This window comes from Aeromonas sobria (assembly GCF_000820145.1).
GTDB classification, from domain to species: Bacteria; Pseudomonadota; Gammaproteobacteria; order Enterobacterales; family Aeromonadaceae; genus Aeromonas; species Aeromonas sobria.
Genome location: NZ_CDBW01000005.1, coordinates 1 through 57,671, shown reverse-complemented (window position 1 = coordinate 57,671; position 57,671 = coordinate 1). Strand labels below are relative to the sequence as shown.

Annotated in this window: 52 protein-coding genes and 1 tRNA gene (1 of these 53 running past the window's edge); 33 read left to right on the top strand and 20 right to left on the bottom strand. The window is 58.2% G+C overall.

Annotated elements, in window-relative coordinates:
• A protein-coding gene (locus BN1135_RS02300) for a DUF2860 family protein (protein WP_042018547.1) crosses the window boundary here: on the bottom strand, window positions 1–698 show its 5' portion. The gene continues 289 nt to the left of window position 1, outside the view; the window shows 698 of its 987 coding nt (coding positions 1–698); it begins with the start codon at window positions 696–698; its stop codon lies beyond the left edge, outside the window.
• Between the two features lie 163 nt (window positions 699–861).
• Between BN1135_RS02300 and arcB the strand changes: the two genes are divergently transcribed.
• From arcB to BN1135_RS02270, 6 genes are all read left to right on the top strand, one after another.
• Window positions 862–3,174, top strand: coding sequence for an aerobic respiration two-component sensor histidine kinase ArcB (gene arcB / locus BN1135_RS02295; RefSeq protein ID WP_042018545.1), 2,313 nt, complete (start codon window positions 862–864; stop codon window positions 3,172–3,174).
• A gap of 51 nt (window positions 3,175–3,225) precedes the next feature.
• Window positions 3,226–4,590: a dGTPase gene (dgt, locus tag BN1135_RS02290; RefSeq protein ID WP_042018544.1), complete on the top strand. Its 1,365-nt coding sequence runs from the start codon at window positions 3,226–3,228 to the stop codon at window positions 4,588–4,590.
• 317 nt (window positions 4,591–4,907) lie between these two features.
• Window positions 4,908–5,111 carry a hypothetical protein gene (locus BN1135_RS02285; RefSeq protein ID WP_042018543.1) on the top strand — a complete coding sequence of 68 codons (204 nt, stop codon included), beginning with the start codon at window positions 4,908–4,910 and terminating at the stop codon, window positions 5,109–5,111.
• A gap of 160 nt (window positions 5,112–5,271) precedes the next feature.
• On the top strand, window positions 5,272–9,531 hold the full coding sequence (locus BN1135_RS02280) for an ATP-binding protein (protein ID WP_042018542.1): 4,260 nt from the start codon (window positions 5,272–5,274) through the stop codon (window positions 9,529–9,531).
• The gene (locus BN1135_RS02275) at window positions 9,524–10,735 is read left to right on the top strand and encodes an EAL domain-containing response regulator (RefSeq protein ID WP_042018540.1); all 1,212 of its coding nucleotides are present in this window, start codon (window positions 9,524–9,526) and stop codon (window positions 10,733–10,735) included. Before BN1135_RS02280 ends, BN1135_RS02275 begins: the two co-directional genes overlap by 8 nt.
• Window positions 10,736–10,774: 39 nt before the next feature.
• On the top strand, window positions 10,775–12,751 hold the full coding sequence (locus BN1135_RS02270; RefSeq protein WP_042018539.1) for a HAMP domain-containing methyl-accepting chemotaxis protein: 1,977 nt from the start codon (window positions 10,775–10,777) through the stop codon (window positions 12,749–12,751).
• 27 nt (window positions 12,752–12,778) lie between these two features.
• Here BN1135_RS02270 and rfaH read toward each other — a convergent pair whose 3' ends face one another.
• The 4 genes from rfaH to metN form a co-directional block, all read right to left on the bottom strand.
• Entirely contained in the window at window positions 12,779–13,279 is a 501-nt protein-coding gene (gene rfaH, locus BN1135_RS02265) for a transcription/translation regulatory transformer protein RfaH (RefSeq protein WP_042018536.1), read from the bottom strand.
• 96 nt (window positions 13,280–13,375) lie between these two features.
• On the bottom strand, window positions 13,376–14,176 hold the full coding sequence (metQ, locus tag BN1135_RS02260) for a methionine ABC transporter substrate-binding lipoprotein MetQ (protein ID WP_042018535.1): 801 nt from the start codon (window positions 14,174–14,176) through the stop codon (window positions 13,376–13,378).
• A 25-nt stretch (window positions 14,177–14,201) separates the two neighbouring features.
• On the bottom strand, window positions 14,202–14,855 hold the full coding sequence (locus BN1135_RS02255) for a methionine ABC transporter permease (RefSeq protein ID WP_042018533.1): 654 nt from the start codon (window positions 14,853–14,855) through the stop codon (window positions 14,202–14,204).
• Window positions 14,836–15,879: a methionine ABC transporter ATP-binding protein MetN gene (gene metN, locus BN1135_RS02250; RefSeq protein ID WP_042018532.1), complete on the bottom strand. Its 1,044-nt coding sequence runs from the start codon at window positions 15,877–15,879 to the stop codon at window positions 14,836–14,838. The genes BN1135_RS02255 and metN overlap by 20 nt, the downstream gene beginning before the upstream one ends.
• 505 nt (window positions 15,880–16,384) lie before the next feature.
• On the opposite strand from metN, the gene BN1135_RS02245 reads away from it, so the two are divergent.
• Entirely contained in the window at window positions 16,385–16,840 is a 456-nt protein-coding gene (locus BN1135_RS02245) for a hypothetical protein (protein WP_042018530.1), read from the top strand.
• Between the two features lie 83 nt (window positions 16,841–16,923).
• Here the strand turns inward: BN1135_RS02245 and ppgK are convergent, their stop codons facing one another.
• On the bottom strand, window positions 16,924–17,664 hold the full coding sequence (gene ppgK, locus BN1135_RS02240; RefSeq protein ID WP_042018528.1) for a polyphosphate--glucose phosphotransferase: 741 nt from the start codon (window positions 17,662–17,664) through the stop codon (window positions 16,924–16,926).
• 111 nt (window positions 17,665–17,775) lie between these two features.
• Window positions 17,776–18,930 carry a tRNA epoxyqueuosine(34) reductase QueG gene (queG, locus tag BN1135_RS02235; RefSeq protein ID WP_042018526.1) on the bottom strand — a complete coding sequence of 385 codons (1,155 nt, stop codon included), beginning with the start codon at window positions 18,928–18,930 and terminating at the stop codon, window positions 17,776–17,778.
• A gap of 60 nt (window positions 18,931–18,990) precedes the next feature.
• On the opposite strand from queG, the gene BN1135_RS02230 reads away from it, so the two are divergent.
• The 10 genes from BN1135_RS02230 (at window position 18,991) to BN1135_RS02185 (ending at window position 29,779) form a co-directional block, all read left to right on the top strand.
• Window positions 18,991–20,502 (top strand): bifunctional ADP-dependent NAD(P)H-hydrate dehydratase/NAD(P)H-hydrate epimerase, encoded by a 1,512-nt coding sequence (locus tag BN1135_RS02230; RefSeq protein WP_042018524.1) that lies wholly within the window; start codon window positions 18,991–18,993, stop codon window positions 20,500–20,502.
• A 10-nt stretch (window positions 20,503–20,512) separates the two neighbouring features.
• Window positions 20,513–20,986 carry a tRNA (adenosine(37)-N6)-threonylcarbamoyltransferase complex ATPase subunit type 1 TsaE gene (gene tsaE / locus BN1135_RS02225; protein ID WP_042018522.1) on the top strand — a complete coding sequence of 158 codons (474 nt, stop codon included), beginning with the start codon at window positions 20,513–20,515 and terminating at the stop codon, window positions 20,984–20,986.
• Window positions 20,977–22,716, top strand: coding sequence for an N-acetylmuramoyl-L-alanine amidase (locus tag BN1135_RS02220; protein WP_082186706.1), 1,740 nt, complete (start codon window positions 20,977–20,979; stop codon window positions 22,714–22,716). Before tsaE ends, BN1135_RS02220 begins: the two co-directional genes overlap by 10 nt.
• Window positions 22,717–22,892: 176 nt before the next feature.
• Window positions 22,893–24,752: a DNA mismatch repair endonuclease MutL gene (mutL, locus tag BN1135_RS02215; RefSeq protein WP_042018520.1), complete on the top strand. Its 1,860-nt coding sequence runs from the start codon at window positions 22,893–22,895 to the stop codon at window positions 24,750–24,752.
• Entirely contained in the window at window positions 24,742–25,671 is a 930-nt protein-coding gene (miaA, locus tag BN1135_RS02210; RefSeq protein WP_082186705.1) for a tRNA (adenosine(37)-N6)-dimethylallyltransferase MiaA, read from the top strand. Before mutL ends, miaA begins: the two co-directional genes overlap by 11 nt.
• Window positions 25,672–25,743: 72 nt before the next feature.
• On the top strand, window positions 25,744–26,007 hold the full coding sequence (gene hfq / locus BN1135_RS02205) for an RNA chaperone Hfq (protein WP_042018518.1): 264 nt from the start codon (window positions 25,744–25,746) through the stop codon (window positions 26,005–26,007).
• A 63-nt stretch (window positions 26,008–26,070) separates the two neighbouring features.
• Window positions 26,071–27,357 (top strand): ribosome rescue GTPase HflX, encoded by a 1,287-nt coding sequence (gene hflX / locus BN1135_RS02200; RefSeq protein WP_042018516.1) that lies wholly within the window; start codon window positions 26,071–26,073, stop codon window positions 27,355–27,357.
• A gap of 92 nt (window positions 27,358–27,449) precedes the next feature.
• Window positions 27,450–28,598, top strand: a complete 1,149-nt coding sequence (hflK, locus tag BN1135_RS02195) for an FtsH protease activity modulator HflK (RefSeq protein ID WP_042018513.1) — start codon at window positions 27,450–27,452, stop codon at window positions 28,596–28,598.
• Between the two features lie 3 nt (window positions 28,599–28,601).
• Entirely contained in the window at window positions 28,602–29,483 is an 882-nt protein-coding gene (hflC, locus tag BN1135_RS02190; RefSeq protein ID WP_042018510.1) for a protease modulator HflC, read from the top strand.
• A gap of 107 nt (window positions 29,484–29,590) precedes the next feature.
• Window positions 29,591–29,779: a DUF2065 domain-containing protein gene (locus BN1135_RS02185; RefSeq protein WP_042018508.1), complete on the top strand. Its 189-nt coding sequence runs from the start codon at window positions 29,591–29,593 to the stop codon at window positions 29,777–29,779.
• 85 nt (window positions 29,780–29,864) lie between these two features.
• Here the strand turns inward: BN1135_RS02185 and ispB are convergent, their stop codons facing one another.
• On the bottom strand, window positions 29,865–30,836 hold the full coding sequence (ispB, locus tag BN1135_RS02180; protein ID WP_042018505.1) for an octaprenyl diphosphate synthase: 972 nt from the start codon (window positions 30,834–30,836) through the stop codon (window positions 29,865–29,867).
• A gap of 242 nt (window positions 30,837–31,078) precedes the next feature.
• On the opposite strand from ispB, the gene rplU reads away from it, so the two are divergent.
• The 6 genes from rplU to BN1135_RS02150 all read left to right on the top strand — a co-directional run bounded on the left by rplU (window position 31,079) and on the right by BN1135_RS02150 (window position 36,674).
• Window positions 31,079–31,390 carry a 50S ribosomal protein L21 gene (rplU, locus tag BN1135_RS02175; protein WP_005304210.1) on the top strand — a complete coding sequence of 104 codons (312 nt, stop codon included), beginning with the start codon at window positions 31,079–31,081 and terminating at the stop codon, window positions 31,388–31,390.
• A 17-nt stretch (window positions 31,391–31,407) separates the two neighbouring features.
• Window positions 31,408–31,665, top strand: a complete 258-nt coding sequence (gene rpmA, locus BN1135_RS02170; protein WP_042018503.1) for a 50S ribosomal protein L27 — start codon at window positions 31,408–31,410, stop codon at window positions 31,663–31,665.
• A 190-nt stretch (window positions 31,666–31,855) separates the two neighbouring features.
• A complete protein-coding gene (gene cgtA / locus BN1135_RS02165; RefSeq protein ID WP_042018500.1) occupies window positions 31,856–33,058 on the top strand; it encodes an Obg family GTPase CgtA in 1,203 nt (400 codons plus the stop codon).
• A 367-nt stretch (window positions 33,059–33,425) separates the two neighbouring features.
• Complete coding sequence (locus BN1135_RS02160) at window positions 33,426–34,796, top strand: YjiH family protein (RefSeq protein ID WP_042018498.1); 1,371 nt, start codon at window positions 33,426–33,428, stop codon at window positions 34,794–34,796.
• 152 nt (window positions 34,797–34,948) lie between these two features.
• Window positions 34,949–35,938 (top strand): luciferase-like monooxygenase, encoded by a 990-nt coding sequence (locus tag BN1135_RS02155; protein ID WP_042018495.1) that lies wholly within the window; start codon window positions 34,949–34,951, stop codon window positions 35,936–35,938.
• Between the two features lie 235 nt (window positions 35,939–36,173).
• A complete protein-coding gene (locus tag BN1135_RS02150; protein ID WP_042018494.1) occupies window positions 36,174–36,674 on the top strand; it encodes a 2TM domain-containing protein in 501 nt (166 codons plus the stop codon).
• A 119-nt stretch (window positions 36,675–36,793) separates the two neighbouring features.
• Here the strand turns inward: BN1135_RS02150 and BN1135_RS02145 are convergent, their stop codons facing one another.
• The 6 genes from BN1135_RS02145 to lptD are packed head-to-tail and all read right to left on the bottom strand — an operon-like array spanning window position 36,794 to window position 43,570.
• Entirely contained in the window at window positions 36,794–37,615 is an 822-nt protein-coding gene (locus BN1135_RS02145; RefSeq protein WP_042018492.1) for a symmetrical bis(5'-nucleosyl)-tetraphosphatase, read from the bottom strand.
• A gap of 6 nt (window positions 37,616–37,621) precedes the next feature.
• Entirely contained in the window at window positions 37,622–37,984 is a 363-nt protein-coding gene (gene apaG / locus BN1135_RS02140) for a Co2+/Mg2+ efflux protein ApaG (RefSeq protein WP_042018490.1), read from the bottom strand.
• A 4-nt stretch (window positions 37,985–37,988) separates the two neighbouring features.
• Entirely contained in the window at window positions 37,989–38,816 is an 828-nt protein-coding gene (gene rsmA / locus BN1135_RS02135; RefSeq protein ID WP_042018489.1) for a 16S rRNA (adenine(1518)-N(6)/adenine(1519)-N(6))-dimethyltransferase RsmA, read from the bottom strand.
• Window positions 38,806–39,801, bottom strand: a complete 996-nt coding sequence (gene pdxA, locus BN1135_RS02130) for a 4-hydroxythreonine-4-phosphate dehydrogenase PdxA (RefSeq protein WP_042018488.1) — start codon at window positions 39,799–39,801, stop codon at window positions 38,806–38,808. The genes rsmA and pdxA overlap by 11 nt, the downstream gene beginning before the upstream one ends.
• Window positions 39,801–41,099 (bottom strand): peptidylprolyl isomerase SurA, encoded by a 1,299-nt coding sequence (gene surA / locus BN1135_RS02125; protein ID WP_042018622.1) that lies wholly within the window; start codon window positions 41,097–41,099, stop codon window positions 39,801–39,803. Before surA ends, pdxA begins: the two co-directional genes overlap by 1 nt.
• Window positions 41,100–41,125: 26 nt before the next feature.
• On the bottom strand, window positions 41,126–43,570 hold the full coding sequence (lptD, locus tag BN1135_RS02120) for an LPS assembly protein LptD (RefSeq protein ID WP_042018487.1): 2,445 nt from the start codon (window positions 43,568–43,570) through the stop codon (window positions 41,126–41,128).
• Window positions 43,571–43,744: 174 nt separating this feature from the next.
• On the opposite strand from lptD, the gene BN1135_RS02115 reads away from it, so the two are divergent.
• From BN1135_RS02115 to djlA, 3 genes are read left to right on the top strand one after another with little or no spacing between them, the layout of a single operon-like run.
• Window positions 43,745–44,755 carry an aminoglycoside phosphotransferase family protein gene (locus BN1135_RS02115; protein WP_042018486.1) on the top strand — a complete coding sequence of 337 codons (1,011 nt, stop codon included), beginning with the start codon at window positions 43,745–43,747 and terminating at the stop codon, window positions 44,753–44,755.
• Entirely contained in the window at window positions 44,752–45,420 is a 669-nt protein-coding gene (gene murU, locus BN1135_RS02110; protein ID WP_042018485.1) for an N-acetylmuramate alpha-1-phosphate uridylyltransferase MurU, read from the top strand. Before BN1135_RS02115 ends, murU begins: the two co-directional genes overlap by 4 nt.
• Window positions 45,421–45,439: 19 nt before the next feature.
• Window positions 45,440–46,273 (top strand): co-chaperone DjlA, encoded by an 834-nt coding sequence (gene djlA / locus BN1135_RS02105; RefSeq protein WP_042018483.1) that lies wholly within the window; start codon window positions 45,440–45,442, stop codon window positions 46,271–46,273.
• A gap of 89 nt (window positions 46,274–46,362) precedes the next feature.
• On the opposite strand, the gene BN1135_RS02100 is transcribed toward djlA, so the two are convergent.
• Complete coding sequence (locus BN1135_RS02100; RefSeq protein WP_042018482.1) at window positions 46,363–47,814, bottom strand: aminoacyl-histidine dipeptidase; 1,452 nt, start codon at window positions 47,812–47,814, stop codon at window positions 46,363–46,365.
• 948 nt (window positions 47,815–48,762) lie between these two features.
• Between BN1135_RS02100 and gpt the strand changes: the two genes are divergently transcribed.
• The 5 genes from gpt to BN1135_RS02070 all read left to right on the top strand — a co-directional run bounded on the left by gpt (window position 48,763) and on the right by BN1135_RS02070 (window position 53,767).
• On the top strand, window positions 48,763–49,230 hold the full coding sequence (gpt, locus tag BN1135_RS02090; RefSeq protein WP_042018480.1) for a xanthine phosphoribosyltransferase: 468 nt from the start codon (window positions 48,763–48,765) through the stop codon (window positions 49,228–49,230).
• A 152-nt stretch (window positions 49,231–49,382) separates the two neighbouring features.
• Complete coding sequence (frsA, locus tag BN1135_RS02085) at window positions 49,383–50,651, top strand: esterase FrsA (RefSeq protein WP_042018479.1); 1,269 nt, start codon at window positions 49,383–49,385, stop codon at window positions 50,649–50,651.
• Between the two features lie 62 nt (window positions 50,652–50,713).
• The gene (gene crl, locus BN1135_RS02080; protein ID WP_042018478.1) at window positions 50,714–51,106 is read left to right on the top strand and encodes a sigma factor-binding protein Crl; all 393 of its coding nucleotides are present in this window, start codon (window positions 50,714–50,716) and stop codon (window positions 51,104–51,106) included.
• Window positions 51,107–51,291: 185 nt separating this feature from the next.
• Complete coding sequence (gene proB, locus BN1135_RS02075) at window positions 51,292–52,395, top strand: glutamate 5-kinase (protein WP_042018477.1); 1,104 nt, start codon at window positions 51,292–51,294, stop codon at window positions 52,393–52,395.
• An 82-nt stretch (window positions 52,396–52,477) separates the two neighbouring features.
• Window positions 52,478–53,767: a glutamate-5-semialdehyde dehydrogenase gene (locus BN1135_RS02070; RefSeq protein ID WP_263053668.1), complete on the top strand. Its 1,290-nt coding sequence runs from the start codon at window positions 52,478–52,480 to the stop codon at window positions 53,765–53,767.
• Window positions 53,768–53,863: 96 nt separating this feature from the next.
• Here the strand turns inward: BN1135_RS02070 and BN1135_RS02065 are convergent, their stop codons facing one another.
• The 5 genes from BN1135_RS02065 to rsgA are packed head-to-tail and all read right to left on the bottom strand — an operon-like array spanning window position 53,864 to window position 56,746.
• A complete protein-coding gene (locus tag BN1135_RS02065) occupies window positions 53,864–54,253 on the bottom strand; it encodes a hypothetical protein (RefSeq protein ID WP_042018475.1) in 390 nt (129 codons plus the stop codon).
• A 2-nt stretch (window positions 54,254–54,255) separates the two neighbouring features.
• Window positions 54,256–54,507, bottom strand: a complete 252-nt coding sequence (locus tag BN1135_RS02060; protein WP_042018474.1) for a DUF2960 domain-containing protein — start codon at window positions 54,505–54,507, stop codon at window positions 54,256–54,258.
• On the bottom strand, window positions 54,497–54,781 hold the full coding sequence (locus BN1135_RS02055; protein ID WP_042018472.1) for a VF530 family protein: 285 nt from the start codon (window positions 54,779–54,781) through the stop codon (window positions 54,497–54,499). The genes BN1135_RS02060 and BN1135_RS02055 overlap by 11 nt, the downstream gene beginning before the upstream one ends.
• Window positions 54,778–55,668, bottom strand: coding sequence for an archaetidylserine decarboxylase (asd, locus tag BN1135_RS02050; RefSeq protein WP_042018621.1), 891 nt, complete (start codon window positions 55,666–55,668; stop codon window positions 54,778–54,780). Before asd ends, BN1135_RS02055 begins: the two co-directional genes overlap by 4 nt.
• Before the next feature lie 43 nt (window positions 55,669–55,711).
• Window positions 55,712–56,746 (bottom strand): small ribosomal subunit biogenesis GTPase RsgA, encoded by a 1,035-nt coding sequence (gene rsgA / locus BN1135_RS02045; RefSeq protein WP_042018620.1) that lies wholly within the window; start codon window positions 56,744–56,746, stop codon window positions 55,712–55,714.
• Between the two features lie 92 nt (window positions 56,747–56,838).
• Here rsgA and orn point away from each other — a divergent pair, with 92 nt between their 5' ends.
• Together orn and BN1135_RS02035 are read left to right on the top strand one after the other, a co-directional pair.
• A complete protein-coding gene (gene orn / locus BN1135_RS02040) occupies window positions 56,839–57,384 on the top strand; it encodes an oligoribonuclease (protein ID WP_042018470.1) in 546 nt (181 codons plus the stop codon).
• A 178-nt stretch (window positions 57,385–57,562) separates the two neighbouring features.
• Window positions 57,563–57,638: transfer RNA gene (locus BN1135_RS02035), tRNA-Gly, on the top strand.
• Window positions 57,639–57,671: the final 33 nt, after the last annotated feature.

Here is a 57,671-nt window from a genome sequence, read left to right as displayed (position 1 = left end):
TAGCGCTGGGCGCTGCCATCCAGGTCTGCATCGCGATAGATCAGCGCAGGTTCAAGCACTTGGCCGGGGGCAAAACGCCACTGATAGGAGAGTTCGAGAGCGTGGTTCTTGCCATTGCGATCCAGCTTGGCTGCTGTATCTGCACCATATTGGCTGCCGCTGCGTTCTTCATCGACATCGATATTGCGGGTGGTCAGGCTAGCGTTGAAGTTGCTGCCCCAGATTTTGTCCCAGCTTGCCCGTGCCCCGGTGGAGTTGATATCGGTCGAGCTGCGGGCTACCCCCACGGCGAATGGATCGCTCCACTGTTCGGTTGGCATGGCGCTGAACACCAGCGAGCCACCGACAATCCCCTTGTCTCCCAGCTCCTGCCGCAGTCCCAGCTGCTGGGTGAAGTCGAAACGAATGGCATCCTGAATCAGGTTGCCGAGGAAGAGTTGAGTGCGGGTATCGGCAAAGGTGTAGCGGATGTCGGCGTTGAGCAGTGGCGCAACGGTGGCGCTGCTTTGTGGGCCATTCAGACCGGCGATCGTGCGGTGGTCATCGTTGCCGCTATAAAAATTGGATTGGTAGTCAATGACATTGATGCCACCCAGCAGAAAACCGGACCAGCCGGACTGCTTGGGGATGGCACCCAAATCGGCGTAGGCACTGTTGGCAGCCAGCAGACCCAGGCCAAGTAGCGGAAGATGACGCATGGAATTGTGCTCCTGAATGCTGTGTATGGCGTATCGACTGGTGTTATGCCGGCGGTATTCGTTTATCAGCTCACACAATCGAGAGGTCGTTGTATGAGATTAAGAAGAGTTCACTCGGTTGTGCTGTTATTCTGTACCGCGAATATCGGGGGAAAACAACAAGATGAAGCAGATTAAATCCTGGGCGCAATATTACGTCGACCTGATGACCAAGCTGGGACTGGTGCGTTTCAGTATGTTTTTGGCGGCGGGAATCATAGTGCTGGCGGTCGCCATCCAGATGGGGGTTACCCTGTTCCTGCGCGGCAATATCGATGTGATCGACTTCGTTCGCTCGGTCTTTTTTGGCCTGTTGGTCACCCCTTGGGCGGTCTATTTTCTCTCCATCGTGGTGGATCAGCTGGAGGATTCCCGTCAGCGCCTGACCCGGATGGTGCGCAAGCTGCAAGATATGCGCGAGCGGGATCTGGAGCTCAATAGCCAGTTGCAGGAGAACATCAGTCGCCTTAATACCCAGATCGCCGAGACCAACCGGGCCGAGGATCTGCGTCAGCAAGCGATCGATGATTTGGAGAACGAGGTATTTCAGCGCGAGAAGGCGCAGTTGCATCTGGGTGAGCGCACCGCGTTGCTGCGCTCCTTCATCGATTGTTCCCCCGATCTGGTCTACTACCGCAACGAGGATGAGCAGTTCTCTGGCTGCAACCGCGCCATGGAGGAGCTGACCGGCAAGGTGGAGGCCGAGCTGATCGGTCTGACCCCGTTCGATGTCTACAAGCAGGAGATCGCCAACAAAATCGTAGAGACCGATCGGCAAGTGTTCAGCAGCAACGAGCCACTCACCTACGAGCAGTGGCTTGAATACCCGGATGGCCGCAAAGCCTACTTCGAGCTGCGCAAAGTGCCCTTCTTCGACCGCTTCGGCAAGCGGCTTGGTCTGCTCGGTTTTGGCCGCGACATCACCGAACGCAAGCAGTATCAGGACAAGCTGGAGAAGGCGAGCCGCGACAAGACCACCTTCATCTCCACCATCAGCCACGAGTTGCGCACCCCGCTCAACGGTATTGTGGGCTTAAGCCGGATGCTGATGGATACCCCCCTCGATGCCAAACAGCATCAGCAGCTCAAGATCATCCATCTGAGTGCGGTCACCCTTGGCAATATCTTCAATGACATCATCGATCTCGACAAACTCGATCGCCGTCGCCTCGAGATAGCGCCGACCCGCATCGACTTGCCTGCGTTTCTCGACGAGCTGGAGACCCTCTCCCGCATTCAGGCGGAGCAGAAGGGGCTCTATCTCCATTTCGATCGCGATGGTGACATGCCGCAATTTGTGATGGCCGATGGCACCCGCTTGCGTCAGGTGTTGTGGAATCTGGTGGGCAACGCGGTCAAGTTTACCGATGAGGGGGGCGTCACCGTGCGTTGCCTCTCCCATCCCGCTGACCAGCCAGGCAAGCTGGCCCTGCACTTCGAGGTGGAGGATACCGGCGTCGGCATCCCGCGTGCCCAGCAGGAGAAGATCTTCGCCATGTACTATCAGGTGCAGGGCAAGAAGCACGCTACCGGCACTGGCATTGGCCTCGCGGTCTCCCGCCAGCTGGTGCAGGCGATGGGTGGCCAGCTCTATGTGGACAGCGATCCGGGCGAAGGTTCCTGCTTCACCGCCGAATTGGAGGTGGCCTGCGCCGAGCCGGTGCAGCCGGAGCCCGATGATGAGATGCCCTCCCTCGATATCCTGCTGGTGGAGGATGTGGAGCTCAACGTGACGGTGGCCTGCGCTTTGCTTAACAAGCTGGGTCATCAGGTGCAGGTGGCACGGGACGGCACCCAGGCGCTGGCGATGGCCAACCCGGATGATTTCGACCTCATTTTGCTCGATATCCAGCTGCCGGACATGACCGGCTTCGATGTGGCCGCAAGACTGCTGGAGCGCTATGGCGACAGCTTGCCGCCCATGGTGGCGCTCACCGCCAATTCCACCGGCGATCGCCAGTATTATCGGGATCACGGCATGCAGGATGTGATTAACAAGCCGCTCGGCTCCAAAGCGGTGCGGGAGGTGATTGGCCACCTGTTTGCCGATCTGGCCGAGGACGAGGCGGACGAGCAGGCGGATGCGGGCAATCAGGATGCGTTGCTGGATCTGCCCTTCCTCACCGATTACGCCGATACCGTGGGCAAGCCGGTGCTGCTCTCCAGCGTCGATCTGTTCGAGAAGATGCTCCCCGACTACATGGCGGTGCTCGACTCCAACATGATTGCCAAGGATCAGGCGGGGGTGGTGGAGGAGGCGCACAAGATCAAAGGGGCGGCAGGCTCCATCGGCCTGCGTCGGCTGCAGCAGACTGCCCAGCTGATCCAGAGCCCGGATCACCCCGCCTGGTGGGAAAACGTAGAGGATTGGATTGAGACGCTGCGCCGCGAATATCCCGGCGATATCGCCCGTCTGCGGCGCTGGCTGTTGTCTTGAGGATGGAGGTTGTCTTGAGTCTGACGGAAGTTGTTGGCAAGGAGCTGCAAGATGTATAGCCGTTTGATTACCCCCGCGCGCATCCACCCCTGGGGGGATGAGGATCTGCTGGAGGCGACCGAGCAGGATCGCGCCCGTATCGTGCAGGCGGCGCCGGTGCGCCGGCTGCAGCAGAAGACTCAGGTCTTTCCGCTCGATGTGAAGGCCTCGGTGCGCAGTCGCCTCACCCACTCGCTGGAGGTGCAGGAGACCGGCCGCCAGATCAGCCGCCGCATTCTGGCCGCCTTGCCGCCCGGTGAGGTCTGCGAAGGGGCCTTTATCAATCTGGTGGAGATGTCTTGCCTGCTGCACGATGTCGGCAACCCGCCGTTTGGCCACTTTGGCGAGCAGGTGATGAGCCAGTGGCTCGGTGATATGCTCGATCCCCTCTATCAGCAGGCGCTGGCGCAGCCCCCTTCACCCCAGTGGGCGGAGCTGCGTCAGGATCTGCAGCTGTTTGATGGTAACGCCCAGAGCCTGCGGCTGGTGCACAGTCTGCACGAACTCAACCTGACCCTCGGGCAGTTGGCGGCGCTGTGCAAATACCCCCAGCAACCCCAACCGGGAGTCAGCTATGGCCAGCATCATGGCTGGAGCAGCAAGCGGGGCATTTTCTTCAGCGAGCAGCCGCTCTACCGCGCCCTCGGCCAGAGTCTGGGATTGGCCCCCGGCTGCCGTCATCCGCTGGTCTACATCATGGAGGCGGCCGATGACATCTCTTACTGTATCGCCGATCTGGAGGATGCGGTCGATCGGCGGATCCTGACGCTGGGCGAACTGTTGGCTGCGCTGCGGGGGGCCGATCAGAGCGACTACATGAGCACCTTGCTCGATGACGCGCTGGCATCCAGCCGGGGCTTTTTCCCCCATTTTCGCCAGCTGCTCACTCGGGATCTGGTGGCGCTGGCGGCGCAGAGCTATGTCAGCGAACATGGGGCCATTTTGCAGGGCTCCTACCCGCAAGCGCTGCTCCACGGTCAGGCGCCAGCGGCGCGGGTGCTCGATATCCTCAAGCGGGTGGCCCGCGAGCTGGTCTTTCTGCGCCCCGAGGTTGAAGCCCTCGAACTGGAAGGCTATGCGGCGCTGCGCGGCGTGCTGAGCAGCTATGCCTGCCTGCTGGCATTGCCAGCGCCACAATTTGCCCGCCTGCTGGCCGGGGAGGGGAGTCAGGCGCTGTTTTTTGCCCGCCGCCTCTATCACCGCCTGTCGGCCCGCCATCTCAAGGCCTACCGGTTGGCTATCGCTACCCCGGATCCACGCTTTGCCTGCCAGCACGAGCAGGAGTGGTATTACCGGGTGCGGCTGCTGCTCGATTACGTCAGCGGCATGACAGATACCTATGTATTGGAGGAGTACCGGCTGCTCTCGGGGATCTGATGCCCCCGGGGCTGCCTCACGGGCAGCATAAAATGCCGTAAAAACGTTTAAAAAGGAGTCGGGAGAGGCTTGTTTTAAATTCGGATATTTTTTAGACTTCTGCAACCTGTTCAACTTTTATCCGGTTAGGAGACGAATATGCAACATCTGATGCTCAATATTGCATTTTCTCGCGGCACTGTGTGCGGCGTGAAATCTCGTGCTCTTTTACCGCGTGGCGTAAACAGGTAACCCCTGTCTTTTTATCACCCGCGGTTCGTCCCGCAGGGTGATATCCACTTTCTCCGGGAGAACCGCATGTTCAACTGGAGAATGTCATGTCTATCGAACTGGTTTTACTGCGTAGCGTCGAGTCCCTGGTACAAAAGCGGATCGCCAAGGTCGAGCGTCGTCTCGTGCAGGTTAATCTGTCGCCCGCCCTGCTCAAAGATATCGGGCTGGAAGGATATCAGGGTCAGATCTCCCTCGTTCGCGAGCGGGAGTATCAAACCGGCTTCCGCCTCGGGAATCGAATAACCTGATGAAAGGGGGCTGTATGGCCCCCTTCTTGGCATTGATGGCAGACCCCGGTCTGCCATTTTTATTTGGTTAAGCTGGGGTTAAGTTAAAACGCGAATATCTATTCGCGAATCTTGCGAAAATCTCTATTATTTGCGGCCGATTTTTCTTTGGAGCGAGTTGATGAGCCACCGCCGTTGCCGTCTATTCCAGTTTTTATTTCTACTGCTATGGAGTGTGGTGGGTCAGGCTGTTAGCAGTCCGAATACAGAGACGTTAGAAGAGTCCGAGCTCCAGTGGCGCGCGGCCAATCACGAACTGATCATCGGCATGCCGATGATGGGGTCTCCCCCTTATAGCTACAAGGATGCGGTACAAGGGTTCAACGGCCCGGTGCCCGAGATGGCACTGTTGATCGCCAGAGCGCTCGGGGTGCCCCTGCACTACAAGGAGTTCACCTCCTATGACGAGGCGCTGAGCGCATTGCAAGCGGGCGAGGTGCATATTGTCATCAATTTTCCGCCCGGAGAGCAGTGGGAAAACCAGATAGCCTCTGTGCCCTTGCCATTCTTTATCCCCCAAGGGGTGCTGTTAAATCGCCCGCTCGCCGGACTCTCGCTCGATGAGGCCCGTAACATCAAGTGGGTCTGCATGGTCGGGACCGACTCCTGTGGTCAGCTCGAGGCGCTGGGTCTGGTGCCGGTCAAGGCTGTTGAGCGGCGCAGTGAAGCGACCTTTATGCTCAAACAACGGCTCGCAGATGCCTATCTGGCTGATATGCCGTCGTTAATGTCTGAACATGTTCAGAACCCCAATGCCGGTTTTGCGATTGTCCAACCGGAGTGGGCGCCGGTCTCCTCCCTGTCTGTCAATATGCTGCGCAGCGACCCTGGGCTCATCCGCTTGATAAACAACATCATGCCTGAGCTGCCAGTGACGGACATGCGTCCAATTATTGAAGCGATCACTGGTGTGAATGCTTCGGCATCGGGGGAGATCACCACGGTCAAATTTACCCCTGAGGAGCAAGCCTGGCTGCGCACGCATCCGGTCTTGCGCTACGGTGTCTCACCTAACTGGGTCTCGATGAGCGAGTTCAATTATCGTGGCAGGTTAGTGGGCTACGTACCCGATATAGTGGCCCTGCTGCGCCGCTATTCCGGGCTGGAGTTTTCTCTGGTGCGCACCGACTCCTGGCGAGAGACTCAGGAACTGCTCAAAAAACATCAGATCGACTTTATTCCTGTGATGACCCCTTCGGCAGAGCGCGAGCATCTGGGCGTTTACACCCCCAACTACATGTTTGTTGACCGCGTTATCGTGGGGGGAAGACATAGCAAAAACCTGTCTGACCTCGGATTGTTGCGAGGTATGCGGGTCGGTATTGTGGATGCATCCATTGACGAGGAGCTGTTGGCATCACTGGGGGCACTCCCGGTGGAGGTCAAGGATGACAGCCGCCTGCTGCGCTTGTTGGATGAGGGAAGGGCCGATTATATTCTGCTCACCATGACCACCTTGCCGACCACCTTGGGGCGTGGCTTTGAAGATCGCTATCGGGTGGTCTACTCCGGGCAAAATTTGCGCCTCCCCGGCGCCATGGGGGTATCCCCTGCTGACCTTATGCTGCAGCAGATCCTGACCAAGATACTCTATGCCATCCCCCAGCATGAGATTGACAAGCTTGAATCCCGCTGGTTGACGATGCGACTGCAGACCGGTCTGGAGACTCGCACTGTGGTGCTGTGGTTTCTGGTGTGTGCTGGCGGTGCGCTGGTGTTCTTTACCATCTTCTGGCACTGGAACCAAACGCTACAGCGGCAAAATGACCAGCGAAAAGAGGCACAAAAACAGCTCAATGAGCAGCTGGCTTTTGTTCAGACGCTGCTCGACTCCTTGCCGAGCATGGTGGCCCTGCGGGATCGTCAGCAGAACCTGACTCTCTGCAACAAGGCATATCGAGAGGCTTTCATCGGGGCCGAGTCTGGCGGGGATGGCTGGAGCTATATGCCCCCTGATGAGCGGGAGTTAATGCTACGGGAAGAACAGACAGTCTGGGCCACCGGGGACGTGGTGGAGGGGCCTGGCTATTCAAGACGGATAGATGGTTCCCAGTTTCATGTGGTCTACGTCAAGTTGCCCTATCTGGGCTCGGATGGTGAGATGCATGGTGTATTGACCGTGCTGACCGATGTGAGTGCCCTGAAAGCGGCAGAAAACAAGGTCCGTGAAGTGGAGGCCATGCTGCGAGACATGACCGACAGCATGCCGGGGGTGGTCTATCAGTACCAATGGCATCGATCGGAACAGGGGCGTTTTCTCTATGTTTCGCAAGGAGCGGGGGAGACGCTGGGAGTGCCCTCGCGGGCGCTGATGTCGGCCAGGTCCGAATGGAAAGGATTTGGTGTCAGTGAAGAGGTGCTGCAGGAGTTTACCTGCAGGGTTGCCGACAATGCCCTGACCCTGACCCCGATCGATTGGGAGGTCAAGGTGCCCCACCATGGCGGGGAGCGTTATCTGCAGGTGCGTGGCACCTTTGTTGAGCAGGGGGAAGATAGCCTGCTGCTTAATGGCATGGTGCAGGACATCACAGCGCTCAAGCTGCAAGAAAAGGCGCTGCGTGAGGCGCGTGCCAATGCCGAGCAGGCCATGCGAGCCCGTAGCCGGTTTCTGGCCACTATGAGCCATGAGTTGCGCACCCCCATCTCCGGGATGCACGGCATGCTGGAGCTGCTGCGGATGAGCAACGTGGATGATGATCAACGTTACCTGCTGCGCAATGTGGTCACTTCGACCAATAACCTGCTCTATCTGGTGAACGATATCCTCGATTTTTCCAAAATCGAGGCTGGTCAGCTCCATATAGATAACCATATGAGCCACCTTCAGTCGGTGATATGCGATGCGATCCGCGGACATGCTACCCAGGCCCATGGTAAGGGGTTGCATGTTGATCTCTGCTGGGCGGGGCATGTCCCTGATCGGGCAGATATCGATGCCGTCCGGGTTGCCCAAGTGGTTTCCAACTTGCTGAACAATGCGGTCAAATTTACCGAGCGTGGGGTCATTGCCATCAATGTGCACTATCACAACCAGCAGTTGGTGGTGACGGTGACAGATTCCGGGATCGGGATCGCGGAGGAGAAGCAGGCGCTGCTATTTACCCCATTCGAACAACTGGAGTCGGATATCAATCGCCGCTTCGGCGGCACCGGGCTTGGGTTGGCTATCTGCGATCAGTTGATCCGCAAGATGGGTGGCAGCTTGACCCTCAAGAGCCGTGCCGGTGAGGGGGCCAGTTTCTGTTTCACGATACCGATCACCAATCCGAGATGGGATACCCCCGTGCTGGCGGACAGTGAATGGTGGTACTTCGGCGATGATCCACAGTTACACGCAATGATGCAGCGCTTCGGTGCCACCTTGCAGCCTGTCGATGCCGAGCGCCTTGGCAGTGGCATCAGCGGGTTGTTACTGGCCGATGAAGATCAGCTGGAGCGTGCCTTGGGCAGTGACTGGTTAGCGCGGATACAAAAGCCCGACCTCAAGGGGATCATCTTCTCTTCCCGCGAAGTGCTGCGCTCACGGCTGGGACCCGAGCGCTGGTGGCGGCTTGGCCAGTCACCACTCTATCCGGATTTATTGCTCGAAAGCTGCCGCGAATTACTTGGCGGATCAGTGCATACCATCATGGTAGAAAGCGAGCAAAAATTGAGTGGTCGGGTGCTGGTGGCGGATGACCACCCGGTTAATCGTGCCTTGTTGGTGCGCCAGTTGACCCTGCTGGGAGTCGATTGCGAGGTAGTAGAAGATGGTGAAAAAGCACTGAAAGCGTGGCAAGAGCAGCGTTTTTCATTGTTATTGACCGACTGTCACATGCCGGTGATGGATGGTTTTACCTTGACCCAGCAGCTACGAGCTCAAGGTGAACGGGCGCCCATCATCGGCGTTACTGCTGATACCTCGAAGGAAGCATCGGCCCGGATGGTGGCTGCGGGGATGAATGGCATGCTGCTCAAACCCTATTTGCTGGAGGCATTACGCCAGATCTTGCTGCAGTGGCTGCCCGCCTCGCAGTTGGCTGAGCCCCAGCTGGTGCCAGAGCGTGCTGACAGCGAGTTGGCCGAGCGCTGGATAGCCCTGTTTAGTGACGAGGCAACTGGCCGAGCCATGGCGGGTGAGTATCTGGCCTCTAACCAGCAAGATGGCGTAGAAATGTCGGCGGCGCTGGCTACCCGTGATGCAGACGCCCTGCTGGAGGTCGCCCATCGTATCAAGGGCGCGGCCCGTATCGTGGGTGAAGACGAGCTGGCTGAGCAGGCCGAACGCCTTGAATCGGCAGCACGATTAGAGCAATGGGGCGCGCTGGAGGGATGGGCTCAGCGTGTTGATGAGTTGCTGACTCAGGTAACCCATAAAACGAGGTTATGGCTAGATGCATAAAACAGAATACAACCCGGTCATCATGGTGGTCGAGGATCACGCTTTTCAGCGCAAGACCCTGCTGCACCAGGTCCGCGGGCTGGGCTATCACCAGTTGCTGGAAGCCAAAGATGGCCTGGAGGCGCTGGAGCTGTGTCAGCTGCACAATATCGATATCCTGTTTTGTGACTTGCGAATGCCCGGTATGGATGGCATGGGTTTGCTCCGTCGCCTCTCGCTGGCGGGCTTTCGTGGCGGCATTATTCTCTCCAGTGCGCTGGGGGGGGATGTGGTTGATGCGGTGTTGAGAATGGGCTCTGCCTATGGCTTGCAGGTGCTGGGCCGAATTGAAAAGCCCTGCCAGCCGGCGCAGCTCAAGCAGTTGATCGATACCTGGTCTCCCGCGCTACCTCTTGCTCGCAGAGAAGAAGCCTACCGTCTGGATGTCGATGATTTGAAGCTGGCCCTTGATCGTGACCAGATTGTGCCCTGGTATCAGCCCAAGGTCAGTTTTGCTACCGGTCAGTGGGTGGGGATGGAGGCGTTGGCACGCTGGCAGCATCCGGAGTTCGGGCTGATCTCCCCTGGACTCTTTATTCCGATGGCAGAGGAGCACGGCCTGATCGACTCTCTGACCGACATTATCATCAGCAAGTCGCTGAGTGATGCCCATTTTTGGGGGAAAACCGGGTTATCGATAAATCTGTCGATGAATCTGTGTGTCAGTTCGCTCCATGAGGGCGGCGTGTGCCAGACCCTGGTTGAGCAATGTCAGCGCTGGAGTGTTGATCCTGAACTGATCACCCTGGAGGTGACCGAGAGTGCCTTTATTCGAGATATTGGTGCCATGCTGGAGGTGTTGACCCGGCTGCGGATGCACGGTTTTGGCCTCTCCATCGATGACTTCGGCACCGGCTACTCCTCGATGCAACAACTGGCCACGCTGCCCTTTACCGAGTTGAAGCTGGATCGCTCGTTCGTCCATCGCTGCTATGCCGATCCGGCTCATTTGGCCATTATCGAGTCCAGTATTGAACTGGCCCGCAAATTGGGACTCAAATCGGTGGCAGAAGGAGTGGAAGACGAGGTGACCTGGCAGCTGTTGGCCAAGCTCGGCTGTGATCTTTGTCAGGGATTTTTCTCCGCAAAGCCGATGCCGCGCAGTGAATTGCAGCATTGGCACCGGACTTGGCAAGATAGATTGCCTACACTGCTATCTATCTGATTTTTTTGGCCTGAGCGCCACGTTTGAACAAGGATGTTCATGAAAATATCAAGCAAGCTACTGCTCAGTTTCGGTTTTATCAACCTGCTGATCCTGCTCTCCTCCACGCTGGTCTATTACCGGCTGACCCAGATCAATCAGGCCCAGCACACCCTGCTGGAGCAGGCGTTGCCTGCCCTGCAGCGGGATGAGGCGAGCCAGAAGGCGCTGGTTGCCACTGTTTCTGCCCTGCGGGGCTATCTGATCCTCGGTAAAGACCCTGCCCAGGCCTCCCGGCTCAAGCAGGAGTGGGGGGCGGCCTGGCAAGCTATTGCCCATCAGGCGTTCAGCCCGGCGCTCACTCAGTCCCTCGATACCTTCAAGCGCCATCAGGAGCAGGTCTGGACCATAGCCCAGAGTGAAGAGAACCTGCCTGCCCACACCTTGATGCTGCAAGAGGCGGGGCCGCTGGCGGAGGCTGCGCTCGATCAATTGCAATCTTTTGCCAATGAGGAGGTCGCTACCCCGCAGGATCAGCTCACGGGCGATCGTCGCATGTTGCTCAAGCAGGTGGGGGATGCCTACAACAGCCTCGCCAATGCGCTATCCGCTTTGCGGGACTTTCTTATCTCCGGCGATCCCGAATACCGCAGTAAATATCAGGATTACTACCAGTTTCACCTGCAGCGGGTAGCGGAGGTGAAACAACAAGCCGCGCTCTTTACCGAGACCCAGCGTAGCCTCTGGCAGCTATTTGAAGAGATGGCGACACCTTTCTCAGAGCTGGTGGATCAGGTGATCAGCAAGCGGCAGGCGCCGGATTGGGATCAGGCTAATTTTCTGATGGCAACCGACATCGAGCCGATGCAGTCCCGTCTCAGTGAGCAGCTGGTACAACAAATTACCAAAACCGGGGCCGAAGTAGAGGCGATTTCGCGCCAGATGACCCAAGCCGGGCAAACCATCAGTCAAACCCTGCTGCTGGCAAGCGGCAGTGCCATCGTGCTTGGCATGGTGGTCGCCTGGCTCTTTAGCCATCGTCTGACCCGTGACATCGCCAGTCTGGTGACCCGGGCGGGCCAGGTCGCGGATGGCCGGCTGGCGGCCGAGCCCCTGCCAATCACGGGGCAGGATGAGCTGGGGGTGTTGACCGGATCCATTAATCGGATGTCTGCCCAGTTGCGTCATCTGGTAGGGGAACTGCAAGGAGCCGTGGGACAGGTTGAGACCGCGTGCCACGATGTGGGCTGCACCACAGGTGCCATCGTGAGTGACTTGACGGCACAAGATCAGCAGGTCGATGCGGTGGCGGTTGCCATCGATCAGATGTCGATGCGTGCCCGTGATGTGGTGGATAACATTGCCAGCGCGGCTGATAGCGCTCATCAGGTGCAGCAGCAGACCCGGCAAGGGCAGATCATCCTGGAGCGGATGACCGACACCATGCAGCAGATTGCCGCCATGATTGGGCAGGCCAACGAAGCCATGGGGTTGCTTGAGCAGCAAAGTGAGCAGGTGGGACAGATCACCGAAGTTATCGCCACCATTGCCGAGCAGACCAATCTGCTGGCACTCAATGCGGCGATCGAGGCGGCGCGAGCCGGTGAGCAGGGGCGCGGTTTTGCGGTGGTGGCCGATGAGGTGCGCCAGCTGGCGACCCGTACCCATCAATCGACCGCCGAGATCAGCCAGACCATTGCGGCCATCTCCCAGCAGACTCGCCAGACGGTGATCACGGTGAGTGGGGGTACTCGATTGGTTGAACAGGGGCGAGATGCGGTGGGACTGGTGACCGACACCCTGAGCGCCATGCACCAGCTGGTGCAGTCGCTATCGGGTCAGCTGGAGGCGATCACTGTGGCTAGCGAGCAACAATCCCGGGTTGCCGCGGAGGTGGCTGGCACCGTGGACCATATCGCCGGGCTCAGCCGTCAATCCTGCCAACGCAGTCAGCAGGGGGAGGAGATAGTTGCCAGACTGGCTGGGGATACCGGCAAGCTGACGGCAGTGATCGCCCGCTTCGATCTTCACGCATGAAATGGCGGGAGGATCCCGCCATTTACCTTAATCGAGCCGTCTGAAGGCGTGGTTATCGAAGCTGCTGGTGGTCTCCCGGTTGAGCAGGGTGACCAGCAAAATCGCCCGTTTTTCCCCATCCGGTTCCATATAGATGGCTTCGAAGCCAGCCAGCGGCCCCTCTTCAATCAATACCTTGTCACCAGTGATGGGCAGGTTGGCGTAGCATGCTCTTGCCTCGTCGCTGTCATCACGACTCATCAGCTGATAGACCAGCTTGCTGTTGATCGGGGTCCATTCACTGCCAAAGTGGATGATCCGGCTGATACCGCGGGTCGATTTCAGGGTGATCGGGGTGACTTCGTTTAGATCGACAAAGATAAACAGATAGTTGGGAAACATGGGTTCCCGTACAGGTACTCGCTTGCCCCGGCGCAGCTTTTCAATCTCTACCATAGGGTAATAGGATTCGATGCCCTGGGCATCGAGGTGGGCGCGGGCGCGGGCCTCTTCTTTTGGCTTGCAGTAGGCCAGATACCATTTTTTCATGTGATGAGTCTGTTCGTGTTGCCGTGCTCAACGATATGATAACGGCGTCAATAAAAAAGGCCACGCATTGCGTGGCCTTTTTTGCCAAGTGAGCAATTACCAACCTTTCACCAGGCCGCCTTTGAACAACTCGACGCCCTTTTTGTAGACCTCGTCGGTCTGATAGGCCTGAACGAACTGCTTAACCTTCTCGTCATCCTTGTTGTTGTCGCGTGCCACGATCAGGTTGACGTAGGGGGACTCTTTATCTTCAACAAACAGGCCGTTTTCGGTGGGGGTCAGACCAATCTGACCGGCAAAGGTGTTGTTGATGATGGAGAGATCCACATCTTCCAGTGAACGGGGCAGCTGGGCTGCTTCCAGCTCGACAATCTTGAAGTTGCGCGGGTTGCTGGCGATATCCAGCACAGTCGCTTCCAGACCGGCGCCATCCTTCAGGGTGATCAGACCCTGTTTGGCCAGCAGGATCAGCGAGCGACCCAGATTGGTCGGATCGTTCGGTACTGCGATCTGGGCGCCATCCTTCAGCTCGCTCAGTGACTTGAGCTTCTTGGAGTAACCGGCAATCGGGTAGACGAAGGTGTTGCCGACCGGTATCAGCTTGAAGTCACGATCACGTACTTGCGCATCCAGATAAGGTTTGTGCTGGAAGGCGTTGACATCGATGCTGCCATCGTTCAGTGCCACGTTCGGGGTGACGTAGTCGGAGAAGTTGACGATCTCGACGGTCAGACCGTATTTCTCTTTTGCTACCTTGGCAGCCATTTCAACCAGCTCGGTCTCGGGGCCCGCAATGGCGCCCACTTTCAGAACCTTGCTCTCTTCTTTTTGACCGCAACCGGTCAGAACCAAGCCAGCCAGCAACGCTGCCGCAACAGATTTGATGCCAAATTTCATAAAACCTCCTGTCAGAAATCGACGATTAACGATGATCATATTTGTGAACCAGGCGCTCACCTGCGCTCTGGATGAGTTGAACCAGTACTACCAGGATAACCACGGTCACCAGCATGACGGTGGGGTCAAAACGCTGATAACCATAACGAATACCCACATCTCCCAGACCACCGCCACCGATGGCCCCGGCCATGGCCGAGTAGTTCACCAGGGTAACGAGGGTGATGGTGACGCTGTTGATGATGCCGGGCAGGGCTTCAGGCAGCAGCACCTTGGTGATGATTTGCAACGGCTTGGCGCCCATCGCCTTGGCCGCTTCCAGCAGGCCGTCCGGCACCTCCATCAGGGCCCCTTCTACCAGTCGGGCGATAAAGGGCACTGCGCCAATGGTGAGCGGCACGATAGCGGCGATAGTGCCGATACTGGTGCCGACAATCAAGCGGGTGAGAGGGATGATCGCCACCAGCAGGATGATAAAGGGCACCGAGCGGCCCACGTTGACCACCATGCCGAGGCTGCGGTTGAGCAGCGGGTTGGCCAGGATTTGGCCCCCTTTGGTCACATGCAGCGCCACGCCGAGTGGCAGGCCAAGCAGGCAGCCAAACAGGGCGGAGCCTGCGACCATCAGCAAGGTGTTGCCCAGCTCGATAATGAGCAGATTAATCATGGCTTCGGACATAACCCATTACCTCCAGCTGAATATGGTTGTCAGTCAGGAACTGCTGGGTTGCCGCGCACTGGGCTTCATCCCCGAACAGCTCTGCCAGCAGAAAACCGAATTTAACGCCACCGGCGTACTCGATATCCGCGCTCAAAATACTGATGTCGATGTTGAAACGGCGGCTCGCCTCGGAAATCAGCGGCGTATCGACCGTGCTGCCGGTAAAGCCGAGCTTCACCAGCGGATAGCTGCCGGGCACCCGCTCGCTACTCATCCGATCCTGATACTCTTGCGGTACCTCCAGATGGATGGTGGAGTGGATGAAGTCACGGGCCAGCTGGGTCTTGGCATTGCTGAAGAACCAGGCCACTTCGCCCTGCTCGATCAGGCGGCCGTCACTGATGATGGCCACTTCGTCACAGATCCCCTTCACCACATCCATTTCGTGGGTGATCAGCAGTATGGTGAGCCCCAGCTTGACGTTGATCTCCTTGAGCAGGGTCAGGATCGAGCGGGTGGTCTGCGGGTCGAGGGCCGAGGTGGCCTCGTCACACAGCAGCACCTTGGGCGCGGGTGCCAGCGCCCGGGCGATGGCGACACGCTGCTTCTGGCCGCCGGAGAGCTCGGACGGATAGGCGTGGGCACGGGCTTCCAGCCCGACCAGTGCCAACAGCTCTTCGACCCGGCTTTTTATCTGTTCTTTACTCCAGCCAGCCAACTCCAGCGGAAAGGCGATGTTGGCAAATACGGTGCGGGAGGCGAGCAGGTTGAAGTGCTGGAAAATCATCCCGATCTGGCGGCGGGCCTGGGTCAAATCCCGCTCGCTCAGGGCGACCAGATCCTGGCCCGCGACGATGACATGCCCCTCTGTCGGGCGCTCCAACAGGTTGACACAGCGAATGAGGGTACTTTTACCGGCACCAGAGGCACCGATCACCCCGAATATTTTGCCTTGGGGTACATGCAGACTCACGTCACGCAGGGCGTGCACGGCGTCACTGCCGGTACCGTAGACTTTGTTGAGACCGTTCAACTTAATCATGGATTATTCCGTGCTCACAGCCTTACAGCACAGGGCGCTACAGGCGGGTAAATTGGGCAGAGGTTCCACTGGGTTACTCTGCCATCATGGAGGATGATGCTAAGATGTCTGGATGGCCGTGTCAACGCATGTTTTTACGTCTAGACGTCTAAAAAAGTGATAAGGATTTCTGTCTGGTGGATAACGAGCAGGGTGGATAGGTTGCGCATCCAGATCCTGTTTCGCCTGCGCGGCATATAGCCGAATTAAAGATGGGTTATGGCGGGTAAATGCTGGTTTTATTAGTGTGTCAGCCCGATTTCACTCACGTCAGGTGTCGATCCTGATGCTCCTCCATAGTTGCACAAATAGCTGCACAAATCGTTCCCTATTCGCGACCGGATAACCTGCCTGCCCTTTTGTCGTCGTCAACCTTGATGCAGCGCAAGGGGCGCTCGGTTAGGGATTGGGTTGCTGGCGGTTGTTTTTTATACTGACGATATCGACAAACATGGAGGGCAGGGCGATGAGATTCCAACAGATCAAAGAGTTGCTGCACTATCTTGAGCAGGTTCATCACCAGCTCGGGCTCTGTTACGGGCGAATGGCCAGCCAGGTAGACAGCGAACGCAGCCGGATGTTGCTGGTCTATCTGCAAGGTCGCGAGGATGCGGCCAGCGCCCATCTGCACGAATATGTAGCTCAGCTGGGAGAGGCGGTCAGGGAGACCTGGCTGAACCAGAGCTTCAGCGAGGATATGCTGCCTGCCATCACCCGCTTCGAGATGCCGGCCTCGGCCCAGACCCAGGATATCGTCACTCAGGTGTGCCGCTGGGAAGAGCAGTTAGTGGGTGAGCTGGGCCATCTGGCCCGGGAGTGCCCGATACCGGCCACCACCACGCTACTCGACAATCTGGCCGGACTGGAGCAGACCCGTCTGACCCGATTGGTACACGGGGTACACAGATTCGATGACATGTAATACAAGATGGCCGACAAAAAAGGGCCCGGCAGCAGTGCCGGGCCCTTTCCATTTGATATCTGCTGATTTGCAGTGAGTGTCGGTCAGCCCTGCTGCTCGGCCGCGTAGAGGGCGGCCCCGATAATGCCCGCCTGATTGAGGCTGGCCGCCGGAATGAGCGGCGCCCGGGTCTCGATACGATCGACAAACTTCTCCAGCTTGGATGCGCTGCCGCCCCCCAGAATGAAGATATCGGGGGAGAAGAGAAACTCGAGGCGCGCCAGATACTTGTTAAAGCGCTTGCCCCAGCGGCTCCAGGAGAGATCTTCCCGCTTGCGCACCGCATCGGAGCAGTAGTGCTCTGCCACCATCCCTTCCAGCATCAGGTGACCCAACTCGGTGTTGGGCAGCAGCTGACCGTTGACGAACACGGCGGTGCCGATGCCGGTGCCGACTGTGATGAGGATGATCACCCCCTTGCGATCTTTACCGGCGCCAAAATTCATCTCGGCCAAACCCGCCGCATCGGCATCGTTCAGCACATAGCAGGGCTTGCCGGTGACATCGGCAAACAGATGCTCGGCATCGGTCTCAATCCAGCTCTTGTCGATATTGGCGGCACTCTTGGCAACCCCGTTGTGGATGGTGGCGGGAAAGCCGCACCCCACCGGCCCTTTCCAGTCGAAGTGTTCTACCAGCGCCTTCAGGGTATGGGCGATGGCGGCCGGAGTGGCCGGTTGCGGTGTGGCAATGCGATGGCGCTCGCCGATCAGTTCGCCGGTTTCAGTATCCACCAGGCAGCCCTTGATCCCAGAGCCGCCAATATCCACTCCCAACATTTGCATCTGTGTTGTCCTTGTTGTGTGCCGACCAGCTGGTACTAATTACGGTGTTCTGGTCACTGCGGGTCGGCAGAGCATGAAAAAAGTGCAGCAATCCGGCAAGGGGCAGATCACTTATGCGTGATCCGGCAGACCTTTTTCGATGCAGCGGATTAGCAAACGGGTTTTCTTGTTCTCTTCATCCTGACGCCGGGCAAGGGTGGCCAGCGCCCATTCGATATGTTCGGCCACCATGGGCTCGGCGGTGGTCAGCCCCTGTTGCAGGGCGGCGATCACCTCGGGAGCCGCCGGGCCATTGCCAAGGGCAACCGCCAGATTGCGGCGCCAGCGTTGATAGCCGATGCGGCGGATCGGGCTCCCTTCGGTCTGTTTGAGAAAATCGCTCTCGCTCCAGCACCACAGCGCCAGCAGGGGCGGACGGTGCAGGCTGGGGCGCGGGCTGAAGTCGGGCTCCGGGCTGGCATCGGCGTAGCGATTCCAGGGGCAGATAAGCTGGCAGTCGTCGCAGCCGTAGATGCGGTTGCCCATTAATGGCCTGAACTCTTCCGGAATAGGGCCGTCGTTCTCGATGGTGAGATAGGAGATGCAACGGCGGCCATCCACCACATAGGGGGCGACAATGGCGCTGGTCGGGCAGATGTTGATGCAGGCAACGCACTTGCCGCACTGCGCCTTCTCCACCGGCTGGTCGAGCGGCAGCGGCAGGTTGAGCAACAGCTCACCGAGAAAGAAGAAGGAGCCGGCCGATTCGTTGAGCAGCAGTGAGTGTTTGCCAACCCAGCCAAGTCCAGCCTTGGCTGCCAGCGGCCGCTCCAGGATGGGGGCGGAGTCAACGAAGGGGCGCCATTCACCCAAGGTGTCAGCAGTGTCTTGAAACAGCTCGGCGCAGCGCGCTTCGATGCGATCTCCCAGCTGTTTTAGCCGGTTGCGCAGCACCTTGTGGTAGTCGCGACCGAGGGCATAGCGGCTGATGTAGCCGAGGGTCGGGTCGCGCAGGGTAGCGGCGAAGCCTGCCTCGAACGGCAGGTAGTTCATTCGTACCGACAACACCCGCACCGTGCCCGGAAGCAACTCGTGGGCGCGCGCCCGCATCATGCCGTGGCGCGCCATGTAATCCATGCTGCCGTGATAGCCCGCATCCAGCCAGGCCTGCAATCTCGGCTCTTCGCTGCGCAGATCGGTGTCGGTGATGCCTGCCTGGTCAAATCCTAGCTCCCGTGCCCAGAGCTTGATATCGTGGGCCAGCTGGTGGAAGTCAGGTGCGCTCATGCGGCTTGGCCTGGCCGGCGTTTGCTGGCGTGGGTCGGTTGATAAGAGGCGGGAGCCGTCATGGTAGAGATCATCAGGGGCGCGTTGGGCATAAAAGAGGGGGGCAGTTTACCACAGGGGCTGTGGCAGACTGAACAGATCCGCGTACTGGAGCGCAACTGGGCCGCGCGCGAGGGGCAACCCCTCTATGCCCTGATGGAGCGAGCCGGTGCCGCGCTGCGTACTTATGCCACCCTGCATTGGCCCGACAGCCGCTGCTGGTGGATCTTCGTCGGCCCCGGTAATAACGGCGGTGATGGCTATGTGCTGGCCCGCCTTGCCCGCCAGATTGGCATCGAGGTGGTGGTGATTGCCGCCAGAGCTGCTGATCAGCTGAAGGGGGATGCCAGACGGGCCGCCGATGAGTGGCTGGCGGCCGGTGGCCGGGTCTGGCTGGCAGAGCAGTTTGACGGGATGCAGCTGCCAGCCCCGGATCTGGTGGTCGATGCCCTGCTTGGCACTGGCGTCAACACCCCCCTCTCACCGCTACTGACAAAGATCGTCGCAACAATCAATGGCTTGGCTGCGCCCGTGCTGGCGGTGGATCTCCCCTCCGGCCTCAACGGCGATACCGGCCGCGCCATGGGGGCCGTGGTGCAGGCTGCTCGCACCCTCACCTTTATCGGTATCAAGCAGGGGATGCTCACCGGCGACGGAGTGGATTGCGTCGGCCAGCTCGACTGTGACCCCCTTGGCGTCACGCCGGATGGCGCTATGTTGCCCGCCGCCTGGCGTATCGATTATCCGCTCCTGAGCACGCAGCTGACCCCGCGCCAGCGCGCTTCCCACAAGGGTTGTTATGGCAAGGTGCTGCTGGTGGGGGGCCATCGCGGCATGCAGGGGGCCATCGTGCTGGCGGCCCGTGCCTGCCTGCGGGCGGGGGCCGGGCTGGTGCGGGTGTGTCAACATCCGGAGCATCCGCCGGTCAGTCTCTATCAACCCGAGCTGATGAGCCTCACCACAGCAGATGACGAAGGGTGGGCGTCGGTGCGGGTCATTGGGCCCGGCCTCGGTCAGGATGAGTGGGGAAGGGGGCAAATCGCCCGTTATCTCACCGATCGGCTGCCACTGGTTTTGGATGCCGATGGATTGAATTGGCTGGCGCAATCTCCCCGCCATCAGGATAATTGGGTGCTCACGCCCCATCCCGGCGAAGCGGCGCGGCTGCTGGGATGCACCATTACCGACATTGAAACCGACCGGTTTGCTGCCGTGCAGGCGCTGCAGCGGCGCTATGGCGGTGTGGTGCTGTTAAAAGGGGCGGGGACACTTATTTATGACGGCGAGCGGGTCGCCCTCTGCTGTGAAGGCAATCCGGGCATGGCAAGTGGCGGCATGGGCGATCTGTTATCTGGTATAATCGCCGCCCTTTTGGCTCAGGGCTGGTCTGCCACCATGGCAAGCTGGCTGGGCGCCGTGATCCACGGCGAGGCTGCCGACTTGGCCGCCACCGACGGCGAGCGGGGCATGCTGGCGTCAGATCTGCTGCCGCTGATCCGCAAACTGGTTAATCCCGACACCATAACAAGTTAACAAGAAGAACATGGCAAAACAGTTGATGATGACACTGCCGGATGAGGCAGCAACCGTGGCACTGGGTGGTCGTTTGGCACAAGCTTGCCAGCAGGCGACCACAGTATTTCTACATGGCACGCTGGGCGCAGGTAAAACCACTCTGACCCGAGGTTGGGTGCAGGGCCTTGGCCATCCGGGTAAGGTAAAAAGCCCGACTTACACCCTGGTCGAGCCCTACGAGCTGGATGGCTGGCAGGTCTACCATTTCGATCTCTATCGCCTGGCTGATCCGGAAGAGCTGGAGTTCATGGGCATTCGGGACTATTTTGCCGCCAACACCCTTTGTCTGGTGGAGTGGTCCGAGAAGGGCGAGGGTTGGCTACCGGCTCCCGACCTTGAAATTACCCTCACCTATGTAGGCGAGCAGCGTGAGGTGCTGATAGAGGCCCGCACTGCTATTGGCGAAGCCATTCTGGAACGGTTGTCATCTACGTGCGCTTGATCCTTGTTTTTGCTCTCTCTTTGATGGCGTTACCCTCTTGGGCGAATCAGCTCAAGAGCGTACGAATCTGGCCATCACCGGATAACACCCGGGTGGTGCTCGATATGAGCAGCGCCCCCAATTTCAACTATTTCACCCTGAACGGCCCGGATCGGCTGGTGATCGATCTGAAAGGGGCGAGCAACGCCGCCAATCTGGCCCGGGTCGAGAACAACAGTGAGCTGGTGCGCAAGATACGCCAGAGCACCCCGCTGGAGAAAGGGGGCTTGCGTCTGGTACTGGATCTCAGCTCCACCATCAAGCCGGTGGTGTTTCCGCTGGCGCCAGCCGGGCCCTATGGCCACCGTCTGGTGATTGATCTGCCTTATGAAGAGAAGCGATCCGCTGCCGCCGCGCAACCGGTGCCGGTGAGTGGCAAGCACCGCGGTGTGGTGATTGCCATTGACCCGGGTCATGGTGGGGAGGACCCCGGCTCCATCGGGCCGCGTCGTACCTACGAGAAACGGGTCACCATGGCCGTCTCCCAGAAACTGGCGGCGCTGATCGACCGCGAGCCGGGTATGCGGGCGGTGCTGACCCGCCGTGGCGACTACTTCGTCGATCTCAACAAGCGCTCCGAGATTGCCCGCAAAGCCAAGGCGGATCTGCTGGTGTCGGTGCATGCTGACAGCTTCCACAACTCGACCCCGCGTGGCGCCTCGGTCTGGGTCTTGTCGACCAACCGCGCCAACCGCGAGATGGGCAGCTGGCTGGAAAAGCAAGAGAAGCAGGGCGAACTGCTGGGCGGGGTGGGTAAGGTGTTGGCTGAATCCGACCCCAACCCCTATCTGGCGCAAACCTTCCTTGATCTTTCCATGGACAAGTCCCGTGCCGAGGGTTACGACGTGAGTCGTCAGATCCTGCGTTCCATGGGCAAGGTCGCCAAGTTGCACAAAAAAGAGCCTGAACACGCCAGTCTGGCGGTGCTCAAGGCGCCTGATATTCCCTCGGTGCTGGTGGAGACCGGATTTATCTCCAACCATGCGGAAGAGAAGCTGCTGGCTAACACCAGTTATCAGGACCAGCTGGCCCGCGCCATTTTCGAGGGGATCCGCAACTACTACCGTGCCCACCCGACCAAGGGGGCCATGTTGACCGGCAAGGGACAGGCCAGCCAGCCAGCCGCCGTTAGCCGGTCAGTCGTCACCAAGCAACCGGTGAGCAGGCCACAACAGGTGCAATCGCAGCCGGTGGTGACCAACAAGATGCCAGCGACGACCGTGCGCGACGGCGGAGCTCCGGTCAGCAGTGTCAGCAGTGGCTCTGGTGCTGGGGTGATCAAACCCTATTCGGCTGCAACCGCATCACCGAGCGCCCCGGTCAGCTCTGTTGGCGCCAATGACAAATCCGGCATGACCCGGCACGTGGTCACCCGAGGTGAAAGCCTCTCTCGGTTGGCTGAAAAGAACGGGGTGAGTCAGGCGCGCTTGGTGGAGATTAACAATCTCAAGAGCCGTGATGTCCAGATTGGTCAGGTGCTTTATATTCCCCGTTCCGGGCAACCGGCTCAGGCAACTCGCGCCCAGAGCAATAATCAGCCGCAGATGATCCGTCATGTGGTCGCGCGGGGCGAGAGCCTCTCCCGCCTGGCCGAGAAACATGGGGTGAGTCAGGCGCGACTGGTGGAGATCAACAAACTCAAGTCGCGGGATATTCAGGTAGGTCAGGTGCTCTACATTCCGCAAAACTAACGCGCGGGAGCTGGCGATGCGGCTCCCCGTGTTGGCGACATCATCCGCAAGATGGAAATTCAGGAGTAGTGATGCTGATCCGTATTTTGCCACCCATTCTGGCCAACCAGATTCCGGTTGGTGGAGAGGTGGTGGAGCGGCTCTCTATTTGCAAGATTGAAATTCAGGAGTAAGTGATGCCGATCCGTATATTACCCCCGATCCTGGCTAACCAGATTGCAGCCGGAGAGGTGGTGGAACGGCCCTCTTCGGTGGTGAAAGAGCTGGTGGAAAACAGCCTGGACGCAGGTGCCGACCGGGTCGAGATCGACATCGACAAGGGGGGCGCCAAGCTGATCCGTATCCGGGACAACGGCTGTGGTGTTGCCAAAGAGGAGCTGGTGCTGGCGCTGTCGCGTCACGCGACCTCCAAGGTTGCCACGCTGGACGATCTGGAAGGGATCAACAGCCTCGGTTTTCGTGGTGAGGCCCTCGCCTCCATCAGCTCGGTCTCCCGTCTCACCTTTACCTCCCGTACCGCAGAGCAGTCCGAAGCCTGGCAAGCCGAGGCGCAAGGGCGCGAGATGAGCGTCACCATCAAGCCGGCGGCCCATCCGGTGGGCACCACGGTGGAGGTGGTGGATCTCTTCTTCAATACTCCCGCGCGGCGCAAGTTCATGCGCAGCGAAAAGACCGAGTTTGCCCATATCGACGAGCTGGTGCGGCGCATCGCGCTCTCTCGCTTCGACGCCACCCTGATCCTGCGCCACAACGGCAAGGTGGTGCGCCAGTACAAGGGCGCCAACACGGTGCCGGAGCAGGAGCGCCGCCTCGCTGCGGTCTGCGGCACCCCCTTCATGCACCATGCGCTGGCGGTGGAGAGCGAGCACAGCGACGTGCGGCTGTGGGGCTGGCTGGCGACCCCGGAGGGGGCAAGACCGCAGAACGATCTGCAATACACCTATGTCAATGGCCGGATGATGCGCGACAAGCTTATCAACCACGCCATCCGTCAGGCCTATGATGAACTGCTGCCCGCCGATCGCTTTGCCGCCTATGTGCTCTATATCGAGCTGGATCCCCGTCAGGTGGATGTCAACGTTCATCCCGCCAAGCACGAGGTGCGCTTCCATCAGGCGCGGCTGGTGCACGACTTTATCTTTCAGGCGCTGTTTACTGCATTGCGCCGCGAAGGGGTCAGCACTGCTCATCAGGAAGAGCCGTTGGCCGAAACCCTGGTCGAACTGCCGGTCAGCCCACAGATTGATTATCCCGGTCAGGCGCCACGGCCTGAATGGTACGGCGCCGAGCACAGCTATCGGGCACCTGCGCAGGTGCGGGAAGGGGGAGCTGCGCGCGCCAGCAACTACCAACCACCCGAGCCGCCAGGTCGCGATGCGATGCGTGGCATGGGGTCGCTGTTAACTACCCTGCCCATCGCAACGGCAACGGTGGCTGAGCCGGACACCACCACAGTGACTCAGTCAAAGCAGGGGGGATGCCGCGCGCTGACGTTGGTTGATCAGGCCTATCTGTTGGTCGAGCGGGATAATCAGCTGGCGCTGCTCTCGCTGGTGCGCGCCGAGCGGGTGCTGCTGCGAAGCTGGTTGCTGGATGCCTGGGGACAGGGACTGGCGGCCCAGCCACTGTTGCTGCCGGTCTCCTTCAAATTGCCGAAGAATCTGATTGCGCTAGTGAGCGAGCAGGAACGTTTGCTGAAACGGATGGGGCTGGAGTTGAAAAGCGGTGGGCGTGACACCATGATCCTGACTCGGGTGCCGGCCTTGTTGCGCCAGACCGACCTGGTGCGCCTGTTACCCGAACTGTTGCAACTCATCGAGGGCGGATCTGACAGTGATGCCGGTCAGCAGGCTGAAGTATTATGCCAATGGCTGGTGGAGCAGGGGATAAGCCGCGAGAAGATATACGATTTTTCAACTGCTAGTCGTCTGCTGACGGAACTTGTGGCCGCTCACGCTGACCAACTGACAGATATTCGCATGGTACGCCCGCTTTCGCTGGCGACCGTGCTGGAGGAGTTTGAACATGGCGAGTGACTTGCCGACCGCAATTTTTCTGATGGGGCCGACGGCCTCCGGCAAGACGGATCTCGCCATTGAACTGTGCCAGGCGCTGCCCTGCGACATCATCAGCGTCGATTCGGCGCTGATCTATCGCGGCATGGATATAGGTACGGCCAAGCCGACCGCCGATGAACTGGCACGGGCCCCGCACCGGCTGATCGACATTCTTGACCCCGCCATGAGCTATTCGGCGGCCGATTTTTGCAAGGATGCCCTGCGGGAGATGAAAGAGATCGCCGACCGCGGCCGCATTCCGCTGCTGGTGGGCGGCACCATGCTCTATTTCAAGGCGCTGCTGGAGGGATTGTCCCCGCTGCCGTCCGCCGATCCCGCCATTCGTGCCGGGATTGAGGAAGAGGCAGCCCGCCTCGGTTGGCAGGCGCTGCACGACGAGCTGGTGCGCATCGACCCGGTGGCCGGGGCGCGAATTCACCCCAATGACCCGCAGCGGCTCAGCCGGGCGCTGGAGGTCTATCGCATCAGCGGTAAGACGCTCACCGAGCTGACGCAAGTGCAGGGGGAGGGCTTGCCCTATCGGGTGCAGCAGTTTGCCATTGCCCCCAGTGATCGCGCCGTGCTGCACCAACGTATCGAAATGCGCTTCGACAAGATGTTGCAAGGTGGTTTCGAGCAGGAGGTACGAGCGCTGATGACGCGCGGCGATCTGCACCCGGATCTCCCCTCCATTCGCTGTGTGGGTTATCGCCAAATGTGGGACTACCTGTGCGGCGAAGTGGGGTATGATGAAATGCGTTATCGTGGCATTGTTGCCACACGCCAATTGGCAAAACGACAGATGACCTGGTTGCGCGGCTGGCCCGAGGTGACCTGGTTGGAATCTGGAGAGTCTGGCAATCTCGACCGTGTGCTTGCGCACGCTGGTGCGGCTTGACACTCCCTGTATAATCAGGTTGTTATATTGATATCCGGTGTTTAAAAACAACAAACTATAAGGAAAAGAACAATGGCTAAGGGGCAATCTCTCCAAGACCCGTTTTTGAATGCGCTGCGCCGTGAGCGGATTCCTGTTTCTATCTATTTGGTGAACGGCATCAAACTGCAAGGTCAGATCGAGTCTTTCGACCAGTTTGTCATTTTGCTGAAAAACACCGTGAGCCAGATGGTTTACAAGCACGCTATTTCGACTGTGGTTCCCGCGCGTGCCGTTAACCACCACCAGCCTATGCCTGATGGTGCGGCTGATGCACAGGATGAAGCCGAGGCGTGATATCCCCGGGTGAGTCGACTCGCCGATTTGGATTGGTGATGATCCCTGTTAAGGAGCAAACGCTTGTTTGACCGTTATGAAGCTGGCGAACAGGCCGTTCTGGTGCATGTGAACTTCAGTGATGAAGGTGAGCGCGAGGATCTGGAAGAGCTCAAGATGTTGGTGAGCTCTGCCGGCGTCAATGCGCTAGGGGTTGTTACCACCAGTCGCAGTGCCCCCAGTGCCAAGCTGTTTGTCGGTAGCGGCAAGGCTGAAGAGATCGCGTCCCAAGTCCAGCTGCTGGGCGCCGACGTGGTGATCTTCAACCATGCCCTGAGCCCTGCCCAAGAGCGTAACCTGGAGCGTCTGTTCCAGTGCCGGGTGGTCGACCGAACAGGTCTTATCCTCGATATCTTCGCCCAGCGCGCCCGAACCCACGAAGGTAAACTGCAGGTCGAACTGGCCCAGTTACGCCATCTCTCCACTCGCTTGGTGCGAGGCTGGACCCACCTCGAGCGTCAAAAGGGCGGGATCGGTCTGCGTGGACCGGGTGAAACCCAACTTGAAACTGACCGACGGCTGCTGCGGGAACGAATCAAGGCGATTTTGCGTCGGCTCGACAAGGTAGCCAAGCAGCGGGAACAGGGCCGTCGCGCCCGTAATCGTAATGAAGTGCCGACGGTGTCACTGGTTGGTTATACCAACGCCGGAAAGTCTACTTTGTTCAACCAACTTACAGCTGCCAGTGTGTATGCTGCCGATCAGTTGTTTGCAACTCTGGATCCCACCCTGCGTAAACTGGTGATCCGGGATGTGGGTGATGTGATTTTGGCAGATACAGTTGGATTTATTCGACACTTGCCCCATGATCTGGTCGCAGCCTTCAAGGCGACCCTGCAGGAGACCCGCGAAGCGGATCTGTTGCTGCATGTGGTGGACTGTGCCGATGAGCAGATGCAGGAAAATATCGATGCCGTGCAGCAGGTGCTCGCCGAAATCGAAGCGGATGACCGCCCGCAGCTGATGATCTGCAACAAGATCGACAAGCTGGCGGATCGCCCTGCGGGTCTGGAACGTAATGACGAGGGGCGCCCGGTGCGTGTCTGGTTATCGGCCCAGACCGGTGAAGGCTGTGAATACCTGTTTATGGCGCTGACTGAATTGCTGGCTGGCTCCATGGTGCATCACACCCTGCAGTTACCCCCCTCTGCTGCTAGATTGCGCAGTGCGCTCTATCAGCTGAAAGGGATTGAACGGGAAGGTTTTAGCGAGGAGGGGGATTTTGTACTGGAAGTCCGCTTGCAAGTGGCCGACTGGAACCGCCTTGTGAAACTGGAAGGTGAGAGTTTACAACGCTTTATCCGACATTGATTGGTCGATGAAGATGAATGCTTAATGGCTTCATCAACGATTGATGGTCAGATAGAGATGATATCCATCTGCATGTATTAATGGAGACGCTGATGGCTTGGAATGAGCCTGGAAATAACGGCAAAGACCGTGACCCTTGGGGGAATAACGGCAAGAATCAGGGACCCCCTGATCTGGATGCGATGCTGCGCAAGGTGACCAGCCGGTTTGGTGGTCTGTTTGGCGGTGGCAAGTCTGGTGGTGATGTGGGTCGGTTTGGCCTCTCTATCGCCCTGGTCGTGGCGGTGGTGGTGTGGGTCGTCAGTGGCTTCTATACCATTCGCGAAGCTGAGCGAGGCGTGGTGCTGCGTTTTGGGGAGTATTCCCATAACGTTGATCCGGGCCTGCGCTGGAAGCCGACCTTTATCGATCGGGTGATCCCGGTGGATGTGGAGTCCGTGCGTTCCCTGCCAGCGTCAGGTTTCATGCTGACTCAGGATGAAAACGTGGTGCGGGTCGAAATGGACGTGCAATACCGTGTCGTCAATCCCGAGCAGTATCTGTTCAGCGTGACCAATGCCGACGAGAGTCTGAGTCAGGCCACCGATAGCGCCCTGCGTTATGTGGTGGGCCATACCCGCATGGACGATGTACTGACCACCGGTCGGGAAAAAGTGCGTCAGGAAACCTGGCAGGTTGTCGATAGCATCGTCGAACCTTACCAGATGGGCCTGCAAATTGTGGACGTCAACTTCTTGCCGGCTCGTCCGCCGGAAGAGGTGAAAGACGCCTTCGATGATGCCATCTCCGCTCAGGAAGATGAGCAGCGCTTTATCCGTGAAGCCGAAGCTTATGCTCGTGAAGTGGAGCCAAAAGCACGTGGCTCGGTCAAGCGTCTGGAACAGGAAGCCGAAGGTTACAAGTCCCAGATCGTGTTGAAGGCCCAGGGTGAAGTTGCTCGCTTCAACGAGTTGCTGCCCCAGTATCAAGCAGCGCCTGAACTGACTCGTGAGCGTATCTACCTGGAAACCATGGAAGAGCTCTATCAGCAGACTAACAAGGTGGTTGTGGACATGCCTGCTGGCAACAACAGCATGATTTATCTGCCGCTCGACAAACTGTCTGGTAAAGCGAACGCGGTACAACCGGCTCGTCCGGCAGGCACGCCAGCGGTTGAATCGACCCCACCTTCCAACGAAGGGGCCAACTCTACACCGACCCCACTGCGTGGCGGTGACCGTTTCAGCTCAGGGAGAAACTAATAGATGAAAAAAATAGCTATTGGTGTCATCGCTGTGGCGACCATGTTCTGCTTCTCTTCTGTTTTCATCATTGATGAAGGCCAGAAAGGGATAGTGGTGCAGTTTGGCAAGGTGAAGCGGGTTGAATCCGGTGAGCCACGGCTCTATGAGCCGGGTCTGCACTTCAAGGTGCCGCTCATCGATCAGGTCCGCAAGATGGATGCCCGCATCCAGACGCTGGAAGGCCAGGCAGATCGTTTTGTTACCTCCGAGAAGAAAGACCTCATCATCGACTCTTACGTGAAGTGGAAGATCGAGGACTTCTCCAAGTACTACCTGGCAACCGGTGGTGGCAACAAGATCCAGGCGGAAGACCTGCTCAAGCGTAAAATCAACAACGGTCTGCGTTCCGAGATCGGTAACCGTACCATCAAAGACATCGTCTCTGGTGAGCGCAGTACCGTGATGGAAGATGCGCTGATGAAGATGGCGCGCTCTTCCGAGCTCGGTATCAAGGTGGTTGATGTGCGGATCAAGCAGATCAACCTGCCGGTAGAAGTCTCCAGCTCCATCTATCAGCGGATGCGTGCCGAGCGGACTGCGGTAGCCCGTGAGCATCGCTCCCAGGGTCGTGAGCAGGCTGAAATCCTGCGTGCAGACATCGACCGCAAGGTGACCGTGATGATCGCCGACGCCGAGAGTAATGCGCGGCAACTGCGTGGTGAAGGTGATGCTGAGGCAGCCAAGATCTATGCCGACAGCTACAAGAAAGACCCCGAGTTTTTCAGCTTCGTGCGTAGTATGGAGGCCTATCGCAAGAGCTTCGCCGGTGGCAACGACCTGATGGTTCTGAAGCCGGACAGCGAGTTCTTCCGCTACCTCAAATCTCCTAACGGCACCAAGTAATTATCGCCGAAAGGTTATCTCAAAAGGGTCTGACGCATCAGACCCTTTTGTTTTGAGTGCTAAAGCCACCTGTCGATGCGGGTGGTTTTTTTATTTAAGGGGATAAGATGCTGACATCTATGCTGGCAGGATTGGGGCTGTTATTGCTGTTTGAAGGGCTGGGTCCTCTGCTGGTCCCACAAGCATGGCAACAGATGCTGCGTCTGCTGAGCGAGCAGCCTCCGGAGCAGTTGCGCCGCATCGGAGGATCCCTGGTGGTGGCAGGGCTGGTGATCCTCTGGATGTTGAACCACTGAGCCTTGATAGCTAGCCCCGCCGTCGAATGACAGGCAATAAAAAAGAGGCGGTTGCCTCTTTTTTATTGCCAGGGGAGCCGTAGACTCAGGCGCTGCGTTGTACCGCCATGTGAGCAAGGGTTTCCAGCGCTTGCTTGTGGCGGGAGTCAGGCAGGATGGCGAGGGCGGCAATGGCCTTGTCAGCCTCCTCCCGGGCACGCATCCGTGAGTACTCCAGCGCACCGGTACGGCCGAGAATCCCGAGGATCTGGTCGAGATGCTCCATACCGTTGCGGTGCTCGATGGCATCGCGCACCAGCTGGCGCTCTTCCGCACTACCTACAGCCATGGCCCGCAGTAGCGGCAGGGTAGGTTTGCCTTCAGCCAGATCGTCACCGACGTTCTTGCCCATCTCCTCGCTCTGGGAGCAGTAATCCATCACATCATCGATGATCTGGAACGCAGTACCCAGATACTTGCCGTAATCGGTCATTGCCTGCTCGACGGGCTCGGGCTGATGGGTCAGCACGGCGGCGAGGCGGGTGGCGGCCTCGAACAGCTTGGCGGTCTTACAGTAGATGACCGTCATGTAACTCTGCTCGGTGGTATCCGGGTCGTTACAGTTCATCAACTGCAACACTTCCCCTTCTGCAATGGTGTTGGTGGCATCCGACAGGATCTCCATCACCCGCAGGTTGGAGAGTTCGGCCATCATCTGGAAGGAGCGGCTATAGAGATAATCACCGACCAAGACGCTTGCGGCATTGCCAAACATGGCATTCGCCGTTTCACGGCCGCGACGCAGGTCAGATTCATCGACTACGTCATCATGCAGCAAAGTGGAGGTGTGGATAAATTCGATGATGGCGGCCAGTTTCAGGTGATCCTCACCCTCATAGCCGAGCGCGCGGGCGGCCATCACAGTCAGCATGGGGCGCATTCGCTTGCCGCCGGCACTGACGATGTAGAAACCCAGCTGATTGATCAGACTAACATCGGACTGGAGTCGGGCCAGGATCAGTTCATTGACCGCCGTCATGTCGGCGGCACAGAGCGCACGGATAGTCTGTTGGTCCATAAGTCTCGTAACGTGACAGCAGCAATAACTGCGATTTTAGTAATGGCGGGGATTCTACACGATTTCACAATGGGTTACAGTTAGGTGTTTATCCACGGCGGCAGATATGCGCACAAAATAAACTTTTTGCTAAATTGGCCTTGCCTGAGCAAATCGATTTGCGTAGAATGCCCGCCCATTGTTATAGGTTTTTGCGCATGTCTAGCCTTGAGCAAAAGACATGCCTTTACGGAGTTAATCAAATGTACGCGGTATTCCAAAGCGGCGGAAAACAACACCGTGTGGCCGAAGGTCAAATCGTTCGTCTGGAAAAGCTGAACGTTGAGACTGGCGCTACCATCGACTTCAACGAAGTTCTGATGGTTGCTGCAGGCGACACTTTTAAAGTAGGTGCTCCTTTTGTTGAAGGTGGCAAGGTTGTAGCTGAAGTTGTGGCTCACGGCCGTGGCGAGAAAGTGACTATCGTCAAGTTCCGTCGTCGTAAGCACCATCGCAAGCAAGCGGGCCACCGTCAGTGGTTCACTGAAGTCAAAATCACTGGCATCAGCGCTTAATTAGAGGAGTCCGATAGATGGCACACAAAAAAGCTGGCGGTTCATCCCGCAACGGTCGCGATTCTGAAGCTAAACGCCTTGGCGTGAAGCGTTTCGGCGGCGAAACAGTTCTGGCTGGCAGCATCATCGTTCGTCAGCGTGGCACCAAGTTCCATGCTGGTACTAACGTTGGTCTGGGAACAGATCACACCTTGTTCGCGAAAGCAACTGGTAAGATCCTGTTCGAAGTTAAAGGTCCGCTGAATCGTAAATACGTAAGCATCATTGCTGAGTAATTACGGACCGCAAGGATCCGAAGCCCCGCCAACAGGCGGGGCTTTTGTTTTTCTGAATTGTTGACGAAAAAACGGAACGCAGATGACCCGTGCCTCGACAGAGGCGTGGATTGCCAAGATGCGTATCGCCCGCAGGGGTCTGTACCACTATAATCGCGTATCGGTTTTTCGAATTAAGGTGACGGTGCCTATGAAGTTTGTTGATGAAGTCCAGATTCGAGTCGATGCCGGCGATGGTGGTAACGGTTGCGTCAGCTTTCGCCGGGAATTGTATATTCCGAACGGTGGACCCGATGGCGGTGACGGTGGTGACGGTGGTGATGTTTATCTGATTGCCGACGAGAACCTCAATACCCTGATCGACTACCGTTTCGAGCGCTTCCATGCTGCCGAGCGTGGGGAAAATGGTCGTAGTGCCAACTGTACTGGTCATCGTGGTAAGGATCGGGTGCTGCGTGTGCCGGTCGGTACCCGTGCCAGTGACGAAGATACCGGTGAGCGACTGGGTGACTTGACCAGTCATGGCCAGAAGCTGATGGTTGCCAAAGGTGGTTTCCACGGTTTGGGTAACACCCGCTTCAAAAGTTCAGTTAACCGTGCTCCCCGTCAGAAGAGTAATGGTACTCCGGGCGAAGTACGTACCCTCAAGCTGGAGCTGCTGCTGCTGGCCGATGTCGGCATGCTGGGCCTGCCCAACGCAGGCAAGTCTACCTTTATTCGCGCGGTCTCTGCTGCTCGTCCCAAGGTAGCCGATTATCCCTTCACCACCCTGGTACCGAACCTGGGTGTGGTGCGTGGTGAGAACTCCCGCTCCTTCGTGATCGCCGATATTCCGGGTCTGATCGAAGGTGCTGCTGACGGTGCAGGTCTCGGTATTCGTTTCCTGAAACACCTTGAGCGTTGCCGTGTATTGCTCCATCTGGTTGATATTTGCCCGATCGATGGTTCTGATCCTGCGCAAAATGCCGTCACCATTGTGGGCGAGCTGGAGAAGTACAGCCCCGAGCTGGCAGGCAAACCGCGCTGGTTGGTGTTCAACAAGATGGATCTGATCCTGGAAGAAGAAGCCCAGGAAGTGATGGATCGCGTCAAGGCGGCCCTGAACCATGAAGGTCCGGTCTACGCCATCACCGCCATCAGCAAGGAAGGTACCAAGAAGGTCTGCTACGACATTCTGGACTTGCTGGACACTATGCCTCGTCAACTGGCGCAAGATGCGCAAGACGCTATCGAGAAGGTTGAGTTCAAGTGGGACGATTACCACAAGAATCAGCTGGCTCAAGCTGAAGCAGAAGCGCTCGCCGCTTCTGTGGCCTTCGACGAAGGGCTGGATGACGATGATTGGGATGACGACGAAGATGATGGCGTTGAAGTCATCTACGTGCGTGACTGATCCCCGTTACTGTCACTGAAAACCGGAGCCTTCGCAGGCTCCGGTTTTTTTATACCTGTCGAGCAACCACTCATTCGGCGAGTCGGTTACATCAGGTATTGCCGAGCCTTTGGTTCGGGTTATACCACCCACAAAATCCAACAAAAACGAAACAATAGTCTGGCAATGTCGATTGAATCGATATGCGTTGCTGTATCGGGTTGTTTTGATGAAAGGTTTACCTGTGGAAATATTTATGCGCAATTCACTCGATTAAAGGCTTGTTTGTGCGTTTTTTTAGAGTATTCTTGCGCGCGCTATTGCTGGTCAATGCGTGAATATGCAGGTTGGCCAGGCTAGGTAAATGTAACGTCAGGGCTGTCATATCATGTTGGAAAAGAGTCTCGAAGCACCCGCGGTCAATACCCGCCGTAACGTATTGATGTTTTTGGTTCCTTCACTTATCGGGATCCTGCTGTTCATGACGCCGGTCCTCTATCAGGGCAATGTCACCATCCCGGTTGCCGTGCTGGCCAAGCTGGTTCAGCGGGTGTTTGCCGATTATCTGGTGGCCATGGTCAGTGCGGTAATCACCACCACCATGCTGATGACGGTGATTGCCTGGTTGTTCAAGCCGGCGATTCTGGTGCGCCGCCCTTTCCTCAACAGCCTGTTCAATGTCTCCCCTTTCTGGGCCTGTGTACGGGTGTTGGGCGGTATTTTCGTGCTGCTGACCTTCTTCGAGATGGGGCCAGAGTTGCTCTATTCCGGCGCAACCGGTGGTCTGGTGTTGCACGATCTGCTGCCGGTGCTCTTTTCAGTCTTCCTGTTTGCTGGTTTGTTACTGCCACTGCTGCTCGATTTCGGGCTGTTGGAGTTTGTCGGCACCATGATGACCCGCATCATGCGTCCGGTATTCCGCTTGCCGGGTCGCTCCGCGGTGGACTGCTTTGCCTCCTGGCTCGGCGATGGCAGCGTGGGCATCCTGCTGACCAGCAAGCAGTATGAAGGGAAGTTTTATACCCAGCGTGAAGCCGCGGTGATTGGCACCACCTTCTCTGCTGTTTCCATCACCTTCTGTCTGGTGGTGATCTCTCAGGTAAAACTGGAGCACATGTTTGTTCCTTTCTATCTGACCGTCTGCCTGGCTGGCGTGGTCGCTGCCATCGTGGTGCCGCGTTTGCCACCACTGTGCTGGAAGAAAGATATCTATGCCGATGGCACGCCCTTGTGCCGTAAGCAGGAGGCAGTGCCGCACCAGCACAGCGTGATGAGCTATGGCTTCGAGCGGGCATTGACCAAGGCTGATAATGTGAGTGACTTGGGCGCGGTAGCACGGGAAGGGGTGAAGAATGCGCTGGATATGATATTTGGCGTATTGCCGGTGGTGATGGCGATCGGTACCTGCGCCCTGATACTGGCCGAACACACCCCTATCTTCACCTGGCTGGGGGCGCCCTTTGTTCCCTTGCTGGAGCTGCTGCAACTGCCGGAGGCTGAAGCGGCCTCCAAGACCATCATGGTCGGTTTTGCCGACATGTTCATTCCGGCGGTGCTGGCCTCGACCATCGAGAGCGACATGACTCGCTTCGTGATTGCCGCCATGTCGGTGACCCAGCTCATCTATATGTCAGAAGTGGGGGCCCTGCTGCTGGGTAGCAAGATCCCGGTCAAGCTATGGGAGCTGTTCGTTATCTTCCTGCTGCGTACTCTGGTCACCTTGCCGGTTATCGCTGCTGTGGCGCACCTGCTGTTCTGATCATGCCGCAGTGCTGAAAAAGGCCATCCCGCTTGCGGGGTGGCCTTTTTACATCGGGCGCATGCGCTCCCGCAGGGCAAATGTGTTCCGTTCGAGCATCTCATGCTAGAGTGCCCCTCTGTTAGCAAATTGTGATGCAATGGAGTGTATTTATGTCTGCCATCCCCTATTCCGTGCTCGATCTGGTGCCTGTTGCCGAAGGTTCTGTGCCTGCCGAGTCGTTTCGCCGTTCGCGGGATCTTGCCCGCCATGCCGAGGGCTGGGGTTACCAGCGCTACTGGCTGGCCGAGCATCACAACATGCCGGACATTGCCAGTGCCGCCACCTCGGTGCTGATCGGTCATCTGGCTGAGGCCACCACCACTTTGCGGATCGGGGCGGGTGGCATCATGTTGCCGAACCACTCGCCGCTGGTCATTGCCGAGCAGTTTGGCACTTTAGCTTCTCTCTATCCCGACCGCATCGATCTGGGCCTTGGCCGTGCGCCCGGGACCGATCAGCGCACCATGCGGGCGCTGCGGCGCATGCGCAGCGGTGAGGTGGATGATTTCCCGGCCGATGTGCGCGAGCTCATGAGTTACTTTGGCGACGAGATCGGCGCCGTGCAGGCTGTGCCAGGTCAGGGGCTGCATCTGCCCATCTGGCTGCTAGGCTCCAGCCTCTACAGCGCGCAACTGGCGGCGGCGATGGGCTTGCCGTTCGGTTTTGCCTCCCATTTCGCCCCTGCCATGTTGCTGCAAGCGCTGGAGATCTACCGCAGCCAGTATCGCCCCTCCGCTCGCTGGCCCAAGCCCCATGCGGTGGTCTGTATCAATATGATCGCCGCCGACAGCGAGCGGGAGGCACGCTTCCAGTTCACCACCGTACAGCAGCAGTTCTTGCGTCTCCATCGCGGTGATGCGGGCAAGCTGCCCGCGCCGGTTGTCCAGCTTGGTGACGAGTGGGCGCCCCGTGAGCTGATGGCGATGGAGCAGACCCTGGCCCGCTCTCTGGTGGGGGAGCCGGAGCAGGTTCGTCACGGTCTCAAGGCGCTGCTGGCGGAAACCCGTGCCGATGAGCTGATGTTCAACGGCCCCATCGTCGACCATCAGGCCCGACTGCGCTCCTTCGAGATCGCCGCCGAGTTGATGCAGAGTCTGTAAGCTCATTGTTTGAGCTGTGGTAAGCGCTATCTTGAAGAGAATGAGGTTGTTGGCTTGCTGTCGGGTGACCGACACCAGTTTGTAGTCGCTACCAAGGCGTTTGCACGATAGCGGTGGATATCTGGCTAATGTATTGATTTAAAAAGAAAGTCAGGTTGGTGTCAGGCATCTGTCGTATCGTTTGTCACTGCTCAGCCCTTATGCTGGCCCTGTCAATTACCACAAGGAGTTCGCGATGATCGTCAGGAAGTTGAGATTGCAACGGGGTTGGTCCCAGGATCAGTTGGCGACGTTGACTGGTTTGAGTGTCCGCACTATCCAGCGGATCGAGCAGGGGCAGCAACCCGGACTGGAATCTCTCAAGGCCCTGGCCTCCGTCTTTGAACTCGATGTGGCTCAACTGGATGGGTCAGAGCAACAGGAGCGTGAGATGAGAGGAAGTGACACTATGGGTCAGGATGCGGTGCAGGTATCGGCAGAAGAGCGGGAAGCCATGCGCTATGTGGAGGGGCTCAAGGGCTTCTATCACCATGTCGCCAGCTATGTACTGGTGATCTGCGGGCTGTTTGTCATCAACTACCTGAGCAATCCGGAGTATATCTGGGCCTGGTGGCCGGCGCTGGGCTGGGGGTTGGGACTTGCCTCCCATGCCATTCGGGTATTTCAGCCCTTCAAGCTGTTTGGCCCTGAGTGGGAGCGGCGCCAGATCGAGAAGCGGTTGGGGCGCAAGTTGTAACCTTATTCGCACGGAACCAGAGAACACAAAACAGAAAGCCCGGCAGATTGCCGGGCTTTGTTATTGATGCAGTTCTGGGCAATTAGCGCGGCAGCTACCGCCTGATTGCTGTGCTGCCCCTAGCTGGCGTGAACCGGGCAGGGGGTGGCGATCAGGGCATCATCCTCGTAGCGCCACAGGGTCAGGCTGTTGCCCCAGACGCAGCCGGTATCGAGCGCTTTGATATCGCTTTTACCGGTGTTGCCCATCAGGGCAGCCCAGTGGCCGAACACCAGAACGGGGTCATCCACGTGGTGCTCCCGCTGTTCGAACCAGGGACGCAGCCCCGGGGTCGACTCCTTGGGGCCCTTCTTGCATTTGAAGTCGAGGCGACCGTCGAAATAGCAGAAGCGCATCCGGGTGAAGGTGTTGATGATGTAGCGGTAGCGGTCGATCCCGACCAGATCATCTTGCCAGCCATCGGGCTGATCGCCATACATGTTGTGCAGCAGCCACTGGTACTGATCGCCGCGCAGCAGGCTCTCCACCTCGCGGGCGCAGTTGCGGGCGGTGCGGGCATCCCAGGCCGGGGAGATACCGGCATGCACCATCATGATGGGCAGATCCGGATGCTCGGCCAGCAGCGGGCGGTGGCGCAGCCATTCCAGCAGTTCATCCCGATCCGGGGCATCCATCAGGCTCTGCAGCTTGTCTTTCTTCTTGAGCGGCGCGACGCCATTGGCCACCGCCAACAGGTGCAGGTCGTGGTTGCCGAGTACGGCGACGGCGCGGTTGCCCAACCCTTTGACGAAACGCAGGGTATTGAGGGAGTCCGGGCCGCGGGCGACCAGGTCGCCGCAGAGCCAGAGCACGTCTTTATCGGGATCGAACGCGGCAAGATCCAGCAGACGGCGCAAGTCGTCGTAACAGCCCTGGATGTCACCGACAAAACAGTTCGCCATGAAACCTCAGTTGATAATATTGGGGATGGCCAGCGTGAAGGGGGCGATGGGCGCCTCGAACTGCTGGCCAGAGCCATCTTGCAGGGTATAGCTCCCTTCCATCACCCCAAGCGGGGTCGCCAGCGGCACGCCGCTCTGGTAGCGGTAGGTCTCACCTTCGGCGATAACGGGTTGTTCCCCGACCACGCCCGGGCCTGCCACTTCCTGCATCTTGCCATTGGCATCGGTGATGAGCCAGCGCCGGTGCAGCAGTTGCACCGGGCCGGGCCCCAGATTCTCAATCTCGATCAGATAGTGAAACTGGTAAGGGTCTTTGGATTCCGCCACATACATGGGGTATGGGCGGATCTCGATGTGCGGGTGAGCCACAGGATCAGGCCTGTTGCTGATCCGCCAGCCAGTTGGCGATCATGACAAACTGCTCGAGGGAGAGGTTCTCCGGACGCAGGTTGCCATCGATACCAAGCTCGGTCAGCTGGGCGTCGGTAATGAAGTTGGAGAAGCTGTTGCGGATGGTCTTGCGACGCTGGCCAAAGCCCTCGGTACAGACGCGGCTCAGGCAACGAATGTCTTTGGCGACTATGGTCGGGTTTTTGTGCGGCATCAGGCGCACTACGGCAGAGTCGACCTTGGGGGCGGGTTTGAAGGCACCCGGGCCCACTTCCAGCACCGGTACTACCTGACAGTAGTACTGAACCATCACGCTCAGGCGACCATAGGCTTTGCTGCCTGGGCCAGCACACATCCGCAATACCACTTCCTTTTGCAGCATAAAGTGCATGTCTTCAACCCGGTCGGCGAACTCGCACAGGTGGAAGATCAGCGGAGTGGAGATGTTGTAGGGCAGGTTACCGAAGATCCGCAGCGGCCCTTTGCCTTCACCCATCAGGGTGCCGAAGTCGAAACGCATGGCATCGGCTTCGATGACGGTCAGCTTGTCTTTGAGAGTCGGGTGCTCGCGCAGGCGCGCCGCCAGATCCCGGTCAAGCTCGACCACTGTCATCTTGTCCATCTGGGAGGCGACCGGCTCGGTCAGCGCAGCCAGACCCGGACCGATCTCCACCAGATTCTGACCCGGTTGCGGGTTGATGGCGGCGACGATCTGGTCGATCACATAGCGATCGTGCAAGAAGTTTTGACCGAATCGCTTACGGGCGGTGTGACCCATATGCACTTTATTGCTCTGCACCTTACTGCTCATATCTTTTTTTCTCTACCATCTTGATGGCGTGGTTAATCGCGGTGATCAGACTGCCCGAGTCCGCCAGGCCTTTGCCTGCCAGATCCAGTGCGGTGCCGTGATCCACCGAAGTGCGGATGAAGGGAAGCCCCAGAGTGATATTGACCGAACTGCCAAAGCCCTTGTATTTGAGCACCGGCAGCCCCTGGTCGTGGTACATGGCGAGTACCGCATCCGCATCCTTGAGGTATTTTTCCTGGAACAGGGTGTCGGCCGGCAATGGGCCGACCAGATCGATACCCTCTAGGCGCAGATTGGCCAGAGCGGGTTCGATCACGTCAATCTCTTCACGTCCGAGGTGGCCACCTTCCCCGGCATGGGGATTGAGACCGCAGACGTAAATACGGGGTTTGGCGATGCCAAACTTGGTGGTGAGATCCCCGTTGAGGATCCTGATCACCTTGCCGAGGCGATCCTCGGTAATGGCCATCGCCACGTAGGCGAGGGGGATGTGAGTAGTCGCCAGTGCGACCCGCAGCCCCTCGGTTGCCAGCAGCATCACCACATCGGCGGTATTGGACTGCTGGGCAAAGAATTCGGTGTGACCGCTGAACGAGACCCCGGCCTGATTGATGATCCCTTTGTGTACCGGTCCGGTCACCACGGCGGCAAATTCACCGCTGAGGTTACCGTCACAGGCACGTTGCAGGGTCGCCAGCACATAGGCACCATTGCCTTCGTTCAGCTCACCCGGCACCACGGGGGCGCCGAGTGTGACCGGACAGACGGTCAGGGTGCCCGCCCGCTGGGGGCGGGCAGGGGCGGTTGCGTCATAGGGTTCAAGCTCGACGCTGAGCCCCAGCAGGGCTGCCCGCTCGCGCAGCAGCGCCGGATCGGCGATCACCACCAACTGGTGGGGCCAATCCTGCTGAGCAATCTGCAGCACCAGATCCGGGCCGATCCCCGCCGGTTCGCCCGGGGTAACGGCAAGACGACGGCAGCTCATCAGCTGCTGGCGCCTTCGATCTGGATGTAGGCCTCGTCACGCAGCTCATCCAGCCACGCCTGGGACTCTTCCACGAAGCGGCGGTTGTAGATCAGCTGGTAAGCGCGCTGCTCCTGCGCCTTGTCGGTGGCATCCTGGCTGCGGCGATCTTCCACCTGAACGATGTGCCAGCCATGGCTGGTACGGAACGGGGCGCTGATCTGGCCTGGCTGCAGGCGGTTGACCATGTCGCGGAATTCCGGCACGTAGACATTGGGATCAGACCAGCCCAATTCGCCGCCCTGCACCGCAGAGCCCGGATCTTCGGAGTGCTTCTCTGCCATGCTGGCGAAGCTGGCCTTGCCGCTTTTGATATCGTGCAGAATACCGTCCAGCATCCCCTTGGCTTTCTCTTCGCTCAGGATGATGGAGGGCTTGATCAGGATGTGACGGGCTTTCACCTCGGTCTGCATTACTTGCTGCTGACCCTTGGTGTCGAACACCTTGACGATGTGCAGGCCGGCACCGGAGCGCAGCGGGCCGACGATGTCACCCTTGTTGGCGCCCTGTACTGCTTCGGCCATCAGGGTCGGCATCTCTTGTGGGCTCATCCAGCCCCAGTCACCCCCTTCCAGTGCCTTGGGGCCGTTACTCTCGGCAATGGCCAGCTTGCGGAAGTCAGCACCTTGTTTAAGGGCGGCCAGAATTCGGTCAATCTTGCTCTTGGCGGCATCCAGCTGGGCTGCGGTGGGGTTGTCCGGCAGGGCAATCTGGATATGACCGACGTGATATTCGTTCTGCTGTTGGCCCTGTTTTTTCAGAACCTCGACCACCTGCTTCACCTCCTGTTCGGAGATGTTGATGCGACGACGAACCTGATTGCGGCGTACCTCGTTCATCAGGATCTCGCGGCGCACCTCTTCCCGATACTGGGCATAGGTCATCCCTTCACGGGCGAGTTGAGCACGCAGCTGCTCCAGGGTCATTTTGTTATCGGCCGCGATCCCCTGAATGGCTTGCTCCAGTTGGGTATCACTGATTTTCAGTCCCTGACGATCCGCCAGTTGCAACTGCAAGCTCTCCTGGATCAGCCGATCCAGCGCCTGTTTGCGCAGGGTGGCATCGTCAGGCAGGGATTGGCCGCTCTCCTGAGCGGAGAGTTTTACCTTGTTGACCAGTGCGTCCTGTTGACTGGACAGCACCACGTCCTTGTTGACCACGGCCAGTACCTTGTCCATCAGCTCGGGCGCCGCCAGGGCAGCCTGACTCATGGCACCAAACATTCCCGCGGTCAGCAGGGCAATCAGGGTCTTTTTCATATCCATCTCTCAAGGCTGGACCAGCATCATTGCTGGTCTTTCAGATTAAACGGGCGAACATAGGGCAACAGCTCGGTATCCATGGTGACGCTGCGGCCACCGGTACCTACGCTGCCAAGTCCCTTCATCTCGAACTGCAGACCAATGACTTTTTCCGAGGTGGGTTGCAGGGTGACGTTGTCCGGCTGGTTGTGCCACTCCAGACTCATATTGATGCTCCAGCAGCAGGAGTCATATTTGACACCAATCATCCGGTCAATGTTCACATCCTGCTTGATATCACGATAGTAACCGCCATACATCTGCCACTGATCGGCGATCGGCGCCATCATCACCAAACCTGCCTGGCTCAGATCTTCGGTAAGGGCCGGGTTGTTGGGGTCTCTGTAGTCCCGGTTACCATCCTTGATATAGCGGTAGTTGAGCTGGGTTGTCAGCTTGCCAGTCCGGTATTCCACTGCGCTGTTACCGGCGGTGAACTCCCCTTCCGAGGTGTCGTACTGGGTACCCGCATGGGCAAACCACTCATCGGTGATGCGTGCATCCCCCTCGAACGAGAGCAGGGAGCGAGAGTTGGTGCTCTCTGGGTCGGACGGATAGAGACGCACCTTGGGCGGCGTCATCTCGAAGGCTTGAGCTACAGCCAGACGTAACCGCTCATCACCCACATTGTCATAGACCCGGCTGGTCAGGCCAACGGTGATCCGGTTGGCATCGCTGATGCGGTCGAGACCGGCGTAGCGGCGATCGCTGAACAGGCTGTAGTAGTCCTGACGGGTGGTGGTGGAGTCATAGATCCCGATATCATCCTGATCCCGATAGGGAACATAGAGATACTGGAACTCGGGCTCCAGGGTCTGGGTCCCCTTGCCATCATACCAGTTGAGCGGGCGGTCGAAGTTGACCCCCCCTTTGAGACGGAAGGAGGGCAAGGTACGGGTAACTGTGCCGTCTTTGAGGGTTAACTGCTTGGTATCCGCGTCGGTGAAGCGGCTGCGATCCGTGTAGACCAGATCCTTGGGCACCTCCTGGTTGTAGGAGGTAAACATCAGCTTGTACTGGCTGGTGAGGTAGTAACCCGGCGCGTCCACCAATGGAACGGTCAGGGTCGGTGCCAGATGCAAACGGGTGGCGGTGTAGCGCTCACCGGCCTGCTGGGCACTGGCGCTGCCGCTGTCGTAACCAAACTTGGTCAGCTCGCTGTTCCAGGCCAGATCGAACCATTTTCCTTGCTGGTAATAGTTGTAGTCGATACGGGGCAGCATCTCGTGTGGCAGCAGCGCGTAGGGACTCAGGATCTGGTAGCGGCGCACCTCGGAGGTGAGGTTCCAGTTGTGCTGGTAGTAGCCTGCGGTAAAAGATTGCTGCAACTGGCTGTCGACCTGGGTGCCCACTTGTGGGCTGAAGTCGTTGAAGTAGTTGTAATCCTTGTCCCGTACCTGGGTGTAGTCGATGCCAAAGCGCAGGGAGCCATCCATCAGGGCGGAGCCATGACGTAGGTTCATCAGGTAGCGATGGCCATCGGACAGGCCAGCCAGACTCGGATTGCTCGGGGTGTACTGCTTGTCATCCGCCAGATTTTCAAAATAGAGGGTGCCGGTATGGGCGGGGTCCGGCATGTAGCGGAACTCCACCTGCTCCATCAGGCCGCGCTTGTCCATAAAGCGGGAGGTGATGGTGGCATCGTAGTTGGGGGCAATGTTCCAATAAAATGGCTGGGTGATCTCCATGCCGTTACTGGAGCTTTGCTTGTAACCAGGGTAGAGCAGACCGGTCTTGCGCTCATCTTTGATGGGGAAGTTGATGTACGGGAAGTAAAACACCGGATAGTCATAGAGCCAGAGGCTGGCATTCCAGGCTTCACCGAACACCTCTTTCTGGTCGATATCGATGCTGCCCGCCTTGAGGGTCCACACTTCTTGACCGGGGGGGCAGGTGGTGTACTGGGCCCCCTCCATGGTGATGTTCTGATTGTTGTTGGTCATCACTACGCGCTTGGCAAAGCCACGCACCGGTGAGCCATGCACCTGATAATTGCCCTCTTCCAGCTCGGAGTTTTTAGTATTGAGGTTGGATTTAAGGGTCTTGTCACTGGTGACGGTCACCTGACCGTCGTTGTAATAGATGTTGCCGATGGCGATGACATCCCGGCTCTTCTGATCGAGCTGGGCATAGTCGGAGTCAAACTTGCGAACACCCTGACGCACCTTGACGTCACCTTCGTAGACGGCGGTGCCGCCCTGTTTGGCCTCGAGACGGTCGGCATCTACCTCTACGGGTTGCGCGTTGGCCTCCTGATCAGATGCAGGCTTCACGATTTTGGGAACATAGTCATAGCAAAGACTATCGAGGATCCCGGTGGCTGGCGGCGGATCGAACGGTGCTGCCTGTACCATCATGGATGTCAGGGCGGGTGCCAGGCTGATAGTCAGGGCGATGGGATAGCCGTACCCCAGTGTCCATTTTTTCATGTGAAAGACTCGTGCAATCCGTGAGAGATACGGTTGATCCAAGGCATGCATTTTACGACAGGTTTCATCGAGTTGACATTGCATGTCATTGCTTTATGTTAGCCGGCAATGATAAAGCATTATTGCAGCCAGGGCTAACAGCCAAGTGCTGCTTTCCACCTTGGTCCCCGACTTATGCACGATCGCGATTCCCTGCTATTGCAGTGGGCACGCCATGTTTCTGGTGATGCCAACCTTCAGTTGACCCTTATTTCCGGTGATGCCAGCTTCCGCCGCTACTCCCGTGGTGGTGGTCTGGTATGGGTGGATGCCAATCCTAAAACCGAAAAAAATCATGAGTTTGTGCGTAATTCAGCCGCTTTGCTTGCGCGTCAGCTACTGGCGCCAGCAGTAAAAGCAGTGGATTACGAACAGGGCTTGCTGGCAGTCAGCGACCTTGGCGATACCCAGCTGATCAGCTGTCTGAACGCGCAAACGGTGCAGGCCTGGTATGGCAAAGCCATTGAGCTGTTGCCCCGATTGGGGGCGGTCGATCTGGTGCTTGAGCCGTTCGATACTGCCTTTATGGCGCGAGAAAACAGTATCTTCCCCGAGTGGCTGTTGGGGCATCATCTGCAACTGACCCTGAGCAATGAAGAACAGTTGTTGCTGGATGAGACCTTTGCTTGCCTCACCGCCTGCAATCTGGCCCAGCCGCAGGGGGTGATGCACCGGGATTTCCACAGTCGCAACCTGATGGTGTGTGGCGGTGATACCCCCGAGAGCAGCACCCTTGCCATCATCGATTTTCAGGACATGGTGATCGGGCCCCTTAGCTATGACTTGGTCTCCCTGCTCAAAGATTGCTACGTACGCTGGCCGGACGAAGTGATCGATGAAGGGATGCGCCACGGCTTTGCCACTCTGCAACAGGCGGGTCTGCTTGGCGAGCTCGATTATGCCAGTTTCCGTCGTGATGCCGACCTGACCGGTATGCAGCGCCACCTGAAAGCGGCGGGGATCTTCACCCGGCTCTATCATCGCGATGGCAAGTCCGGTTATCTCAAGGATATTCCCCGCACCCTCGGCTACGTGGTGGATGTTTGTCGCACTCACGGTAGCGCCTATCCGGTGTTGGCCCGCTTTGGGCAGTGGCTGGAGCAGGTGGTGTTGCCCGGGATGGCCAACGCAGGAGTTAAACCATGAAGGCGATGATCCTGGCCGCTGGCCGGGGCGAGCGGATGCGCCCGCTGACCGACTTGCTGCCCAAACCGCTGTTGGCGGTGGGGGGCAAGCCCCTCATCGTCCATCACATCGACAAGCTCAAAGCCGCCGGGGTGACCGAAATGGTCATCAACCACGCCTGGCTCGGCCACAAGCTGGTTGAGACCCTTGGTGATGGCAGTGCGCTTGGGGTGACCATCCACTGGTCGGCCGAGGAGAGTGCGCTGGAGACCGCTGGCGGCATAGTGCAGGCGCTGCCGCTGCTGGGCGCAGAACCCTTTTTGGTGATCAACGGCGATACCTGGCTCGATGTCGATTATCGCACTCTGGTCAGCCAGCCCCTTGGCGATGATCTGGCCCATCTCTGGCTGGTGCCCAATCCTCCCCAACACCCAACCGGCGACTTTGCCCTGCAAGCGGGGCGAGTCATGGATACGCCAGCATTTACCTTCAGCGGGGTCGGACTATATGATCCGGCAGCCTTTGCCGGTCTCTCTTGCGGCGCGCGCAAGCTGGCGCCGCTGTTGCGGGAGTGGATGGCACAAGGGCGAGTGGGCGGCAGCTTGCTCGCTGGCGAGTGGCGCGATATTGGCACGGTCGAGAGACTGCGCGAGCTGGACGACCAGCTCCAGGCTCGCACTCATTAACATCAAGAGGTCTTGAACCATGCGTATTTGGGGTAAGGTGCTGGGCGCCTTCTTCGGTTTTCTGCTCGGCAATATCATTGGCGCCCTGATTGGTCTGTGGATCGGCCACCGTTTTGATCGGGGTATGGGGCTGCAAGGGGCGTTTCGTCGCGGCCCGAACCCGCAACAACAAGCGGTCTTTTTTCATGCCACCTTTTCAGTCATGGGCCACATCGCCAAATCGAGCGGTCAGGTAACCGAGCATGAGATCCGGGTTGCCTCCAACCTGATGGATCGGATGCGGCTGGCCGGTGATCAGCGTGCCCGGGCGCAGGAGTCGTTTCGTCTCGGTAAAGAGGCCGATTTTCCGCTGCGCGAGACGCTGGCCGAGTTCCGTCGTGCCAGCTTGGGGCAGCGCGATATACTGCGCTTCTTCCTCGAGGTACAGCTACAGGCTGCCTTTGCTGACGGGCGGGTAGAGGAGGGCGAGCGCGCCATTCTCCATACCATCGCCGACGAGCTGGGTTTCAGCCGCATCGAGCTGGCCCGCATTCTGGCGATGGCCGAAGCGCAGATGAACTTCTTCAATCGTTCTCATGGCCAATATCAGGGTGGTGGTGCGGGTGGCCAGCAGTATCGGCAGGAGGCGCCCTCTGCGGATCGGCTCAAGGATGCCTATCAGCTGCTGGGGGTGAGCGAGAGCGACAGCGATCAGGATATCAAGCGCGCCTACCGCAAAGAGATGAGCAAGCATCACCCGGACAAACTGGCCGCCAAAGGGCTGCCGCCGGAGATGATGGAGATGGCCAAGGAGAAGACTCAGGAGATCCAGCAAGCTTGGGAGTGGATCCGCGAGGCGCGCGGCATTCGTTAAGCGCTGCAGCCTGCCATATCAGCCCAGCAGACAATAAAAAGCCCCGCAGCAGTGCGGGGCTTTTGTTTTGCCGTGTGGCGTCGGCCGGGTTATTTGGCCGGAATGGCTTCCAGCACGTGTACCAGCAGTTGCCAGAAACGCTCGACCGCCGGGATGTGCACCTTCTCGTCAGGGGAGTGGGCACCACGGATGGTCGGGCCGAAGGAGACCATGTCCCACTTTGGATAGGCGCTCTTGAACAGACCACACTCGAGACCGGCGTGGATCACCATCACGTTGGGCATGGTGCCAAACAGCGATTGGTAGCTGCTCCGTACCAGCGCCATGACGGGGGAGTCCACGTTCGGCGCCCAACCCGGATAGGCACCGGTGAATTCGCAGCTGGCGCCAGCCAGGGTGAACAGTGAGCGGGTCATCTGCTCGATGCTCTCGCGGCCGGAGTCGATCAGGGAGCGGATCAGGCACTGGACGTACACTTCGCCATCCTGAGTCTTGATGACCCCCAGGTTGGTAGAGGTTTCGGTCACGCCGGGCATGGCATCGCTCATGCGCATCACGCCGTTCGGGCAGGCCAGCAGGGCATCCAGCAGGCGCTGCTGCAGGGAGACGCTCATCAGCTTGGCTGGTTTGGCTGCGCTGTTGACCAGCAGGGTCAGGTTTGGCTCGGTGGCGGCCAGCTCGGTCTGGTAGATACCGGTGTAGCGGTCAACCAAGGCATTGAACTTGCTCACGCTGGCAGCGGGCACCAGCAGGGTGGCACGGGCTTCGCGCGGGATGGCGTTGCGCAGGGTGCCGCCGTGGATTTCGGCTAGACGGATGCCCAGCGGCTCGGCCGCTTTGAGCAGGCGGACCAGCAGCTTGTTGGCGTTACCACGGCCGCGATGGATGTCGCAACCGGAGTGGCCGCCACGCAGCCCTTTGACTGCCAGCTCGACAGCCTCGCCTTCGCTGGCGTCAACCAGCTCGAGCGGGAAGCGGATATTGGCATCCACCCCGCCAGCGCAGCCCATATAGACTTCGCCATCTTCTTCGGAGTCGGTGTTGAGCAGAATTTCGCCCTCCAGCCAGCCTGCTTCGAGGCCGAAGGCGCCGGTCATGCCGGTCTCTTCGTCGGTGGTCAGCAGCACTTCCAGCGGGCCGTGTTTGATGGTTTTGTCGGCCAGCACCGCCAGACAGCCTGCCATGCCGACGCCGTTGTCGGCACCCAGAGTAGTGCCACGGGCAGTGACCCACTCACCATCTATATAGGCATCGATAGGGTCGGTCGCGAAGTCGTGTTTGGTGTCGGCATTGGCCTGCGGCACCATGTCGATATGGGCTTGCAGCACCACGGCTTTGCGGTTTTCCATGCCCGGGGTGGCCGGCTTCTTGATGATGATGTTGCCGACGTTATCTTGCTTGACGGTCAGCCCTTCCCCCTGGGCCCATTGGATGATCCAGGCACTGAGTTTGGCTTCATGCTTGGAAGGGTGGGGAATGGAGCAGATCTGTTCGAAGAAATGCCAAATCAGTTGGGGGGTCAAGGAACTTAGTTGTGCCACGTCGGGACTCCTTACCAGCACGGAAAAAAACAGGGCCCCATCAGCGGGCCGAGGAAGAGGCTAACGATAATACAGTCAATCGCACAAAAATGTGAGCCGTCAGCGCAAATCGCAGGCTGATTGTGCTGGTGTATGACAACAGGGCAGTACGATCGTCAGGTTAGAGCGATGCTGAGTGGTGCAAAAGAAATTTTGTGACCGATCTCACAAAAAAGTTGAATTTACGGTGTCGACTGGTACATTAGCTCCCGTGGTTCGCCACCCGTCAGGATGACGATGAAAGCCTCCAGGGAACCGAAGCAAAGCAAGTGCGCCTCCATGGAACCGAGTGTTCGTTCAAGGATTTGAGCCCGCATAAAGGTACGTAACTTGTTAAGCAATCAGGAGTTTTAATATGCCAGGCAGCAACTCAACCTATTGGTTTGCCCCTTCTTTGTATACCCAAGGTTTCAGCTACCCTAACCCCTTCGTCACTCGTCGCTAAGACGAGCAGCCTGATTAGGCGGGGACGAGAAAGCAGCAGGTGCGTGAGGTCAAACCTCCCCCTGCTATTTTTTTATCTGCGATTTACCGCTGTGCCCTTTTTGGTGTCATCAGCAGGGACGACAGGTTGGCCGTTTGGCTCTCAGGATGTGCCGAATGGAGAGGGTGATGCCGATTTTTCCTGTTTTTGGCATACGTTTGCCAGGCATTTTCTCTGCAAACGGTGCTATCATCTCGGCCCAACAGCTTGTCCGCGGTTTCGGCACTCTCTCTCTAGCCGATCGCCGGATATGTCAGTTTTGCTTCCATTGTATCCAGATCCGCTGCCGAGGCTTAGCCCTGAGGCAGCCGAAGTGCAATCTGAATTCAGTTGAGCGCCAGCCACATTTTCTGATCTCCGAAAGATTTCTAGCGGGGATTTTGCTTTAAGTCATTGTTTTTATATAACTATTCGAGATAGATAACATGCCGAAAAAGTTCTATGTGTCGTGGGATAACCTGCAACGTGAAGCTCGCCGTCTGGCCCGTCGTCAGCTGCCTGTCAGCCAGTGGAAAGGTATCATCGCGGTCAGCCGTGGTGGTCTGGTACCCGCAGCCCTGATGGCTCGTGAACTTGGCATCCGTAACGTAGAAACCCTCTGCATCTCCAGCTATGACCATAACAGCCAGCGCGAGCTGGTAGTGGTCAAAGGTGCGACGACTGCCGGTGATGGTGAAGGTTGGCTGATAGTGGAAGATCTGGTGGATACCGGTACTACCGCCAAGGCAATTCGCGATCTTTACCCGAAAGCCAAGTTCATCGCGATCTTCGCCAAGCCGATGGGTGAGGCGCTGTTGGACGATTTCGAAGTGGCCATCCCGCAGGACACCTGGATCGAACAGCCGTGGGATATGGCGCTGGAGTTCACCACGCCGATTTGTGAAGAAGAGTAACGCTACGTTAGTGTGTCGCATTTCACAGTTATGGTTGCACTGGGCTCCAATTTGGGGCCCAGTTTTTTGTGTATCAATCTGTTACGGGGTGGCTGATCGGCGTTAAAAGTGGTTAAGATGGACCATTGCCTGATTATTAATGGGACATCATCTTGGACTTGAACGACGACCTAAACCTGACTGACAAGTTATTTACCCGCGTCAAGAAGGTATTGGAAACATCCGAGATTTCCAACTCCAGTGTGGCTGACGTGGCTGAGGCCCAGTTAGACCAGATGTTTATCGACGGCTCCATGTCAAAGAGCTGGTATCGCCTGTTACGCCGTCCTTCCTGGGCTTGGCAGGGAGCCAATCCCGTCGAAGTAGAGCAAACCCTGGCCCAGATTGCCATGGCAACCGGTGAGCGTACGCACGACTGCTATCTCGATACCATCAAGGGATACGTACCTGGCAACTGGATCTATGAGTGGAGCCAGTTGGCCGGGACTTACTTCAAGCGAGGCCGTGAACTGTGTGAGCAAGGCGACCCCAAGGGGGCGCTCAAACAGCTGCTGAAGGCCGTGCGTTACTACTCCATCGCCAGCTACCCCCACCTGAAAGATGACGAACTGGCAGATCAGGCCCAGTTGCTTGGCAACATGGCTTATCGTGAGGCGGGCAGACTGTTCAAAGTGCCGCTCAAAGAGATCCAGGTGCCATTTCGCGGCAAGCATATTCAGGGTTATCTCCATCTACCGACCACTGACAAACCGGTGCCGCTGGTGATTATCAGCGGGGGGATCGACTCCCTGCAGCTCGATTTTCTCAACTTTTATCTCAAGCGGCTGGAGCCCAACGGCATCGGTATGCTCTCCCTCGATATGCCGGGGATCGGCTATGCCGAGCATTGGCCGCTGGTACAAGACACCAGTCGTCTCCACCAGGCAGTACTGCACCATCTATCCGATGTAGCCTGGGTCGATCACCAGCGTATTGCCATGGTCGGTTTTCGGCTGGCAGGCAATGTTGCAGCCCGGCTGGCCTTTATCGAACCCTTCAAACTGCGCACCGTGGTCTGTGTCGGGGCCGGGGTCAATCAGTTATTTACCAATCAGGAGTTGTTTACCAAGTGTCCACGCATGATGCGTGATAGCTTGGCTAACCGGTTGGGGGCCGATGCGGCGAAGTGGGATGACATGCGCACCAAGTGCCAGGTATTTTCACTTAAAACCCAAGGATTACTGGGGACTCGCACCTCGGTGCCGATATTAAGTATCGGACACAAGAAAGATTTTATTTGTCCCGAGCAGGATGTACGGGCATTGGCGGCAGCCAGCCGTAATGGCAAGGCCATCGTATTCGATAAACAGCCTTTGCTGGAGGTGTATGACAAGGCATTGGACGAAATCGTCGAGTGGTTGAAGCAACATTTGTGTACCTGACATTGCGCTAAAAAACTGACGCCCTCATAAGATGGCGTGGCTTGTTTAACAGGGAGGTTAACATGTCTGAAAGAGTGACCTACAAGCGGCTGCTGAGGCAGTTTGCGGCTATCGGCCCCTATTTGCGTGAGGATCTCTGCGAAGAGGGGCGCTACCGTTTTGACAGCCTTTCCGTTTGCGTCAGTGCCAAACCGGCGCCGGACAAACGGGAGTTCTGGGGCTGGTGGCTGGTGCTGGAGCAGGACGATCACCATTTCCGTTACCACTATGAGCTCGGTTTCTACAATGCCGAGGGTGAGTGGATCAATAAGGCGATCCCCAAGAAGCATCAGGCGGAAGTTGACCGAACCCTTAACCGCTTCTACAAGCTCATCAGTGACAAGTTGGTGGCTCTTGAGTGCCAGTTGGCGCCCGCTGAGCAGGTCACCAATGAATTGACAGTGACGGCTGCATGAATCCTGATGCCCGGCGAGGAGAACAGACCCTTTCGCCGGGCTATCAGCTAACCATTCGTCCAACCCTGCGAGCCACCTGAGCCGCGCATTTTCCCGCATCCCCTCGCTCCGGCGTTAATTGCCTTGCAGGCCACCATGGCCGTGGGTATAAAGATATTCCTTACTTTTTTAGCCTTTATGCTCCCATGGAAAACAAAACCATAGTCGTCAAGTTGGGCACCAGCGTGCTCACAGGGGGGTCTTCCCAGCTCAATCGTGCCCATATGGTCGAGTTGGTCAGACAGTGTGCGGCCTTGCACCGTCACGGCCATCGGGTCGTGGTCGTCACATCAGGGGCTATCGCCGCAGGGCGTGAACATCTGGGCCACCCGCCACTGGCGCCAACCCTGCCCAACAAGCAGATGCTGGCGGCAGTCGGCCAGACCCAGCTGATTCGGGTATGGCAGGATCTGTTTAACCTTTATGGTGTGCATATCGGCCAGATGCTGCTGACCCGCGCTGATCTGGAAGATCGAGAGCGCTACCTTAATGCCCGTGACACCCTGCGCACCCTGCTCGATCACCGGATCATTCCGGTGATCAACGAGAACGATGCGGTGGCGACCGCCGAGATCAAGGTGGGCGACAACGACAACCTATCTGCCCGTGCTGCCATTCTGGCGGATGCGGATCTGCTGATCCTGCTCACCGACCAGAAGGGGCTCTTTACCGCCGATCCCCGTACCAATCCCGATGCCCAGCTGATCGAAGAGGTGCAGACCATCGACGATACCCTGCGCTCGCTGGCAGGCGACAGCGTCAGCGGCCTTGGCACCGGCGGGATGGCCACCAAGCTGCAGGCTGCCGATGTGGCGCGTCGCGCCGGTGTCAACGTGGTGATTGCTACCGGTCAGATGCCGGAGGTGATTGGTCGTCTCGCCAAGGGCGAGCGTATCGGCACCCTGTTCCCTGCGTTGGCTTCCCCGCTGGAAGGGCGCAAGAGCTGGATTTTGGCTGGTCCACCGCCTCACGGTGAAGTGCATGTGGATCAGGGGGCCGTTGCTGCAATTCAGGAGAAAGGCTCCAGCCTGTTGCCCAAGGGCATAGTCGCGGTCAAGGGTGACTTCATTCGGGGCGATGTGGTGCGCATTCTCGATCCCAAGGGGGTTGAGCTGGCCCGCGGCATCTGCCGTTACGACCATCTGGAGCTGGAGAAGCTGCGCGGTGTTCACTCGGATCAGATTGAGCAGGTGTTGGGCTATGGATATGGTTCAGTGGCGATCCATCGAGATGACATGGTGCTGCTCTGAGTGGGTTGGTACTACTAGCCCAGAGCCAACGATGGCTACGGGGTCTGTGGGCTATCCACCGGGATGATATGGTGCTGCTCTAATCAGGGCGGCACGGCATGAACAAAAGGGAACTGAGATGAGTCTGGAGAAAATGGGGCAGGCGGCCCGTGAAGCCGCCTATCAGCTGGCCACCATCAGCACGGCGCAGAAGAATCGGGCGCTGGCCGCTATCGCCGACGAGCTGGAGGCGCACAGCGAGCAGATCCTGGCGGCCAACGATAAGGATATAGCGGCAGGCCGTGAGGCGGGCCTCTCCGAGGCGATGCTGGATCGGCTGCTGCTCAATCCGGCCCGGCTGGCCGGGATTGTGGCCGATGTGCGCAAGGTGATCACCCTGGACGATCCGGTTGGTGCAGAGATCGACAGCCGGGTGCTGGAGAACGGCCTGCGGCTCTCCCGTCGTCGGGTACCCATCGGCGTCATCGGCGTCATCTACGAGGCGCGCCCCAATGTCACCATCGATATAGCCAGCCTCTGCCTCAAGACCGGCAACGCCAGCATACTGCGCGGCGGGCGCGAGACCTTCCACTCCAATCTGGAGCTGGTGCGGGTGATCCAGCGTGCGCTGGCCGCCTCCGGCCTGCCTGCCGAGGCGGTACAGTACATCGACAACCCGGATCGGGCGCTGGTCGGCGAGTTGCTGCGCCTCGATCGTTATGTGGACATGATCATCCCCCGCGGCGGTGCCGGGCTGCACAAGATGTGCAAGGAGAACAGCTCCATTCCGGTGATCATCGGCGGCTTTGGCATCAGCCATATCTTCGTCGACGCGAGCGCCGATCTGCTGCGATCCCTGGCGGTGATTGACAACGCTAAGGTGCAGCGCCCCTCCGCCTGCAATGCCCTCGATACCCTGCTGGTACATGAAAAAGTCGCCGCTGCTTTTGTGCCGCAGCTGGTGGCGCTGATGAATGAACGCAAGGTGACACTGGTCGGCGCGGCCAATGCCATGGGGCTGCTGGTGGGGGCCGACAACCTGTGCGAGGCGGGGGCGGAAGATTTCGATACCGAGTGGCTGGGATTGACCCTGGGGGTCAAGCTGGTGGCGGATGTGAACGAGGCGCTGGCCCATATGCGCGAGCATAACGCCGGTCACTCAGATGCCATCCTGACCAACGATTTGGCCAATGCCGAGCGTTTCGTCAACGGTGCCGGTTCGGCGGCGGTCTACGTCAACGCCTCGACCCGCTTTACTGATGGCGGCCAGTTTGGTCTGGGGGCCGAGGTGGCGGTTTCGACCCAGATGCTCCATGCCCGCGGCCCCATGGGGTTGACCGAGCTCACCAGTTATAAGTGGGTGGGGCAGGCGGATTATCTTATTCGTGCCTGATAACGCCATCTTTACCTGCAAAAATGCCGACCACAGGGTCGGCATTTTGTTTGGCTGGTATCGCGCCGATACCACGCAGTGCGCTATCGCTTGGGGTTATTCCCCCTGATAAAGCACCTTGTCACCGGACTTGAGCACGTAACCCTTCCAGGGGAAGAGGGTGTAGTCGCCGCCCAGCCAGGACCAGTTGCCTTCTGCACCCTGACGGGTCAGAGCAAGCATCTCGCCGCTGGGCAGATGCAACTCGGCCAGCGTCTGGTCGGCATTGAACAGCACGAAGGCGCTGCTGGTCTGGCTGGTGTCGGTCGGATTGAGCCGTACACCCTGTTCAAACAGGCGTACGCACTGGTTGGCCAGTGGTGACCACTGGTAGCCAGCACTGGCAAGGCAGCCGTGATTGTCGTGATCATTACCTACCATAGATGGCTCCGGTGCGCTGCAGGCAGCCAATAATAGAGAGGCGGTCAGCAGGGTCAAGGTTCGCATGGTTACTCCTGATTATCTCGTTCAATGACGATGTTGGAAAATCCCAACTCTTTGAAGTAGTTCTCTTGGTAATCCTTCACGCTTTTCTTGTCACGACGACAAACCTGAGCCAGTTGGGCCTCCATGGCGTGGAAACTGGCGAGATCCAGCCCTTCGGCAGCGGCAATGGCATCGTAGATGCTGCGGAACTTGTCGTTCGCGTAGCCGAGCTCTTTAGCCTGTTTTTTATAGGTATAGGTAATCTTAAACGCCATCTGGCCCTTCCTTCTTCGATTTGGCTTGCTTGCGCTGGACATAGAGGTAGAGGCTCTCCACCTTTTCCCGTGCCCATGGGGTCTTGCGCAAAAACTTCAGGCTGGACTTGATGCTGGGATCTTCAGTGAAACAGCGGATATTGACTTGCTGCCCCAGCTCTTCCCAGCCGTAGTATTCGACCAGTGCGGTGACGATGGCTTCCAGCGTCAGCCCGTGCAGCGGGTTGTTTTTCTGCGCAGAGCCTGGCTGTGCAGGGGGTTGCTGCTCGCTCATGCTTGCTCCGCCAATTTGGCAAAGGGTTGACCCATGCGGGTGGTCACACCGTTGGTCAAGTGGGACTCAAAGCCAGCCAGCATCCCGGGGCCAAACAGACAGACCACGGTACTGCCCAGCTTGAACAGACCCATCTCGGCGCCTTTTTGCAGAGTGATAGCTTCGTCGCCGCTGTAATCCCAGCGCACCACTTCCTTCTGGCCACACACACCTTTCTGCTTAGCCGGCGCAATGTTGCCGGCCCAGATGGTTTCGATGCTGGCGACGATAGTGGCACCGACCAGCACCAGCGCCATCGGGCCGTGCGGGGTGCGGAAGGTGGCGACCACCCGCTCATTACGGGCGAACAGGTTAGGCACGTTCTCGGCAGTGAGCGGGTTGACGGAGAACAGATCCCCCGGCACAAACACCATACTTTCGAGCACGCCATCGAGCGGCATGTGGATACGGTGGTAATCCTTGGGCGCCAGATAGATGGTAGCGAAATCGCCATCCTTGAACGGTGCCACCAGATCCTCATAGCCACCCAGCAGCTCACGGGCGCTGTAGTCGTGGCCCTTGGCCTGAATGATGCGACCCTGATGGATCGGGCCGAGCTGGCTGACGGTGCCATCCACCGGCAGCGCCAGGGTCATGGCATCTTCAACCACCGGGCGGATACCGGGCTTGAGCTCACGGGTGAAGAACTCGTTGAAGCTCTTGTAATGGGCCGGACTCTCGTGCAGCGCCTCGCTCATGTCGACCTGATACTGCTTGATAAAGGTCTCGATGACGCGGGTGGTCAGGTTACCGGCTTGCGCAGCCGCAAACTTGCCGACCAGACGGGAGAGGGCATGCTTGGGCAAACAGTATTGACCGGCAATTTTAAGGTTGTCAGTAATGCTCATGTTGATCATCAGCTCTTAGTCAAAAGAGGGGGTGAATAGCAGGTCACAGTCGGGCCTGTTGCCGACCGTGACGGGCTTCCTGCATGGTTTCCAGGATGCGGTGATAATTGTAGAATCGATCGGCACTGATTTGGCCGCTATTGACGGCACCACGCAGTGCGCAGCCTGGGTCATCTTTGTGGGTACAGTCGCGAAAACGGCACCCCCCCAGATAGTCGCGAAACTCGATAAAGCACCAGGTGATGCGATCGGCTTCCAGATGCCAGAGGGCAAATTCGCGGATCCCCGGGGAGTCGATCAGATCGCCACCGCTCGGGAAGTGATAGAGTCGCGCCGTGGTAGTGGTGTGCTGGCCGAGCCCCGAGTTTTCCGAGACCTCGCCAGTGAGCACTCCCAGTCCCGGCATCAAGGCGTTGGTCAGGGACGATTTACCTACCCCTGACTGGCCGACGAAGATGCTGATCTTGCCTTCGAACTGGGCCTTGAGCTCGTCAAGTCCTTCGCCGCTCTCGCAACTGACCAGGATCACTTGATAGCCCAGCTTGCGATAGGGGGTCAGCTGCTGCTCAATACGCAGACGCGCAGCATCATCCAGCAAATCGACTTTGTTCAGCACTATGAGTGGCTGGATCTCCACATCCTCGGCGGCCACCAGATAGCGGTCGACGATGTTGGTGGAGAACTCGGGTAACACCGCCGAAACGATGATGATCTGGTCGATATTGGCCGCGATGGGTTTTACCCCGTCGTAGAAGTCCGGCCGGGTCAGCACTGAATGACGGGGATGAACCGCCTCGATGACCCCGGCGGTCGCGGCATTGAGGCCGGGACGCCACACCACCTTGTCGCCACACACCAGGCTGCTGATGCTGCTGCGCCGCAGATTGCTGCGATGGATGGTGCCGTCAGTAGCTTCGACGTCTGCATGCTGACCGAAACGACTGATCACCATCCCTTCAATAGCCGGGCCAAACAGGGTGTCATCCACCACTGTGGTGTGATCTTTTTGCAGTCGCCGCTCGCGGTTAGCCTGGACGCGCCTTTGTTGACCCAGATTGAGTTTTGCTTTCTTTGCCACTCGATTCGCCAGTTTATGAACAGATCCAAAGCCAGTATGATACATGCAAATTGGCAAAATTCCGCCATTCCTCCCATATAGAGAGAGTAATCATGACAGTCAGCGCGCAGAACCTGGTATGGATCGACATGGAAATGACGGGTCTGGACCCTGAAGAGTGTGTCGTTCTGGAGATTGCCACCATAGTCACCGACAAGGATCTGAATGTGTTGGCTCAAGGCCCGGTCATCGCCATTCACCAGAGTGATGAAGAGCTGGCCAAGATGGACGACTGGAACGTCAATACCCACACCAAGAGCGGTCTGGTGGCCCGGGTCAAGGCGAGCCAGCATGATGAAGCCAAGGCGGTTGCCGAGACCCTCGAGTTTATTCGTCAGTGGGTGCCGGAGCGTACCAGCCCGCTGTGTGGCAACAGCATTGGTCAGGATCGCCGCTTCATGGTCAAGCACATGGGCGAGCTGGAAGCCTTCTTCCACTACCGCAACGTCGATGTCAGTACCATCAAGGAGCTGGTGCGTCGCTGGCAGCCGGAGTTGCTGGATCAGTTCACCAAGAGCGGCTCCCATCAGGCACTGGATGACATTCGTGAATCCATTGCAGAATTGCAGTTCTATCGCAGCCACGTCTTCAAAATCTGAGTACCAGGTAAGGAGTTACCCCGGTTTGGTTGCTAAAAGCGGCAGTTCGGCCAGCTTTTGAGCGAACGCGCGCTACCAGATAAAAAAGCCCTTGCAATTGGAACGACTGCTCTTATAATTCGGCTCCCGTACAGTAGCGCAAGCAACCAAATGCTGTACGACCTGTTTTAAGGTAGTTGCGGGAATAGCTCAGTTGGTAGAGCACGACCTTGCCAAGGTCGGGGTCGCGAGTTCGAGTCTCGTTTCCCGCTCCAAAAAGTGATGATGAAACTGGTTCAATCCACCGC

Coding starts and splice junctions, on each gene's coding strand:
- arcB (WP_042018545.1), top strand. CDS start 862: ATGAAGCAGATTAAATCCTGGGCGCAATATTACGTCGACCTGATGACC.
- dgt (WP_042018544.1), top strand. CDS start 3,226: ATGTATAGCCGTTTGATTACCCCCGCGCGCATCCACCCCTGGGGGGAT.
- BN1135_RS02285 (WP_042018543.1), top strand. CDS start 4,908: ATGTCTATCGAACTGGTTTTACTGCGTAGCGTCGAGTCCCTGGTACAA.
- BN1135_RS02280 (WP_042018542.1), top strand. CDS start 5,272: ATGAGCCACCGCCGTTGCCGTCTATTCCAGTTTTTATTTCTACTGCTA.
- BN1135_RS02275 (WP_042018540.1), top strand. CDS start 9,524: ATGCATAAAACAGAATACAACCCGGTCATCATGGTGGTCGAGGATCAC.
- BN1135_RS02270 (WP_042018539.1), top strand. CDS start 10,775: ATGAAAATATCAAGCAAGCTACTGCTCAGTTTCGGTTTTATCAACCTG.
- rfaH (WP_042018536.1), bottom strand. CDS start 13,279: ATGAAAAAATGGTATCTGGCCTACTGCAAGCCAAAAGAAGAGGCCCGC.
- metQ (WP_042018535.1), bottom strand. CDS start 14,176: ATGAAATTTGGCATCAAATCTGTTGCGGCAGCGTTGCTGGCTGGCTTG.
- BN1135_RS02255 (WP_042018533.1), bottom strand. CDS start 14,855: ATGTCCGAAGCCATGATTAATCTGCTCATTATCGAGCTGGGCAACACC.
- metN (WP_042018532.1), bottom strand. CDS start 15,879: ATGATTAAGTTGAACGGTCTCAACAAAGTCTACGGTACCGGCAGTGAC.
- BN1135_RS02245 (WP_042018530.1), top strand. CDS start 16,385: ATGAGATTCCAACAGATCAAAGAGTTGCTGCACTATCTTGAGCAGGTT.
- ppgK (WP_042018528.1), bottom strand. CDS start 17,664: ATGCAAATGTTGGGAGTGGATATTGGCGGCTCTGGGATCAAGGGCTGC.
- queG (WP_042018526.1), bottom strand. CDS start 18,930: ATGAGCGCACCTGACTTCCACCAGCTGGCCCACGATATCAAGCTCTGG.
- BN1135_RS02230 (WP_042018524.1), top strand. CDS start 18,991: ATGGTAGAGATCATCAGGGGCGCGTTGGGCATAAAAGAGGGGGGCAGT.
- tsaE (WP_042018522.1), top strand. CDS start 20,513: ATGGCAAAACAGTTGATGATGACACTGCCGGATGAGGCAGCAACCGTG.
- mutL (WP_042018520.1), top strand. CDS start 22,893: ATGCCGATCCGTATATTACCCCCGATCCTGGCTAACCAGATTGCAGCC.
- miaA (WP_082186705.1), top strand. CDS start 24,742: ATGGCGAGTGACTTGCCGACCGCAATTTTTCTGATGGGGCCGACGGCC.
- hfq (WP_042018518.1), top strand. CDS start 25,744: ATGGCTAAGGGGCAATCTCTCCAAGACCCGTTTTTGAATGCGCTGCGC.
- hflK (WP_042018513.1), top strand. CDS start 27,450: ATGGCTTGGAATGAGCCTGGAAATAACGGCAAAGACCGTGACCCTTGG.
- hflC (WP_042018510.1), top strand. CDS start 28,602: ATGAAAAAAATAGCTATTGGTGTCATCGCTGTGGCGACCATGTTCTGC.
- BN1135_RS02185 (WP_042018508.1), top strand. CDS start 29,591: ATGCTGACATCTATGCTGGCAGGATTGGGGCTGTTATTGCTGTTTGAA.
- ispB (WP_042018505.1), bottom strand. CDS start 30,836: ATGGACCAACAGACTATCCGTGCGCTCTGTGCCGCCGACATGACGGCG.
- rplU (WP_005304210.1), top strand. CDS start 31,079: ATGTACGCGGTATTCCAAAGCGGCGGAAAACAACACCGTGTGGCCGAA.
- rpmA (WP_042018503.1), top strand. CDS start 31,408: ATGGCACACAAAAAAGCTGGCGGTTCATCCCGCAACGGTCGCGATTCT.
- cgtA (WP_042018500.1), top strand. CDS start 31,856: ATGAAGTTTGTTGATGAAGTCCAGATTCGAGTCGATGCCGGCGATGGT.
- BN1135_RS02160 (WP_042018498.1), top strand. CDS start 33,426: ATGTTGGAAAAGAGTCTCGAAGCACCCGCGGTCAATACCCGCCGTAAC.
- BN1135_RS02155 (WP_042018495.1), top strand. CDS start 34,949: ATGTCTGCCATCCCCTATTCCGTGCTCGATCTGGTGCCTGTTGCCGAA.
- BN1135_RS02150 (WP_042018494.1), top strand. CDS start 36,174: ATGATCGTCAGGAAGTTGAGATTGCAACGGGGTTGGTCCCAGGATCAG.
- BN1135_RS02145 (WP_042018492.1), bottom strand. CDS start 37,615: ATGGCGAACTGTTTTGTCGGTGACATCCAGGGCTGTTACGACGACTTG.
- rsmA (WP_042018489.1), bottom strand. CDS start 38,816: ATGAGCAGTAAGGTGCAGAGCAATAAAGTGCATATGGGTCACACCGCC.
- pdxA (WP_042018488.1), bottom strand. CDS start 39,801: ATGAGCTGCCGTCGTCTTGCCGTTACCCCGGGCGAACCGGCGGGGATC.
- surA (WP_042018622.1), bottom strand. CDS start 41,099: ATGAAAAAGACCCTGATTGCCCTGCTGACCGCGGGAATGTTTGGTGCC.
- lptD (WP_042018487.1), bottom strand. CDS start 43,570: ATGAAAAAATGGACACTGGGGTACGGCTATCCCATCGCCCTGACTATC.
- BN1135_RS02115 (WP_042018486.1), top strand. CDS start 43,745: ATGCACGATCGCGATTCCCTGCTATTGCAGTGGGCACGCCATGTTTCT.
- murU (WP_042018485.1), top strand. CDS start 44,752: ATGAAGGCGATGATCCTGGCCGCTGGCCGGGGCGAGCGGATGCGCCCG.
- djlA (WP_042018483.1), top strand. CDS start 45,440: ATGCGTATTTGGGGTAAGGTGCTGGGCGCCTTCTTCGGTTTTCTGCTC.
- gpt (WP_042018480.1), top strand. CDS start 48,763: ATGCCGAAAAAGTTCTATGTGTCGTGGGATAACCTGCAACGTGAAGCT.
- crl (WP_042018478.1), top strand. CDS start 50,714: ATGTCTGAAAGAGTGACCTACAAGCGGCTGCTGAGGCAGTTTGCGGCT.
- proB (WP_042018477.1), top strand. CDS start 51,292: ATGGAAAACAAAACCATAGTCGTCAAGTTGGGCACCAGCGTGCTCACA.
- BN1135_RS02065 (WP_042018475.1), bottom strand. CDS start 54,253: ATGCGAACCTTGACCCTGCTGACCGCCTCTCTATTATTGGCTGCCTGC.
- BN1135_RS02060 (WP_042018474.1), bottom strand. CDS start 54,507: ATGGCGTTTAAGATTACCTATACCTATAAAAAACAGGCTAAAGAGCTC.
- BN1135_RS02055 (WP_042018472.1), bottom strand. CDS start 54,781: ATGAGCGAGCAGCAACCCCCTGCACAGCCAGGCTCTGCGCAGAAAAAC.
- asd (WP_042018621.1), bottom strand. CDS start 55,668: ATGAGCATTACTGACAACCTTAAAATTGCCGGTCAATACTGTTTGCCC.
- orn (WP_042018470.1), top strand. CDS start 56,839: ATGACAGTCAGCGCGCAGAACCTGGTATGGATCGACATGGAAATGACG.